General features: G+C 65.4%; 54 protein-coding genes (1 of these 54 running past the window's edge). 24 read left to right on the top strand and 30 right to left on the bottom strand.

The window, feature by feature from the left end; translation table 11 throughout:
• Positions 1-397 carry the 5' portion of a hypothetical protein gene (locus QA635_RS40505; RefSeq protein WP_283065663.1) on the bottom strand. Its footprint begins 23 nt before the window's first position, so 397 of the gene's 420 nt are visible here — the first part of the coding sequence; its start codon is at positions 395-397; the stop codon falls past the left edge of the window.
• Positions 398-617: 220 nt separating this feature from the next.
• On the opposite strand from QA635_RS40505, the gene QA635_RS40510 reads away from it, so the two are divergent.
• Together QA635_RS40510 and QA635_RS40515 are read left to right on the top strand one after the other, a co-directional pair.
• The gene (locus tag QA635_RS40510) at positions 618-2885 is read left to right on the top strand and encodes a DUF2235 domain-containing protein (RefSeq protein ID WP_283065665.1); all 2268 of its coding nucleotides are present in this window, start codon (positions 618-620) and stop codon (positions 2883-2885) included.
• A 230-nt stretch (positions 2886-3115) separates the two neighbouring features.
• Positions 3116-4798 carry a phospholipase D-like domain-containing protein gene (locus QA635_RS40515; RefSeq protein WP_283065667.1) on the top strand — a complete coding sequence of 561 codons (1683 nt, stop codon included), beginning with the start codon at positions 3116-3118 and terminating at the stop codon, positions 4796-4798.
• Positions 4799-4864: 66 nt separating this feature from the next.
• Here QA635_RS40515 and QA635_RS40520 read toward each other — a convergent pair whose 3' ends face one another.
• Both QA635_RS40520 and QA635_RS40525 read right to left on the bottom strand, forming a co-directional pair.
• Positions 4865-5965, bottom strand: coding sequence for an LLM class flavin-dependent oxidoreductase (locus QA635_RS40520; RefSeq protein WP_283065668.1), 1101 nt, complete (start codon positions 5963-5965; stop codon positions 4865-4867).
• A gap of 105 nt (positions 5966-6070) precedes the next feature.
• Complete coding sequence (locus QA635_RS40525) at positions 6071-6709, bottom strand: TetR/AcrR family transcriptional regulator (RefSeq protein ID WP_283065670.1); 639 nt, start codon at positions 6707-6709, stop codon at positions 6071-6073.
• A 55-nt stretch (positions 6710-6764) separates the two neighbouring features.
• Here QA635_RS40525 and QA635_RS40530 point away from each other — a divergent pair, with 55 nt between their 5' ends.
• Positions 6765-8339, top strand: coding sequence for an FAD-dependent monooxygenase (locus QA635_RS40530; RefSeq protein ID WP_283065672.1), 1575 nt, complete (start codon positions 6765-6767; stop codon positions 8337-8339).
• 102 nt (positions 8340-8441) lie between these two features.
• Here the strand turns inward: QA635_RS40530 and QA635_RS40535 are convergent, their stop codons facing one another.
• The 5 genes from QA635_RS40535 to cobS all read right to left on the bottom strand — a co-directional run bounded on the left by QA635_RS40535 (position 8442) and on the right by cobS (position 14091).
• A complete protein-coding gene (locus QA635_RS40535) occupies positions 8442-9554 on the bottom strand; it encodes an NADH:flavin oxidoreductase/NADH oxidase (RefSeq protein ID WP_283065674.1) in 1113 nt (370 codons plus the stop codon).
• A gap of 137 nt (positions 9555-9691) precedes the next feature.
• Positions 9692-10780, bottom strand: a complete 1089-nt coding sequence (locus QA635_RS40540) for an esterase-like activity of phytase family protein (RefSeq protein WP_283065676.1) — start codon at positions 10778-10780, stop codon at positions 9692-9694.
• Positions 10781-10783: 3 nt separating this feature from the next.
• Entirely contained in the window at positions 10784-12682 is a 1899-nt protein-coding gene (cobT, locus tag QA635_RS40545) for a cobaltochelatase subunit CobT (protein WP_028343273.1), read from the bottom strand.
• Positions 12679-13089, bottom strand: a complete 411-nt coding sequence (locus QA635_RS40550) for a GNAT family N-acetyltransferase (protein WP_283065678.1) — start codon at positions 13087-13089, stop codon at positions 12679-12681. The genes cobT and QA635_RS40550 overlap by 4 nt, the downstream gene beginning before the upstream one ends.
• Positions 13090-13092: 3 nt before the next feature.
• Positions 13093-14091, bottom strand: coding sequence for a cobaltochelatase subunit CobS (gene cobS, locus QA635_RS40555; protein ID WP_057015539.1), 999 nt, complete (start codon positions 14089-14091; stop codon positions 13093-13095).
• A gap of 292 nt (positions 14092-14383) precedes the next feature.
• Here cobS and QA635_RS40560 point away from each other — a divergent pair, with 292 nt between their 5' ends.
• Entirely contained in the window at positions 14384-15046 is a 663-nt protein-coding gene (locus QA635_RS40560) for a DedA family protein (RefSeq protein WP_283065680.1), read from the top strand.
• Here the strand turns inward: QA635_RS40560 and QA635_RS40565 are convergent, their stop codons facing one another.
• The gene (locus tag QA635_RS40565; RefSeq protein ID WP_283065682.1) at positions 15047-16270 is read right to left on the bottom strand and encodes a citrate/2-methylcitrate synthase; all 1224 of its coding nucleotides are present in this window, start codon (positions 16268-16270) and stop codon (positions 15047-15049) included.
• A 76-nt stretch (positions 16271-16346) separates the two neighbouring features.
• Between QA635_RS40565 and QA635_RS40570 the strand changes: the two genes are divergently transcribed.
• Positions 16347-17441 (top strand): citrate synthase/methylcitrate synthase, encoded by a 1095-nt coding sequence (locus tag QA635_RS40570; protein WP_283065685.1) that lies wholly within the window; start codon positions 16347-16349, stop codon positions 17439-17441.
• Positions 17442-17633: 192 nt separating this feature from the next.
• Here the strand turns inward: QA635_RS40570 and QA635_RS40575 are convergent, their stop codons facing one another.
• Entirely contained in the window at positions 17634-18272 is a 639-nt protein-coding gene (locus QA635_RS40575) for a J domain-containing protein (protein WP_028338207.1), read from the bottom strand.
• 109 nt (positions 18273-18381) lie between these two features.
• On the opposite strand from QA635_RS40575, the gene QA635_RS40580 reads away from it, so the two are divergent.
• The gene (locus tag QA635_RS40580) at positions 18382-18657 is read left to right on the top strand and encodes a BolA family protein (protein ID WP_028338206.1); all 276 of its coding nucleotides are present in this window, start codon (positions 18382-18384) and stop codon (positions 18655-18657) included.
• Between the two features lie 118 nt (positions 18658-18775).
• A complete protein-coding gene (locus tag QA635_RS40585; protein ID WP_057015542.1) occupies positions 18776-19225 on the top strand; it encodes a hypothetical protein in 450 nt (149 codons plus the stop codon).
• A 154-nt stretch (positions 19226-19379) separates the two neighbouring features.
• Here the strand turns inward: QA635_RS40585 and QA635_RS40590 are convergent, their stop codons facing one another.
• The 3 genes from QA635_RS40590 to QA635_RS40600 form a co-directional block, all read right to left on the bottom strand.
• Positions 19380-20687, bottom strand: coding sequence for an HlyC/CorC family transporter (locus tag QA635_RS40590; RefSeq protein ID WP_076824825.1), 1308 nt, complete (start codon positions 20685-20687; stop codon positions 19380-19382).
• Positions 20688-20804: 117 nt separating this feature from the next.
• Positions 20805-21947, bottom strand: coding sequence for a 3-dehydroquinate synthase (gene aroB, locus QA635_RS40595; protein WP_283065691.1), 1143 nt, complete (start codon positions 21945-21947; stop codon positions 20805-20807).
• A 10-nt stretch (positions 21948-21957) separates the two neighbouring features.
• Positions 21958-22578, bottom strand: a complete 621-nt coding sequence (locus QA635_RS40600) for a shikimate kinase (protein WP_283065693.1) — start codon at positions 22576-22578, stop codon at positions 21958-21960.
• Positions 22579-22723: 145 nt separating this feature from the next.
• On the opposite strand from QA635_RS40600, the gene QA635_RS40605 reads away from it, so the two are divergent.
• The 4 genes from QA635_RS40605 to QA635_RS40620 all read left to right on the top strand — a co-directional run bounded on the left by QA635_RS40605 (position 22724) and on the right by QA635_RS40620 (position 26849).
• A complete protein-coding gene (locus tag QA635_RS40605) occupies positions 22724-22870 on the top strand; it encodes a hypothetical protein (RefSeq protein ID WP_016843561.1) in 147 nt (48 codons plus the stop codon).
• Positions 22871-22886: 16 nt separating this feature from the next.
• A complete protein-coding gene (gene xerD, locus QA635_RS40610) occupies positions 22887-23870 on the top strand; it encodes a site-specific tyrosine recombinase XerD (protein WP_283065698.1) in 984 nt (327 codons plus the stop codon).
• Between the two features lie 290 nt (positions 23871-24160).
• Positions 24161-25123, top strand: a complete 963-nt coding sequence (locus tag QA635_RS40615) for an acetyl-CoA carboxylase carboxyltransferase subunit alpha (RefSeq protein WP_092083128.1) — start codon at positions 24161-24163, stop codon at positions 25121-25123.
• A gap of 229 nt (positions 25124-25352) precedes the next feature.
• Positions 25353-26849 carry a L,D-transpeptidase family protein gene (locus QA635_RS40620; protein ID WP_283065701.1) on the top strand — a complete coding sequence of 499 codons (1497 nt, stop codon included), beginning with the start codon at positions 25353-25355 and terminating at the stop codon, positions 26847-26849.
• A 464-nt stretch (positions 26850-27313) separates the two neighbouring features.
• Here the strand turns inward: QA635_RS40620 and QA635_RS40625 are convergent, their stop codons facing one another.
• Positions 27314-27544 (bottom strand): hypothetical protein, encoded by a 231-nt coding sequence (locus QA635_RS40625; RefSeq protein ID WP_028337297.1) that lies wholly within the window; start codon positions 27542-27544, stop codon positions 27314-27316.
• A gap of 68 nt (positions 27545-27612) precedes the next feature.
• Positions 27613-28689: a flavodoxin family protein gene (locus QA635_RS40630; RefSeq protein WP_283065704.1), complete on the bottom strand. Its 1077-nt coding sequence runs from the start codon at positions 28687-28689 to the stop codon at positions 27613-27615.
• Between the two features lie 198 nt (positions 28690-28887).
• Here QA635_RS40630 and QA635_RS40635 point away from each other — a divergent pair, with 198 nt between their 5' ends.
• The 3 genes from QA635_RS40635 to QA635_RS40645 are packed head-to-tail and all read left to right on the top strand — an operon-like array spanning position 28888 to position 30340.
• Positions 28888-29511, top strand: coding sequence for a phosphatase PAP2 family protein (locus tag QA635_RS40635; protein ID WP_283065706.1), 624 nt, complete (start codon positions 28888-28890; stop codon positions 29509-29511).
• Positions 29508-29855 (top strand): DUF3147 family protein, encoded by a 348-nt coding sequence (locus QA635_RS40640; protein ID WP_283065707.1) that lies wholly within the window; start codon positions 29508-29510, stop codon positions 29853-29855. Before QA635_RS40635 ends, QA635_RS40640 begins: the two co-directional genes overlap by 4 nt.
• A complete protein-coding gene (locus QA635_RS40645) occupies positions 29852-30340 on the top strand; it encodes a DUF3147 family protein (RefSeq protein WP_283065709.1) in 489 nt (162 codons plus the stop codon). The genes QA635_RS40640 and QA635_RS40645 overlap by 4 nt, the downstream gene beginning before the upstream one ends.
• 6 nt (positions 30341-30346) lie before the next feature.
• Here the strand turns inward: QA635_RS40645 and QA635_RS40650 are convergent, their stop codons facing one another.
• The 8 genes from QA635_RS40650 to QA635_RS40685 all read right to left on the bottom strand — a co-directional run bounded on the left by QA635_RS40650 (position 30347) and on the right by QA635_RS40685 (position 39241).
• Entirely contained in the window at positions 30347-31048 is a 702-nt protein-coding gene (locus QA635_RS40650) for a branched-chain amino acid ABC transporter ATP-binding protein (RefSeq protein ID WP_225162720.1), read from the bottom strand.
• A complete protein-coding gene (locus QA635_RS40655; protein ID WP_283065711.1) occupies positions 31041-31775 on the bottom strand; it encodes an ABC transporter ATP-binding protein in 735 nt (244 codons plus the stop codon). The genes QA635_RS40650 and QA635_RS40655 overlap by 8 nt, the downstream gene beginning before the upstream one ends.
• On the bottom strand, positions 31762-32856 hold the full coding sequence (locus QA635_RS40660) for a branched-chain amino acid ABC transporter permease (protein WP_253588262.1): 1095 nt from the start codon (positions 32854-32856) through the stop codon (positions 31762-31764). The genes QA635_RS40655 and QA635_RS40660 overlap by 14 nt, the downstream gene beginning before the upstream one ends.
• A gap of 7 nt (positions 32857-32863) precedes the next feature.
• On the bottom strand, positions 32864-34081 hold the full coding sequence (locus QA635_RS40665) for a substrate-binding protein (RefSeq protein ID WP_057015630.1): 1218 nt from the start codon (positions 34079-34081) through the stop codon (positions 32864-32866).
• Positions 34082-34085: 4 nt separating this feature from the next.
• Positions 34086-34943, bottom strand: a complete 858-nt coding sequence (locus QA635_RS40670) for a branched-chain amino acid ABC transporter permease (RefSeq protein WP_028337306.1) — start codon at positions 34941-34943, stop codon at positions 34086-34088.
• Between the two features lie 42 nt (positions 34944-34985).
• Positions 34986-36500 (bottom strand): amidase, encoded by a 1515-nt coding sequence (locus tag QA635_RS40675; RefSeq protein ID WP_283065716.1) that lies wholly within the window; start codon positions 36498-36500, stop codon positions 34986-34988.
• Between the two features lie 295 nt (positions 36501-36795).
• Positions 36796-37980 (bottom strand): substrate-binding domain-containing protein, encoded by a 1185-nt coding sequence (locus tag QA635_RS40680; protein ID WP_283072102.1) that lies wholly within the window; start codon positions 37978-37980, stop codon positions 36796-36798.
• A gap of 79 nt (positions 37981-38059) precedes the next feature.
• A complete protein-coding gene (locus tag QA635_RS40685; RefSeq protein WP_283065717.1) occupies positions 38060-39241 on the bottom strand; it encodes a substrate-binding domain-containing protein in 1182 nt (393 codons plus the stop codon).
• Positions 39242-39419: 178 nt separating this feature from the next.
• Here QA635_RS40685 and QA635_RS40690 point away from each other — a divergent pair, with 178 nt between their 5' ends.
• Positions 39420-39863, top strand: a complete 444-nt coding sequence (locus QA635_RS40690; protein ID WP_016847408.1) for a MarR family winged helix-turn-helix transcriptional regulator — start codon at positions 39420-39422, stop codon at positions 39861-39863.
• A gap of 3 nt (positions 39864-39866) precedes the next feature.
• On the opposite strand, the gene QA635_RS40695 is transcribed toward QA635_RS40690, so the two are convergent.
• Complete coding sequence (locus QA635_RS40695) at positions 39867-40262, bottom strand: hypothetical protein (RefSeq protein ID WP_283065722.1); 396 nt, start codon at positions 40260-40262, stop codon at positions 39867-39869.
• A 264-nt stretch (positions 40263-40526) separates the two neighbouring features.
• Between QA635_RS40695 and QA635_RS40700 the strand changes: the two genes are divergently transcribed.
• Complete coding sequence (locus tag QA635_RS40700; RefSeq protein ID WP_283065724.1) at positions 40527-40961, top strand: VOC family protein; 435 nt, start codon at positions 40527-40529, stop codon at positions 40959-40961.
• Positions 40962-41018: 57 nt separating this feature from the next.
• Here the strand turns inward: QA635_RS40700 and secA are convergent, their stop codons facing one another.
• The gene (gene secA / locus QA635_RS40705) at positions 41019-43883 is read right to left on the bottom strand and encodes a preprotein translocase subunit SecA (RefSeq protein WP_283065725.1); all 2865 of its coding nucleotides are present in this window, start codon (positions 43881-43883) and stop codon (positions 41019-41021) included.
• Positions 43884-44275: 392 nt separating this feature from the next.
• Between secA and QA635_RS40710 the strand changes: the two genes are divergently transcribed.
• Positions 44276-45202: a peptidylprolyl isomerase gene (locus QA635_RS40710; protein WP_028337312.1), complete on the top strand. Its 927-nt coding sequence runs from the start codon at positions 44276-44278 to the stop codon at positions 45200-45202.
• A gap of 283 nt (positions 45203-45485) precedes the next feature.
• Positions 45486-46727, top strand: a complete 1242-nt coding sequence (gene argJ, locus QA635_RS40715) for a bifunctional glutamate N-acetyltransferase/amino-acid acetyltransferase ArgJ (protein ID WP_283065728.1) — start codon at positions 45486-45488, stop codon at positions 46725-46727.
• A 159-nt stretch (positions 46728-46886) separates the two neighbouring features.
• Here the strand turns inward: argJ and QA635_RS40720 are convergent, their stop codons facing one another.
• Positions 46887-48215: a TadE/TadG family type IV pilus assembly protein gene (locus tag QA635_RS40720; RefSeq protein WP_283065730.1), complete on the bottom strand. Its 1329-nt coding sequence runs from the start codon at positions 48213-48215 to the stop codon at positions 46887-46889.
• Between the two features lie 174 nt (positions 48216-48389).
• Here QA635_RS40720 and QA635_RS40725 point away from each other — a divergent pair, with 174 nt between their 5' ends.
• Positions 48390-48800, top strand: coding sequence for a (deoxy)nucleoside triphosphate pyrophosphohydrolase (locus tag QA635_RS40725; protein WP_283065732.1), 411 nt, complete (start codon positions 48390-48392; stop codon positions 48798-48800).
• 370 nt (positions 48801-49170) lie between these two features.
• Here QA635_RS40725 and QA635_RS40730 read toward each other — a convergent pair whose 3' ends face one another.
• Positions 49171-50013, bottom strand: coding sequence for a methyltransferase domain-containing protein (locus QA635_RS40730; protein ID WP_283065734.1), 843 nt, complete (start codon positions 50011-50013; stop codon positions 49171-49173).
• A gap of 77 nt (positions 50014-50090) precedes the next feature.
• Between QA635_RS40730 and QA635_RS40735 the strand changes: the two genes are divergently transcribed.
• From QA635_RS40735 to QA635_RS40755, 5 genes are all read left to right on the top strand, one after another.
• Complete coding sequence (locus QA635_RS40735) at positions 50091-50900, top strand: ComF family protein (protein ID WP_283065735.1); 810 nt, start codon at positions 50091-50093, stop codon at positions 50898-50900.
• 29 nt (positions 50901-50929) lie between these two features.
• Positions 50930-51202, top strand: a complete 273-nt coding sequence (gene grxC / locus QA635_RS40740) for a glutaredoxin 3 (RefSeq protein WP_057015554.1) — start codon at positions 50930-50932, stop codon at positions 51200-51202.
• Positions 51202-52077: a carbon-nitrogen hydrolase family protein gene (locus QA635_RS40745; RefSeq protein ID WP_283065738.1), complete on the top strand. Its 876-nt coding sequence runs from the start codon at positions 51202-51204 to the stop codon at positions 52075-52077. Before grxC ends, QA635_RS40745 begins: the two co-directional genes overlap by 1 nt.
• Entirely contained in the window at positions 52074-52544 is a 471-nt protein-coding gene (locus QA635_RS40750) for a DUF1178 family protein (RefSeq protein ID WP_225162707.1), read from the top strand. Before QA635_RS40745 ends, QA635_RS40750 begins: the two co-directional genes overlap by 4 nt.
• A gap of 112 nt (positions 52545-52656) precedes the next feature.
• Entirely contained in the window at positions 52657-53097 is a 441-nt protein-coding gene (locus tag QA635_RS40755; protein WP_283065740.1) for an EamA family transporter, read from the top strand.
• Here the strand turns inward: QA635_RS40755 and QA635_RS40760 are convergent, their stop codons facing one another.
• From QA635_RS40760 to QA635_RS40770, 3 genes are all read right to left on the bottom strand, one after another.
• Positions 53098-53997, bottom strand: coding sequence for a DMT family transporter (locus QA635_RS40760; RefSeq protein ID WP_283065741.1), 900 nt, complete (start codon positions 53995-53997; stop codon positions 53098-53100).
• A gap of 256 nt (positions 53998-54253) precedes the next feature.
• Positions 54254-55036: a bifunctional 2-polyprenyl-6-hydroxyphenol methylase/3-demethylubiquinol 3-O-methyltransferase UbiG gene (gene ubiG / locus QA635_RS40765; protein WP_283065742.1), complete on the bottom strand. Its 783-nt coding sequence runs from the start codon at positions 55034-55036 to the stop codon at positions 54254-54256.
• 14 nt (positions 55037-55050) lie between these two features.
• A complete protein-coding gene (locus tag QA635_RS40770) occupies positions 55051-55518 on the bottom strand; it encodes a PH domain-containing protein (protein WP_057015559.1) in 468 nt (155 codons plus the stop codon).
• Positions 55519-55660 lie beyond the last annotated feature (142 nt).

A 55660-nucleotide genomic window follows, 5' to 3' on the forward strand; every position in this document is an offset into this window, starting at 1 on the left:
TGCCGCCGACGATCTGCATGGCAACGCCGAGCACCCAGCCCACCATGATGGCCGCGGTCCAGCCGATGTCCGGCTCGCTGCGCAGCACGACGACGCCAACCGAGAAGAACGCAACCATCGTCGCGAGGAAAGTCCCGATCGCGCCGAGCAGCTCCGCCGCGTCGATCTTGCGCATCGACGCCGAATCCTTCGGATGGAACAGCTTGGGCGGCGTATCGATGCCGAGATAGAAGCCGATCGCGCCGCCCAGCATCATGACGAGCAGGAACGCCTGCGAGGTCAGCGCCGAGACGCTCGAGCCGACATGGATGGCGACGAACAGACCGCTTGCGGCTCCCGCCAAAGCAAGGCCAAAGCGCTCAAGGACGTGGGCAAATTTTCTGACGTGGCTGCGCATGGCTGTGCCTCATCAATGAATTGCGCCGCTATCAGGCTAGGCCTTTTCGCAGCAGCGCGAAAGCGGTCACCTCTCACATGGCCGCGACCACGTGACGCTTTGTGCGCCAGTTCACACCTATCGCGGCATGGAATGTTTAAAGAACGATCAAAGGTAGCAATCGATCCGGTCCCTGCTACGCTACGCCATCCGCTTCATTCGTTTCAGCGAGCATCTTTCAATGCCGAGTCCGAAGATCATTATTCTGTCCGACGGCACCGGCAATGCCGCTTCCAGCGTCTGGCGCACCAATGTCTGGCGGATCTTCCAGTCGCTGGATCTGCAGGGTAATACGCAGGCCGCCAAGTATGATGACGGCGTCGGCACGTCGAAATTCATTCCGCTGGCCATCCTCGGCGGCGCCTTCGGCTACGGTCTCAAGCGCAACATCCTCGACGCCTACAAGTTCATCTGCCGCAACTACGACCACGCAAACGATTCGAAGATCTACCTGTTCGGATTCAGCCGCGGCGCATTCACCGTCCGCACGCTTGCCGCGCTCATCCTCGATCAGGGCCTGATCGTCGCGGACACCGAATCCGAGTTGCACGACGGCGCGGTGAAGGCCTATCGCGCATACCGGGCCGAGGGCTACCACTCGATCTGGCGCATCGAGGTGCTGTTCCGCGCGTTGCGCGACTATGTTCTTGTGCCGCTGTGGGATCGCCTTCGAGGCAACAAGCCGTATGCAAGGATCGCGCGGAAGCCGGTGCCAGCGATCGAGTTCATCGGCATCTGGGACACCGTCGCGGCCTATGGCCTGCCGATCGACGAGATGACGCGCGGCATCTCCAACTGGGTGTGGCCGCTCGAACTGCCGAACCGGATTCTCAGCCCGAAGGTCAAGTGCGCGCGACACGCGCTGGCGCTCGACGACGAGCGCACGACCTTTCATCCAGTGCTCTGGACCGAGCAAGAGCCGGGGCAGCCCGCACCGGCGGTGCCGGCCAGCATCGATGGCGAGCGCCTCGTCCAGGTCTGGTTCGTCGGAATGCATGCCAATGTCGGCGGCGGCTATCCGGACGACGCCGTCGCGTTCGTGCCGCTGGCCTGGCTGGTCGACGAAGCCGTCAAGCGCGGCCTCGCATTCAAGAGCGCGCCGATCGCCGACCCTGACGCGATCAAGTCAATCAAGTCCTCCGAGGACAAGGATGGCCGCCTCTACGATTCGCGGGCGGGCCTCGGCGCGTACTACCGTTACGGTCCGCGCAAGGTCGCCGACCTCTGCAACGATCCCTATGCCGGCGTCAGCGTGCCGATGCCGAAGATCCACGAGAGCGTGTTCGAGCGGATCGACAGCGGCGCCAATGCCTATGCCCCGATCGGACTTCCGCCGAACTACGTGGTCGTCTCGCGCAGCGGCCAGGTCACCCCGCTCGGCGCCAATACGTTTGAGACGCCCGCGGGCGCACCGGCGCGCTATGCCGCGCAGGAGAAGCTGTGGAACTACGTCTGGATGCGGCGGATCGCCTACTTCGCCACGCTGGCGGCGTCGCTGCATCTGGCCGCGTTCTGGCTGTTCCACAACCAGCACAAGGAGCACGAATTCAGCTCACCTGTCAGGATGATTTCGGAGCTGGTGCGCTTCGTTCAATCGTTCCTGCCCGATTCCTTTCATTGGTGGACCGATTGGTACGCCGGCAACCCGGAATGGTTCGCGGGCGGCATCCTCGCTGTCATCGTGCTGATGGGTGCAGGCAGTTCGCTCAGCGCGACGATCAGCGACAGGATGCGGATCATCTGGCGTGACCGCGCGAAGCCGACGCCACTCTCCGGGTTCATGCACGATGCGATCTATCGATTCCGTACCAGCGCGGTCTATCAGTGGATCCTCAATGTCGGAAAGCGGCATGTCGTCCCTTTCCTGCTCACGGCCCTGCTGGTCTGGTTCAGCGCGACGCTGGTCAGCCACTTCCTGTTCAATCTCGCCGATTCGACCGGGGCATTCTGCAAGGGCACTGCAACGGACAAGCTTGTCGCCGTCGACAAGGGCATCCCGCAGGATGCCGCCGACTTCGACACCGGCGCGATCTGCGCGCCGACCGGCCTCAAGGTCCGCACCGGGTTCAAATACGAGATCGCGATCGCGATGTCGGAGCCCTGGGAGGACGCCGGACGCGCGGTGACGCCGATCGGATACCGGACCTCGACCATCGCAGGCACAAAGCAGTTGCGCGGTTACTTCGCGATCTTCCTGCGGCGGATCCTGTTCCGGCCATGGTTCAGGCTGATCGCACGGGTCGGAGAGACCGGGGTCGACGAGTATTTCCTCGACCCCCTGCCGGTGTCGAACACCGACCCGCAGGTCTACAGAGCGAGGTTCACCGCTGATCGCAGCGGCGAGATCTTCCTCTACGTCAACCAGGCCGTCATCAGCCTGCCCTGGGTCTGCGGATGGTTCTACGGCGACCATAAGGGCAAGGCGAAGGTCACGGTGCGGCTGCTGTAGGGAGCCGCGATCGGGCCCACGGCATCGCGGCCCAACGGGTGCGCACGACGTGACCGATCTGTGATCCTGCCGACAGACCAGGTTGTAGATTGTCTGGCATACTCTCCTTGCTAGATCAGCTGCCCCAACGCCCGGAACGATCCGACGCGACTTCAGGGATCGCCGGGCGACGTTGACGCGCCAGGTTCATGTCGACCGGCTATTTCTCATCAGGGATTTGGAGCATCACCATGATTTCCACAATTCAGGCGTTCCCGACCACCGACGGCATCTTCGTGGTCTGGGAGGTCGCGGCAATGATCCCGGACTGCCTCGGCTTTGCGCTGTATCGTCAGCAGCAGGGCAAAAGTGCAACCGTGGTCGACACCTGGGTCGGGTTCGAGGACGAGGCGCAGAATCACAAGCCGGGCGAACATCGGCCGAGCACCGAATGGCCGGTGCAGAAGACGAACTGGACCGATTTCCTGGCGCCGACCGACGCGCCGGTCCGCTACGGCGTCGTTCCGGTTCTCAAGGACGGCGCCGCCAAGGTGAAGCCCGCCTACAGTGCGCCAGCGACATGGACCGAATACGTCTCCGCCATGCCGTCGGGCCCGCTCAAGCCGTGGTTCAACCGCGGCACGATCTCGGCGCAATGGCTGTCGCGCGCGATCGGCAAGGACAAGAAGCCGGCGCAAACCCTGGAGAAGGCGATCTCGACCAAGGGCAACAAGATCCGCGACTTCCTCAAGGGCCAGCTCGGCGCCCGCCTGCTGGCGCTGTTGGCCGATGCAAAGAAGAGCAAGCGCGGCGTCTATCTCGCGCTCTACGAGCTCAACGACCCTGAGCTGATCGCCGCGCTGACCGCGATGAAGGGCAAGGCGCACGTCGTGCTCGGCAACAGCACAGGCAAGTCCGACGCCACCGCCAAGGACACCGAAAAGAACGCCGGCGTGCTGAAGAAGGCCGGCGTCGACATCGTTCGCCGCAAGATCGCGCCGAGCCGTTACGCTCACAACAAATTCGCGGTGTTCTGCGACGGTGCGCAGAAGCCGCAGGTGGTCTGGACCGGCAGCACCAACTGGACCCGGACCGGACTGTGCACCCAGAACAACAACGGGCTCGAGATCACCGACGACAAGGTCGCGGCGGCCTATCATGACCATTGGAAAGCGATCTACGCCGACGGCAGCAAGTCGCCGAAGGCGCTGGCCGTGGCCGGCGATCACGAATGGCCCTTCACCATCGGCAAGTCGAGGCTCAGCGTCTGGTTCACGCCCACCACCAGGAGCGGCGACCTCAAGGAAGCCACCAGGATGATCGAGGACACCGAGCATGGCGCGGTGTGCCTGATGCTCAATCCCGGCAACAAGGGCCTGCTCGGCCCGATTCTGGAGAAGGCGCAGGACAAGAAGCTTTATGTGCGCGGGGTGCTCAACAATTTCCCGGCGCAGGGCAAGGACAGCCCGAAGGATCAGCTGCAGCTCCTGGCCGGCGACGGACAGCAACAGGTCTTCAAGGGCAAGCAGATCGCCGACGTGATCCGGCCCGCCGGCATCGACAAGACCGCGGACTGGTGGGAGCACGAGATCAAGAACACCGGCAAATTCATGATCGCCGTGCACAGCAAGGTGATCGTGCTGGATCCGGCCGGCAAGAACCCGGTGGTCATGACCGGCTCGCACAATTTCTCCGACCGCGCCAGCACCAAGAACGACGACAACCTCGTCATCATCAGGGGCGATTCGCAGCTGGCGCTGACCTATGCCGCGCGCATCGTCAGCATCTACGGCCAGTATCGCTGGCAGGCCTGGCGCAACACGCCGGAAGGCCAGAAGGACAAGGGTCTGAAGCGCAGCGACACCTGGCTGAGCAACCGCATCGGCAAGGGCTGGGCGGAAACCGAAACGCGGTTCTGGCTCGGCACCACCTGACGCCGGCGATCCGTCATGAACACGGGGCAGCGTTGCCGCTGCCCCTTGTTATCCTCACCGCCAAACCTACGCCGCGCGGCCGACCGAGGCGTCGAGATGCTTCAGCCGCGGCAGCACCTCCTGCTTCAGGAGCCGCAGCGAATTGTGCCAGGCTTCCGGCTTGTGCTTGTAGTCGAAGCCGAACACCAGGAGCACGCCGAAGCCGCCGACCTCCTGGTAGATCTGCTCGATCTTCTCGGTGACCGTCGCGGGCGAGCCGACGATCCAGTTGTTGCGCGCGCAATATTCGACCGTGACGTCGCTGTCCGGCACGTCGGGCGAGGCCTTCAGGTAATCCTTGAAACCGAAGTGGCCGAGCAGCGGCAGGAAGTACTCGCCCATCATCCGGCCCATCATGTCGCCGGTCGACAGCTTCCATGCTTCTTGATCGGTGTCGGCGACGAATACCTCGCGCACCATTCGCCAATCCTTGCGGCTCGGCGTGCGGCCGGTCTTGGCCGCGCCCGCCTCCACCGAGTCCCAGTGGCTGCCGACATAGGCGGGGTTGAGGTTGAGGCTCATCGGAATGAAGCCCCGCTCGCCGGCGAGCTTCAGCGTGTCCGAATTCTTGGAGAGCCCCGCGACGCCGATCGGCGGATGCGGCGCTTGCTGAGGCTTGATGTGCGGCTTGAGGAAATCGAACATCGTGTCCGGCTTGGTCACGGTCCAGAACTTGCCCTTGTGGGTCCAGGGAGCCGGCTCGGTCCACATCTTCAGGATGATCTCGAGCGCCTCGCGGGTCATGTCGCGGTTCTGTCCTGACATGCCGTCGACATTGAACATGGCCCAGTCGCTCGGCAGGCCGGAGGCCGCGACGCCGAAGTTGAGCCGCCCGTTCGAGAGGTGATCGAGCATCGCGACGCGGTTGGCGAGCTCGGCCGGGTGATGATACGGCAGCAGGAAGCCGCCGGGCCCGATGCGGATATTCCTGGTCTGCAGCAGCGCCTGCGCGATCAACAGATCAGGCGACGGATGCGGCTCCCAGGGCGCGGTGTGGTGCTCGCCGATCCAGGCTTCCTGATAGCCGAGCTCGTCGAGCCAGCGCAGCACCTGCAGGTCCCAGTCGTGGCCCTCCTTCAATCCGCACTCCGGCGGATGCGACGGCATCGCGAAGTATCCGAGTTCCATGGGTTTCCTCTCTTTGTTCGATGCGTGTCTTCCGCACGCGCTTCGAGAGTAGCTGCCCCGGCTACGGCAGAACAATGGCCTTGTCGCATCCGGCTCGGCCTGGATTCATGCGTAGGGCGTATCCTTCAGCATGATCGCGATACCGGAAAAGCTTCGCTCCATGATCCGCAGGAAGGTCTCGCGTGACGACGCAGCCGACCTGCGGGCCTTGTGCTCGCGAAGCCCTTCCGCATAGGCGACCGTCAGCGCCGTGACCACCATCGACGCGGCGAGCCGGGCGTCGGCATCGGCAATCGGGCGCTTGATGGCTGCCGCCAATACCCTTGCGAGATCATCGACCAGTTCGTCACGCATCTCGCGCGCCCGCGCCGAGAGCGCCGGGCTTTCGGCGACGGTGCGCCAGAATTTCGCCGTTGCGTCGGTGAATTTCGCGAACGGATGCACGCGATCCGCCAGGCCGTGCACCAGCTTGCGGAGGGTCGCGATCGGCGCCTCGCCGGCCGGCCGCCCGGCAAAGGCGGCCCGCAGCATCTGCTGGCTTTCCTCCTCACGGTCGAAGAACAGGTCTTCCTTGCGTGGAAAGTAATTGAACACCGTCATCCGGGAGACCTCGGCGGCCTCGGCGACTTCGGCCACCGAAACATTGTCGAAGCCGCGTTCCAGGAACAGCTCGGTGGCGACATCCGAGATCGCCTGGCGCGTCGCCTCCTTCTTCCGCTCCCGCAATCCGCCCTGATTTGACATGGGGGAATTTGTACCATAGTAAATATTATACTGAGTATAATTTTATGGTGACGGCGTGACGCGTGAACGAACCGATGTGGTTGTGATCGGTGCCGGGCCGACCGGCCTGCTGCTGGCGATCGAACTGACCCTGGGCGGCGCCGACGTGATCGTGATCGAGCGGCTGACCGAGCCCGACCAGACCATCAAGGCCGGCGCGATCGGCGCGCTGGCAGGCGAGGCTCTGGAGCGCCGCGGCCTCGGCGACGCGATGAATGCGGTCGAACGCAGCATGGCGGACAGCATGTCCAGGCTCATGAAGGGCGCGGGCGATGCGAGCGACCTGCCGTTCAAGAAATTCGGCGGTCACTTCTCGGGCATTTTCCTGATCGACCAGACGCGTCAGCGCGAGCCGGACCGGCGGTTGCGCGGGGTGAACCAGCAAGCCCTGGAAAGCATGCTTGCCGAGCGCGCCCACGCGCTCGGCATCGAGATCAGGCGCGGCTGCGAGTTGATCGATTTCGAGGATAGCGGCGACGGCGTCGTGGCGCAAACTAAGGACGCGTCCGGCGATGCCACGCTGCACGCGGCCTATCTGGTCGGCTGCGACGGCGGACGCAGCGCCGTGCGCAAGCGCGCGGGCTTCGCATTCCCCGGCACCGAACCGACCCTCACGGGACACCAGGCCATCGTCGATCTCGATCATCCGGATCGGCTTCTGCCGGTCGGCTGGCGGCGAACGCCGATCGGCATGATGGCCTATGGACCGATTCCCGGCCGGGTGTTCCTGGCCGAGTTCGATGGACCGCCGGCCGATCGCAGCGCGCCGGTGACGCGCGAGGAGGTCGAGACCACGCTGCGCCGGATCAGCGGCGTCGACGTTCGCGTCACCGCCGTCAAGACCGCGACGCGCTTCACCGACAATGCGCGGCAGGTCGACAGCTATCGCAGGGGCCGCGTCCTCTTGGCGGGCGATGCGGCGCACGTCCACTCGCCGTTCGGCGGACAGGGCCTCAATCTCGGCCTGCTCGATGCGGTCAATCTCGGCTGGAAACTTGCGGCGGTCGTGTGCGATCGCATGCCCGAAAGGCTGCTCGACACCTACACCGAGGAGCGGCATCCGATCGCGGCAAGGGTGCTCGCCAACACCCGCGCCCAGGTCGCCTTGATGCGGCCCGATGTCATGACGGACGCCTTGCGCGAGATCGTCGCGGACCTGATGAGCCTCGACGAGGGCACCCGCTACTTCGGCGAAATGATCAGCGGCGTCAGGATCCTTTACGATCTCGGCAGCGACCATCCATCGGTCGGTCGGCTCTCCGGGAATTTTGCTCTCGGCGACGGCGGCGCGGAGACAACCCTGTTCGATCAGATGGAGGACGGCAGGGCCGTGCTGGTCGATGCGACTGATGGAGCTGCGTCAGCGATCGCGGCGCGCTGGGACATCTTCGTGCGATGCGTGCCAAGACGTGATCTGTCAGGACACGCTGGCCCTTCGCTGCTGATCCGTCCGGATGCCTGCATTGCATGGGCGGCGGACGGCGCAGACTTGGCGGGCCTCGACGCCGCGCTGACGCGCTGGTTCGGGCCCGCTGGAATTAGCGAGAGCCGTAGCCCGGATGAAGCGAAGCGCAATCCGGGAACAGTCTGACCGCATTTCGCGCATCGCTTCCCGGATTTCGCGGAGCCTGTCATCGGGCGCGCGTTCGCGCGACCCGTTGGCTACATCCGGGCTACAGGCCGGTGCAAGGCACTAGCGCGTCCCGAACGTGGTCTTGCCGAACAGCGCCTTCTGCGTCGAGGGCTGCGAGCGCCAGTATTGCGGCGGCGCGCTCACCTCGCCGCCGAGCTCGGCGGCAGCGTGCCAGCCCCAGCGCGGGTCGTAGAGCATGCCGCGGGCGAGCGCGACCATATCGGCCTTGCCGGACGAGACGATCTCCTCCGCCTGCTTCGCTTCCGTGATCAGGCCGACCGCCATCGTGGTAACGCCGGTCGCCTCCTTGACCGCCAGCGCCGCCGGCACCTGATAGCCCGGCCCGAGCGAGATCTTCTGCAACGGCGAGACGCCGCCGGACGAGACATCCATCCAGTCGACGCCGCGCTTCTTCAGCTCCCTGGCAAACTCGATGGTCTGCGCAAGGTCCCAGGCGCCCTCGACCCAATCGGTCGCCGACACCCGCATGCCGATCGGCTTGTGATCCGGGAATACGGCGCGCACGGCGTCGAACACTTCCAGCGGAAAGCGCATGCGGTTTTCCAGCGAGCCGCCATAGCGGTCGGTCCGCTTGTTGGCGATCGGCGACAGGAACTGGTGCAGCAGATAGCCGTGCGCGCCGTGCAGCTCGAGCGCATCGATGCCGAGCCGGTCGGCGCGCTTTGCCGACGCGACAAAGGCCTCGCGGATGCGCGTCAGGCCGGCGTCGTCGAGCGCCACCGGCGCGGCCTCGCCTTCCTTGTGCGGGACGTCAGATGGTCCGACCGTCTGCCAGCCGCCTTCGGCAATCGGGATCAACTGCCCGCCCTCCCAGGGGCGCTGGCTCGACGCCTTGCGGCCGGCATGGGCGAGCTGCATGGCGACCGCCGCTTTCGAATGCTTGCGCACCGAGGCCAGGATCGGCTTCAGCGCCGCCTCGTTGGCGTCGTTGTAAAGGCCGAGGCAGCCCGGCGTGATCCGCCCGATATCCTCGACATGGGTGGCCTCGATGCAGAACATCGCCGCGCCGGACAGCGCCAGCATGTTGATGTGGGTGAAGTGCCAGTCGTTGGCGGAGCCGTCGATGGCCGAATACTGGCACATCGGCGAGACCATGATGCGATTGGAGAGCTTCAGGTCGCGCAGTTCGATCGGGGAAAACAGGGTGCTCATGCGGCGGATATCCGGGATCGGGGAAAGGGCCCGGTTAAGATAGAGGCAGCACGGCCGATCACCAACCGCCCGGAAGGCCGCGCAGGCCGGGGCGCAGATCAGCAATGTCCTGACGGGGTCCCTCCGGGCCGGCGCCCTCAGTCCACCAGCGTGAACTGCAGCAGCAGATTGCGCTGGATCAGGGAGAAATTGTCGTCGGAGACCATGGTCAGCACGGTCTCGCCCTCCTCCGTGACATGGGCGTCGATGCCTTCCATATTGTCGATCTCGTTGCCGAGATCGGCATTGAAGATCGCGGGGCCGTCGACCACGGCGCCGGGCGCGATCTCGTACAGCGCGAGACGACGGATGCGGATGCCGACGCCGCCGAACCAGGAGAATTTCCTCTCCAGAATCAACAGACCGCCCGATGGCAGCAGGACCGCGTCGCTGATGTCGAAATTCTCAGTGCGGCGGACGCTGAACTGGCCCGGCGTCTTGCCGCCGACCAGGAAGGCGACCAAATTGCCGCTCGCATCGAGCCCGCGTTCCGAGAATGCGATCAGCGTACCGGCGAGCGACTGGCCCATGGCCTTGGGCACGAAGACGAGGCCCTCCAGCCCCTTGTTGTTCGGAAGCTTGCGTGCCGCCGGCGGCAGCGCAATCACCTCGCCGCGCGAGCGGGTAAAGCCCTTGGCGAAATCGAAGCGCAGCACCTGGTTGACCCGCTCGAGCCCGACATAGGCGAACGAGCCGTCGAGCGCGAGCGATTCCGAATCATACCAGCCGCGGGTCGCGGTGATCGGCCTGCCGTCGGCGCCGAGCAGCGGTGCCGCTTCGACATCCTCGAGCCCGACCATCTCCCGGCCACGATAGACGATACGGCCGGTGAACCAGCTACCCTGGTCGCTGACCGCGATGAAGCGTTCGCCGTTGGGATCGAGCCGTAGCGCGGAGAGGCCGCCGAAGCCGGAGAACGACGAGGTCAGGATCAGGCCGCTGCGATATTCCAGCGCGCCGAACCGCGTGCGCGCGCGGTCGCGGATATCGAACGACGGCAGCGGCCGCGCGTTGACGTCGATCGAAACCGGTTCGTTGACCCGATAGGGGCTCGGCCTCGCAGCCGGCCTCGGCGTTGCCGGCGGCTGGGTCGCGCTCTGGGCCTGCGCAAGACGCGGCAATGCGGCGGCCGACAGCCCCGCCGCCATACCCTGGAGGAAACGGCGGCGGCTAGGGGGTGAGCGCATGTCTCACGAGTGGAGGCGGCGCCGGATGCCCGGCGCGGGCGCCGAGCCGTGGGTCTCGCTGAACAGCTCGGCGAGCTTTTCGGTGATGGCGCCGCCGAGCTCTTCGGCGTCCACGATGGTCACGGCACGGCGATAGTAGCGCGTCACGTCGTGACCGATGCCGATCGCGATCAGCTCGACCGGCGAGCGGGTCTCGATCTCGTCGATGATGTGACGCAGATGCCGCTCGAGATAGTTGCCGGGATTGACCGACAGCGTGGAGTCGTCGACCGGCGCGCCGTCGGAGATCATCATCAGGATGCGGCGCTGCTCGGGGCGCGCGAGCAGGCGCTTGTGCGCCCAGTCGAGCGCCTCGCCGTCGATGTTCTCCTTGAGCAGGCCTTCGCGCATCATCAGCCCGAGATTTTTCCGCGCGCGACGCCAGGGTGCGTCCGCCGACTTGTAGATGATGTGCCTGAGATCGTTGAGGCGACCCGGATTGGCCGGCTTGCCGGCCGCGAGCCACGCCTCGCGCGACTGCCCGCCCTTCCAGGCGCGCGTGGTGAAGCCGAGGATCTCGACCTTGACGCCGCACCGCTCCAGCGTGCGCGCCAGAATGTCGGCGCAGGTGGCGGCGACCGTGATCGGGCGGCCGCGCATCGAGCCGGAGTTATCCAGCAGCAGCGTCACCACGGTGTCGCGGAAGGTCGCCTCCTTCTCATGCATGAAGGACAGCGGATGATAGGGATCGGTGACGACGCGCGACAGCCGCGCCGGATCGAGGATGCCCTCCTCGAGATCGAAATCCCAGGCGCGGTTCTGCTGCGCCATCAGCCGGCGCTGCAAGCGGTTGGCGAGCCGCGCCACGATGCCCTGCAGATGCGCGAGCTGCTTGTCGAGATAGGAGCGCAGCCGCTCCAGCTCGTCGTGATCGCAAAGGTCTTCGGCGGCGATCACCTCGTCGAACTTCGGCGCGAAGGCGTGATATTCCGGACCGCGCGGCTCGTTCTGTCCGCGCGCATTCGGCCGCGTCGCCTCGCCCGGCGTCTCGTCGTCGCCGAGCTCGCCGTCGTCGAACGTGTCCGACGTGGAGGCCTGCGCGCTCTCCATCGCGCTTTCGCTCATCTCTTCCGCTGACGTCTGCGCCTGGTCGGCGCTCATCTCCTGCGCGGCGTCGGAGTCGGGCGAGCCCTCGGCGCCGGACTGATCGCTCTCGCCGTCCTGGTTCTCGTCCTGGTCGTCGTCATCGTCGGAATCCATGTTGCGGTCGTCGCCGAGATCGAGCGCCGACAGCAGATCATGGACGAGGTCGCCGAACCTCGCCTGGTCCTCGGTGAAACGGCTGAGCTTGTCGAGCCGCGAGCCGATCTTGTCCTCCAGGGTCGGGCGCCAGAGATCGACCATCTTCTTGGCGGCCGCGGGCGGCGCCATGCCGGTGAGACGTTCGCGCACCAGCATCGCCAGCGCATCCGACAGCGGCGCGTCGGCGCGATCGGTGATCTCGTCATACTTGCCGCGGTGAAAATGATCGTCGAGCATCGCGGTGAGGTTCTTCGCAACGCCCGCCATCCGCCGCGAACCGATCGCCTCGACGCGCGCCTGCTCGACCGCCTCGAACACGCCGCGCGCCTGCGGATTACCCGGCATCAGCTTGCGATGCACCTTGGGATCGTGACAGGCGATCTTGAGCGCGATCGAATCGGCGTGGCCGCGCACGATCGCCGCATCGCGCTTGGTCATCTTGCGCGCCGGCTCCGGCAGCCGCGCCTTGCCAGGCGCGAGCCCAGGGCGCTCGGCGGCGAAGGAGACTTCGAGCTCCGGCTTCTTGGCGATCGCCTTCAGGCACGCCGATACCGAGCGCTTGAACGGCTCGGTCGGCGCTTCCTTGGATCCGGGACGGAATTTGATGTTGGAGGTTGTCATAGCGATTTCGTAAACCAATGGCGCGTTACGCCGCCGGGATACCCCTCAATCGAACCGAACTCTTTATATCCGTTGGCGCGGTAGAAGCCCGGCGCCTGGAAGCTCATCGTATCCAGATAGGATCGCGTCGCTCCGAAGCGCCGCGCCTCGTCCTCGATCGCCTTGATCAGCTTCGCGCCAAAGCCCTTGTTGCGAAACTTCTGCTCCATCCAGAACAACTGGATGAACAACACCGCGGTCCAGACCTCGCCGACGATGCCGCCGACAATCTCATCGCCTTGCCGCAGCGAGATGGCGAAGCGCTTGTACTTCTGCTTCCCCATCTTCTCGTTGTTGTAGTGGAGCAATCCGCCGAGCACCGCCCTCTTCGTCTGTGTGACTGTGCGCTCGACGGAGATTTTCGGCATGGACTAGCTGAGCGCCACGTTGACCGAGGATTCCGGCAGCTCGACGTTGAAGCAGCGCTGGTAGAACTCGGCGACCAGCGGCCGTTCCAGCTCGTCACACTTGTTGAGGAAGGTGACGCGGAACGCGAAGCCGATGTCGCTGAAGATGTCGGCGTTTTCGGCCCAGGTGATCACCGTACGCGGACTCATCACCGTCGACAGGTCGCCATTGGCGAACGCGTTGCGGGTCAGATCCGCAAGCCGCACCATCTTGTTGACGATGTCGCGGCCTTCCTGCGTGCGGTAGTGCTTCGCCTTCGCCAGCACGATCTCCACTTCCTCGTCATGGGCGAGGTAGTTCAGCGTGGTGACGATCGACCAGCGGTCCATCTGGCCCTGGTTGATCTGCTGGGTGCCGTGATAGAGGCCCGAGGTGTCGCCGAGGCCGACCGTGTTGGCGGTCGAGAACAGGCGGAACGCCGGATGCGGCTTGATCACCTTGTTCTGGTCGAGCAGCGTCAGGCGGCCGGAGACTTCCAGCACGCGCTGAATCACGAACATCACGTCCGGGCGGCCGGCGTCGTATTCGTCGAACACCAGCGCGATATTGTGCTGCAGCGCCCAGGGCAGGATGCCGTCGCGGAATTCGGTGACCTGCTTGCCTTCCTTGACCACGATCGCGTCCTTGCCGACGAGGTCGATACGGCTGATGTGGCTGTCGAGGTTGACGCGCACGCAGGGCCAGTTGAGGCGGGCCGCAACCTGCTCGATGTGGGTGGACTTGCCGGTGCCGTGATAGCCGGTGACCATCACGCGGCGGTTCTTGGCAAAGCCCGCGAGGATCGCGAGCGTGGTGGCGCGGTCGAAGCGGTAGTCGCTGTCGACTTCCGGCACATGCGGATCGACTTCGGAATAGGCGGGAACTTCCAGGTCGCTATCGATCCCGAAGACCTGCCGGACCGACACCTTCATGTCGGGCAAGCCGACGGGTTCCTGAGCTTTGGTCTGGACGGCGGTCGTCATTCATCCTCCGAGGTCCCGGGCGTTCCCGAAACCAGATTAATCGTTTGGCTGCGGATGGGGTGCTTCGCATAAGCCTAGCAGAGAGCAACGGTTGGCAGAAGCCCGCGAGCAAATCAAAGTTCCGTTGTTCTATCATAAAGATAGGAGCGAAACTCGGTTTTTGGAAGGCTGCCCTGCAAATCCCGCCGTACTTTTGCCGCAGCGCCACGACGGCCGGCCCGGGCCGGGCACTTTTCAGGCCGGCGGAGAGTTGTTAGCTCTCAAATCGATAACACCGCCACATGGGAATTTTGTGACTTCATTCCTTGACCCTTTGATCGCGTTCGTTTCGGCCCATGCCTGGCTTGCCTATCTGACGCTGTTTCTGGCCGCCCTGCTGGAGGCGGTGCCGGTGGTCGGCTCCCTGGTGCCGGGCTCGACCATCATCCTGGCGTTGAGCGCGCTGGTGCCGGGTGGGGAACTGAAGCTGCTCCCGGTGCTCGCCGCAGCCGCCGCCGGCGCGATGCTCGGCGACGGCACCGCCTACCTGATCGGCCACCGCAGCCAGCGCGAGATCCTGTCGGCCTGGCCGCTTTCCAACTACCCGCGCGTGGTCGCGCAGAGTGAGGCCTTCTTCCACCGCTGGGGCGTGCTCGCGGTGTTCTTCGCCCGCTTCGTGCCGCCGATCCGCGCCTTCGTGCCGATCACGGCCGGCGCGCTCGACATGCCGCCGGTGCGCTTCTACGCGGTCAACATCCCCGCGATCCTGCTCTGGGCGCCGGCGCATGTGCTGCCCGGCGTGCTCGCCGTCACCGCGCTGCACGACTATGCCGGCCTGCCGCACCACGGCCATGTCGGCAAGCATCTGTGGATGTTTGCGGTCGCGGGCGGCGCCGTGATCCTGGCACTGGCCGTCTGGACCATCCGCCGCCGGCACGGCGGCAGCCTGATCGAACCGGCCAAGCCGGCCAAATAGCTAGATGCTGTTGGTCGTTCCCGCCCGCCCGGGCGCCGGCCCGACATAGCGCGCGCGGGGCCTGATCAACTTGCCGAGCTGAAGCTGCTCGCTGGCATGCGCGATCCAGCCGACGCTGCGCGCCATCGCAAACAGCGCGAGTTCGCTGCCCGCTGGCATCCGCAGCGCATGCACCAGCACCGCCAGCGCGTAATCGATATTGACGAATTCGCCGGTCGCCTCCGCGATCCGCTCCGGCACTTCCCTGGTGAATTTGCGCGGCGCGCCGGCCCGCGTCAGCGCCTCGAGCAGCGAGATCGCGCGCGGATCGCCCTTCTTGTAGACGCCGTGCCCAAAGCCGGCGAAACGCTCGCCAAGCGCGACGCGCTCGCGAACCACCGGCGCAACGTCATTGTCGAGCATCGTCTTGACGAGGCGCGAGGCGAGCACGCCGGCACCGCCGTGCATCGGTCCCTTCAACGCGACGAGACCCGCGATCACGGCGTCGTACAGATTGAGCCCGGTCGATGCCGCGCAGCGCGCGGTGAAGGTCGACGCGTTCAATTCATGATCGGCGAGCAGTACCAGCGCGCGGCGGATCAGGTCGGGCGCGTGCTTGTTGTCAGGCGTCCAGACCCGCGCCACTTGCTTGTGCAGCGGCTCGTTCGATGGCGCAGCGTTCAGCATGGTCGCGACCAGCAGCCGCAGGATGCGGCCGCCGACCATGGCGCGGCCGTCCGGCGCGCGCGTGAAGGCGCCGGGATCGGCGCTTGCCGCCAGCGCCAGCACCGCGACCGTGCGGTCGATCGGCTGGGCGCGGCGCGCGGCTTCGGCGATCGCGCGCATTTCGTCCGAGACCTGCGGGCGATTGTCCGGTGCGAACGGATCGACGCCGGTGACGTCCCACAGCAACGTCGCGGTGTGCTCCAGCGTGTCGCGCTCGGCGAGATCGACGCAGTTGACGCCGCGATAGATCGGACCCTGCTCGGTGATGGTCGCGATCGCCGAATCCATCACCGGCAGATCGGCGTCGAAATTACGGAAGCCGCGCGGCTCCGGCGACGGCACGCGGCGCTCCTTCAACCCCCTGATGTCCTCGGCGCGGTAGCGGTGGCTGCGCGAATCCGGCGACGGCTCGGAGCGGATCAGCCCGCGGCTGACATAGGCGTAGAGCGTCGCCGGCGAGATCGCGAGCTCGGCGGCGGCTTCGCGCGCGGAGAGGTAAAGCTCGGCGGATTTTTTCATATTGATTTATATAATCAAGATTGATCAACTCGTCGAGAGGCCTGACCTTGAAGGGGTGAAGTAAGGAGATCAGGCCATGAATATGCACCTCACCAAGAGCCAGATCGGTCTGGACGGCGTTCCCGCCGCTGAGACCGTGTTGAGCCACGTCGACGGCGAGCGCGGCGAGTTGATCATCGCCGGCGAGCACGTCGCCGACCTCGCGGGCAAGTCGAGCTTCGAGGGCGTCGCGGCGCGGCTGTGGAACGGCGCCACCGGCAAGGCGCTGAGTGAAGCCAATGTCCGCGCCAGCCTCGGCGCTGCCCGCGAACGCGCCTTCGCCCGCCTGCCGGACCTGCTGCCGGCGACGCGCGGCATGTCGATCGTCGACGGCTTCCGGGCCGCGATCGCGGGCCTGCGCGGCGAGAACGGGCTGGAGCACGAGGCGACCATCGTCGGCGCCTTCCCGGTGATCGCGGGCGCCCTGGTCCGGCGCGCCAGGGGCAGCGATCCGATCCCGCCGGACCCGAATGCCGGCCACGCCGCCGACACGCTGCGGATGCTGCTGGGCCGCAAGGTCGAGCCGCGCGAGGTCGCAGCGCTCGACGCCTATCTCGTCACGGTCTGCGACCACGGGATGAATGCGTCGACCTTCACCACGCGGGTGATCGCTTCGACGCAGGCCGATCTGTTCGCGGCGATCACCGGCGGCTATTGCGCGCTGACCGGCCCGCTGCATGGCGGCGCACCTGAGCCGGTGCTCGAAATGCTGGACGCGATCGGCACACGCGAGCGCATCAAGCCCTGGGTCGACGGCGCGCTGGCGCACGGCGAACGGCTGATGGGATTTGGTCACCGCGTCTATCGCGTGCGCGACCCGCGCGCCGACGTGCTGAAGGTCGCGATCGAGCGCCTCGAGGCCAGTGGTGCCGACCTGCCATTTGCCGGCGAGGTCGAGGCCTATATCCGCGAGGCGCTGCGGAAGAAGAATCCGGAGCGGCCGCTCGAGACCAATGTCGAGTTCTTCACCGCGATCCTGCTCGATGGGCTGGAAATCCCGCGCCAGGCGTTCACGCCGATCTTCGCCACCGCGCGCGCCGCCGGCTGGACCGCGCACGCCCTGGAGCAGCGGCGCACCGGGCGCCTGATCCGGCCGAGTTCGTCCTATGTCGGGGCAGTGCCGAAGGGGTGAGAGCTAGGCCGTTTCAACGCTTGCGACGGCGGAGCCACACACTCCGCCGTCGTCCCGGCGAAGGCCGGGACCCATACGCCGCGGCCCATCGATGGGGCAATCGGGCAGACATCTTGTGCAAACGATAACGGCCGGTGGTTATGGGCCCCTGCTCCCGTGCGCAACTGCGCACTAGGCAGGGGCGACGAGACTTCAGGCCTCGCGCACCACGGTCTTCAGATAATTGTACGCCTTGATGATTTCGATCAGGCGATCCTCGGTGGAGCGGTCGCCGCCATTGGCGTCGGGATGGTGCTGCTTGACCAGCGCCTTGTACTTCGACTTGACGTCTTCGAGCGTCGCCTCGGCCCCTAGCCCCATCACCTGCAGCGCCTTGCGCTCGGCGTTCATGACCTTGCGGGTCTCGGGCTTGGGCTCCGCGCCGCCCGGTCCGGGGCGCCAGCGGCCGCGGCCGTTGAGCTCGGAGAACACGTGGAACGGATCGGAGGCGGCATCGAGACCGCTCTCGCCCTTCTTGCCGTTGTTGGCGCCCATCTTCCAGGTCGGACGGTGGCCGGTCAGCGCGTCCTTCTGGTAGCGCGCGACGTCGTCAGGATTCATGCCCTGGAAGAAATTGTAGGACTGGTTGTATTCGCGGACGTGGTCGAGACAGAAGTGCCAATACTCGCGCGAATTCTCGCGGCCTTTCGGGGCGCGATGCGCGCCCTTGTTCTGGCAACCCGCCCACTCGCAGGTCACGGCCTGCTCGCCGGCCTGCGCCTGGCGCTTCGCACTGACCTTGGTCGGCTTGATGCGAATGGAGTCGAAGAATTTTGATGAATCGATCGGCATGTTCTCTTTGACTACGCAATGCACAAATCTTCAAGTCTTGACATTGCGCGGACCTCGTTTCCCGCTTGCACCATTGACGAAAAGCTGTCGCGAACCTAACTCCGCCGCCATGAGCACCAAAGACGCTATCATAAACAAGTTGCGTGAAGCTTTCTTGCCGGAAAGCCTCGACGTCGTCGACGAGTCACATCTGCATGAGGGCCACGCCGGCCACAGGCCAGGCGGGGAGACGCACTTTCGGGTATATATTGTGTCTCCGGCCTTCGAAGGGAAGAGCCGGATCGAACGCCATCGCATGATAAATGCGACGCTGGCGCAGGAACTCGCCGGCTCGGTGCACGCGCTGGCGATCCACGCCCACGGCCCCGGGGAAAAGCCGCGCTAGTTCGCGCTTGCCTCAAGACGAAGCAGTGGTTTTCCTCTATGAGAACAGGATGGACCTGCTCCCTGCGTGAGCAGGTGAAACTACGGATTGCACCGCCACGCATGATATGGGGCCATTGATGATCCCTTGCTGGCCACGTTTCCGGTCGATCGTCACCGCCGCCGGCCTGCTCCTGATCTGCGCGATGCGCCCGGCCTCGGCGCTGGACATGCCGAGCCCGTTCGTCCAGGAGGTGCTGATCAAGAGCATCCTGGTCTCGCTCAACGATGCGGTGGCCGCGAACAATTTCACCGTGTTCCACGCCAAGATCTCAAAGCCGTTCCGCGACCAGTTTCCGCCCGACAAGCTCAAGACCATCTTCAAGGATCTGGTCGACAAGCACGCGGTGTTCGACGCCGTGGTCGCCAAGCCGATCGTGCTCGACGAGGACGCCAAGATCGACGACAAGGGCGTGCTGCGACTGAAGGGACATTTCGACACCACGCCCAAGCAGGTGAAGTATCAGCTCGGCTTCATCCCCTCCGACGGCGCGTGGAAGCTGTCGGGTATCTCGATTGATATCGAGTAGCATTCGGAACGATCGCCAGACCCGTCATCCTGAGGTGCGAGCCCTTGCGAGCCTCGAAGGATGCACGGCCCGGCCGGTGGCCGTCGACCCTTCGAGACGCGCTACGCGCTCCTCAGGGTGACGGTGATAGGGTCGAGTTGCGCGCAGCGCCAGACTAGAACGCCGTCCCCGCCCGCTTCGGCTTCTTCTCCTCCAGCTCCGTCTCGCGCGGGACGGCGACGATGCGCAGCGCGGTGATGCGGTTGCGCTCGCGGCGGAGCACGCGGAAGCGGAAGCCGTGGAAGGTGAAGCTCTGGCCGCGCTCCGGGATCGAGCGCGCCTCGTGGATCACGAGGCCGGCGACCGTGGTCGCCTCCTCGTCCGGCAGGCGCCAGTCCATCGCACGGTTGAGATCGCGGATCGGCACCGAGCCGTCGACTACGACCGAGCCATCCGGCTGCGCCCGCACGCCGGCGACGACGACGTCGTGCTCGTCGGAGATGTCGCCGACGATCTCCTCCAGGATGTCCTCCAGCGTCACCATGCCTTCGACCTCGCCATACTCGTCGACCACGAGGGCGAAGTGGGTCTTGCGGCGGCGGAACGCCTTCAGCTGTTCGGAGACCGGGCGCATCTCCGGCACGAACCAGGGCGGCAGCGCGATCGCGGAGGCATCGATCGCCGACATGTCACCCTCGTTGGCGCGCATCGCGCGCAGCAGGTCCTTGGCGTGGAGCACGCCGACGATGTTCTCCGGCTTCTCCCGCCACAGCGGGATGCGGGTGTATTCGCTCGCCAGCACCTCGCGCACCAGTTCCTCGGGCGGCAGGTCGGCGTTGACCATGGTCATCTCGGTGCGATGGACCATGACGTCGGAGACCTGCAGTTCGCTGAGATCCAGCAAGCCGCCGAGCATGTCGCGGTCCTGCTTCTCGACCTTGCCCTCGTGATGCAACAGATCGACCGCACCGCGCAGACGTTCGGTCGGCGACAGCACCGCCTGGTGCGCCCCGACCTTGATGCCGAGCAGCTTCATCAGCGCCAGCACGATGGTCTCGATGATGGTGAGCAGCGGCCCCAGCACGAAGATCGTCAGCCGCATCGGCCGCGCGACCAAAAGCGAGATGCGGTCGGGCGCGTTGATCGCGATGGTCTTGGGCAGCACCTCGGCGAACACCACGACCATCACGGTCATGACCGCGGTAGCGTAGAGCACGCCGACGTCGCCGAACCAGGCGGTGAACACGCCGGTCGCCAGCGCCGAGGCGCCGATATTGGCGATGTTGTTGCCGAGCAGCAGCGCGCCGATCATGCGCTCGCGCATGTTGACCAGCTTGGAGACCACGCCGGCATCGGTGTTGCCCTGCTTCGACAGCCGCAGCATGCTGGCGCGCGAGGCGCCGGTCAGAGCCGTCTCACTCGCCGCGAAGAACGCCGAGATGAACAGGCAGAGCAGCACGATCGAGAAGGTGAACCATCCCACTGAACTGATCCGTGGCTAGAGCATGATCCGGAAAAGTGTGTAGCGGTTTTCCGAAAGGATCATGCTCAAATCAAAAAGATAGAGCGGGATGACGATCCGAAGGAGAGACATCCCGGTCTAGGCCTTCAGCTTGGCTTGCAGGAAGTCGCGCACCGGCTGCGGCTCGACATTGTTGGCGATCACGGCGCGGCCGACGGCCTCCAGCAGGATGAAGGTGAGCTTGCCGCGCTTGACCTTCTTGTCCTGCGCCATCAGCGCCAGCAGCGCGTCGGCATCGGCAAGGCCTTCCTGCGCGAAGCCTGCGATATCCTGCAGGCGCGTCGGCAATCCGACCGCGGACAGATGACGCGCGATGCGCCCCGCATCGTCGGACGAAATCATGCCGAGCTGCGCCGAGAATTCCGCCGCCAGCACCATGCCGACCGCGACGCCCTCGCCGTGGAACAGCCGGTCGGAGAAGCCGGTTGCGGCTTCCAGCGCATGGCCGAAGGTATGGCCGAGATTGAGCAGCGCCCGCTCACCGGTCTCGCGCTCGTCGCGCGAGACGACGCCCGCCTTGGCGCGGCAGGAGGTTGCGATCGCGTGCTCGCGCCCGGCGCCGCCGGCGAAGATGTCGGTGTGGTTCTTCTCGAGCCAGGCGAAGAAGGCCTCGTCGCCGAGGATGCCGTATTTCGCGACCTCGGCGTAGCCGGCGCGGAACTGGCGCGGCGACAGCGTGTCGAGCACCGAGGTGTCGGCGATGACCAGCACCGGCTGGTGGAATGCGCCGATCAGATTCTTGCCCTGCGGCGAGTTGATGCCGGTCTTGCCGCCGACGGAGGAATCGACCTGCGCCAGCAGCGAGGTCGGCACCTGCACGAAATCGACGCCGCGGCGCAGGATCGCGGCCGCGAAGCCGGCGAGATCGCCGACCACGCCGCCGCCGAGCGCGATCACGAGGTCATTGCGCTCGATCTTCGCCGCGATCAGCGCTTCGCTGACCTCGGTCAGCGTGGCATAGCTCTTCGAGCCCTCGCCCTCCTCGACGACGATCCGCGACGTCGGCACGCCAGCGGCGGCAAGCGACGCCTCGGTCGGCTCCAGCCAGTGCTTGGCGACGGTGTGGTCGGTGACGATGGCGGTGCGCACGCCGGGCCGCAGCGCTGCGACACGTTCGCCGAGTGACTGCAGCACGTCGCGGCCGATCACGATGTCATAGGCGCGGTCGCCGAGCGCGACGTCGACGGTAACGGAGGCGGAATGTTTCAAGGGCGCAGTCATGAGGTCGCGTTCAATCCATCACAGGTGGTTGCTCGTCGGCCGGACGCGCACCGCACAGATGCGCATGCAGGGCCTCGAGGCATTCGTCGACGATGCGGTCGTGCGGCACGTCGCGCGAGGCAATCGTCAAATCGGCGGTGCCGTAGACCGGCTCGCGCTCGCTGAGCAGGCGGTTGACGGTCGCTTCGGGGTCGGGGGTGTGCAACAGCGGACGATCGGCGCGGCGGCGCACCCGGCGCATGATGATATCACTGTCGGCCTTGAGCCAGATCGAGATCGCGCGGTCGCGGATCCGGTTGCGGGTCTCCTCGCGCATGAAGGCGCCGCCGCCGGTCGCCAGCACGACCGGGCCATTGCCGAGGATGCGGGCGATCACGCGCGCCTCACCGTCGCGGAAATACGGCTCGCCCTTGCTCTCGAAGATCTCCGGGATCGTCATGTCCGCCGCCGCCTCGATCTCGGTGTCGGCATCGGTGAACGGCAGCCTGAGTCGCGCTGCCACCCGCCGGCCGATGGTCGACTTGCCGGCCCCCATCATGCCGACCAGCACAATCGACCTCGTCCCCAGTGCGGCCGCGATGTCGGCCTCCAGGGTCGGGTGGGTGGGCGCCGGGACGGCTGCGTCGGACATCAAAAAGCTCGGATATTGGGACGAATTGTTCAGAATTCGAGCCACCTATACTACCCCCGGCGACACCCTTACCAGCGACTCTTGCAACCGCGCGGGGAACATGTTGGATGATTTCATTGGTTAATTCGCCGCCCGAGTCGCTTCCATGCCCAGCCTGTTCCGCTTCCTGACGGTCGTCGCCGTGATTTTCGGGATCGGCTACGGCATCGTCTTCGCGCTGGCCAATTTCGTGCACCCGAAACCGCGGGAAATGACGGTGACCATCCCACCGGATAAGTTCCTCAAGAAATAGACGCTATGATTCCGGCATGCCCGCTGCTGCCAAAAATCCCGCCAAGACCCTCGCCAAGTCCTCCGACGCCAAACTGACCGCGTTGTTCCTCGACATGCTCGCCGCGGAACAGGGCGCTGGCGCCAACACGCTCGACGCCTACCGGCGCGACCTCACCGATTTCTCCGATTTCCTCGCCCATGCCGGCGCCGATTTCACCAGCGCCGACACCGAGACGCTGCGCGGCTACCTCGCCGACCTCGATGTCAGAGGCTTCAAGTCGACCAGCGTGGCGCGGCGGCTGTCGGCGATGCGGCATCTCTACCGTTTCCTGCTCAACGAGCGGGTCCGCACCGACGATCCGGCCGCGATCCTGTCCGGCCCGAAGCGCGGCCGCGGCCTGCCCAAGGTGCTGTCGATCGCCGACGTCGACCGCATGCTGACCCGGGCCAAGGAGCTGACCCAGACCGACGTCTCGCCGGCGCAGCGGCTGCGCGCGCTGCGGCTGTATTGCCTGCTTGAGGTGCTCTACGCCACCGGCCTGCGCGTCTCCGAGTTGGTGTCGCTGCCGGTCTCGGCGGCACGGCGCGATGCGCGGATGATCGTGGTGCGCGGCAAGGGCAACAAGGAACGGCTGGTGCCGCTGAACGACGCCTCGCGCCAGGCGATGGCGGACTACCTCGCCGCGCTGGAGGTGATGCGGCCGAAGGCGAAGAAAGCCGCGCCGTCGAAATGGCTGTTTCCGTCCTCCGGCGAAAGCGGCCATCTGACCCGGCAGCATTTCGCCCGCGATCTGAAGGAGCTTGCGAGCGCCTCCGGCCTTGCGCCGCGGCTGGTCTCCCCGCACGTGCTACGTCATGCGTTTGCCAGCCATCTGCTGCACAATGGCGCGGACCTGCGCATCGTGCAGACCCTGCTCGGCCACACCGACATCTCGACCACCCAGATCTACACCCATGTGGTCGAGGAGCGGCTGAAGAGCCTGGTCCGCGACCTGCACCCGCTGGCGGAGAAGTCCTAGGGATCCGTAGCCCGGATGAAGCGCAGCGAAATCCGGGATCGGTCTCACCGCGGACGCAGTCTCCCCGGATTACGCTTCGCTTCATCCGGGCTACGCGCGTGGAGACCTTGATACCTTCATCTGATCCGCCTTGACTTCCGCTTCGTCTCCGCAGAAAGAGCGTCACCTGCTTGCGATCCCGAAGCGTGCATTCCACCCGGATGCGCGTTAACCGTTTGAAGTTACAAAGCTTCTCTTTCCGACGCCGAAACCGCTTCGCCCCTCGCACCGATCTTCCCTATATTGAGTTGATGCCCGACCCGATGCGCAGCTATCTCGACTTCGAAAAACCCGTCGCCGAGCTTGAATCCAAGATCGACGAGTTGCGCACGCTTGCCGCGAGCGGCAGCGACATCGGCGACGAGGTCGCGCGGATCGAGGACAAGGCGGCGCAGGCACTCACCGAGCTCTATTCCAATCTGACGCCGTGGCAGAAGACGCTGGTGGCGCGGCATCCGCAGCGGCCGCACTTCACCGATTTCATCGGCGGCCTGATCACCGAATTCACGCCGATGGCCGGCGACCGCAAATTCGCCGACGACGAGGCCCTGGTCGGCGGCTTCGGCCGCTTCCGCGGCGAGAGCATCTGCGTGGTCGGCCAGGAGAAGGGCGCCACCACCGAGAGCCGCATCAAGCACAATTTCGGCATGGCGCGCCCCGAAGGCTACCGCAAGGCGGTGCGCCTGATGGAAATGGCCGACCGGTTCGGCATCCCGGTGCTGTCGATCGTCGATTCCGCCGGCGCCTATCCCGGCATCGGCGCCGAGGAACGCGGCCAGGCCGAGGCGATCGCGCGCTCGACCGACGCCTGCCTGTCGCTCGGTGTGCCCAATGTCGCGATCGTCACCGGCGAAGGCATGTCGGGCGGCGCCATCGCCATCACCACGGCGAACCGCGTCCTGATGATGGAGCACGCGATCTACAGCGTGATCTCGCCGGAGGCGGCATCCTCGATCCTGTGGCGCGACGGCACCAAGGCGCAGGAAGCCGCCAACAGCATGAAGATCACCGCCCAGGACATGCTGCGCTTCGGCGTGATCGACCAGATCCTGAAGGAGCCCTCGGGCGGCGCTCATCGCGACCCGGGCGCGATGATCGCGACCACGGGCGATGCCATCGCCCAGGCGCTCAACGACCTACGAAATCTTGATCCGGACGCGATTCGCAAACAGCGGCGCCAGAAGTTTCTCGATATCGGCCGCAAGCTCGGCTGAGGCGCCCAAACCGCCCGATTTTTCGTCCAAATCGGGCGATTTTGCCGTAATTGGGCCCTGAGCCGGGTCTTTAACATTCCTTGAACCATGCCTGCTACCGTGAGGGCTGTCCGCCCCGGTTCAGGTTGCGAGCAGGGGTTGTCGAAGGCTAATATTTTAGACAATGGCTTCAGGGCATATTCGCCGTGTTGGGGTCGCGAAAATCGCCCGGTGGGTGTGGAGCTCGGACTTGACTCATCGCACGCTCGTACGCGCGCTTCTGACCTCGGCGGTCCTCGCCGCAGGCGTCATGCTCGCCGGTTGTGACAGCGACCAGATCTCGCTCGCGCAGAACGCCAAGGCCAACCAGCCGGTCCCGCCAAAGCTCGTCGCTGCCATGACCGAAAAGGACATGGACATGCAGTCGCCGATCCTGGTGCGGCTGTTCAAGCAGGAGGCCGAGCTCGAGGTCTGGAAGCAAAACCGCTCCGGCCAGTTCGCGCTGCTCAAGACCTATCCGATCTGCCGCTGGTCGGGCGACCTCGGTCCGAAGGTCCGCGAAGGCGACCGCCAGGCGCCCGAGGGGTTCTATTCGATCAACCCGAGCCAGATGAACCCGCAATCGGCCTATTACCTGTCGTTCAACACCGGCTATCCCAACGCCTTCGACAAGGCGCTCGGCCGCACCGGCTCGCAGCTGATGGTGCACGGCGATTGCTCCTCGCGCGGCTGCTACGCGATGACGGACGAGCAGATCGCCGAAATCTACTCGCTCGGTCGCGAATCCTTCTTCGGCGGCCAGAAGGCATTCCAGCTGCAGGCCTATCCGTTCCGGATGACGCCGGTGAACATGGCCAAGCACCGCAACAATCCGAACATGCCGTTCTGGAAGATGATCAAGGAAGGCTATGATCATTTCGAGGTGACGAAGCAGGAGCCGAGGGTCGACTTCTGCGAAAAGAAGTACGTGTTCGACGCGGTGAAGGCGCCGGGCGCGACACGCGATCCGGTGTTCGACGCCTCTGCGAAGTGCCCGGCCTATGTGATCCCCGAGGAGATCGCGAGCGCCGTGCACGAGAAGGAACAGAAGGACGCCGCCGAGACCGCCAAGCTGGTGTCCAAGGGCACGCCCGTTGCGCGCCTCAACACCGGCATCGACGGCGGCATGAACGCGATCTTCGCCTCGAAGATTCCGGAAGGAAACACCGGGCTCTCCGAAGGCGGCGACAGCCAGGCGCTGGCGTCGATGTCGCTGGCGCGCGCGCCCGGCACGATCCCCGGTACGGTCAATCCGCCGAAGCCCAATCTTGCGGTCCAGCAGGAGGAGCCGGTCGTGGCGACAACGTCGTCCACCCCATCGTCGGCCAGCACCCGCGTTGCCTCGGCGAACGCGTCCGACAAATCCACCTCTGACAAATCCACCTCTGACAAGTCCGAAGGCTTCTTCTCCAGCTTCGCCCGCAAGGTCGGCATCGGCGGCACCGCCGACGCCAGCAAGACAACCGCGCCGCCGGCTCCGGCCGCTGCTGCCCCGGCCAAGCCGAAGGTCGCCGAGGCCAAGCCGCAATCGGTGGTTCGCGTCGCCCCCAAGGCTGAGCCGAAGCAGGCCGCCAAGCCCGCACCGAAGCCGGCAGTGACCACCGCCGCAGCCGCCGCACCGGCCTCGACGTCGTCGACCCAACTCGCCGGCTCCGCGCCTGTGGTGCAGACCAACTCGTTCGACACCCGCTTCTCGGCGGTGAAGTAGGCGCAGCGCGTCTGCGCGAAGACAGCTCGCTGCCGCTCGTCGCAATGCTGCTGTAGCGCAAACTATTTCCAGCCGTCGTCCCTGCGAAAGCAGGGACCCATAACCACAGAATTGAGTTGGTGAGGAAAGCTGGGGGCCCAGCGTCGCGCAACGATTGGCATTTGGGGTAATGGGTCCTGGCTTTCGCCAGGACGACATTGAGTGTGTGGCGCGGTCTGTGAGTCACACCACAACGTTCTCGCGACATGATTTGTCCGAGCTTTGCTCTTCGTTCTGCCCTCTCCGTTGGCAGAGCGCGCAGGGAACGCCGGGCGCCGATCGCACCCAAAGCGTCAGGCCTGCACGATTTCGCCGTCCGCGTTGCGTGCTTTCGTCAGCACCGCGCAGACGCCTCGTCGCCGCCGCACCGCCACGCTCGCAGGTTCGAACACCACGCTCCGTCACCGTCGCATGCGCGTTGACCGTTACATTCCGTGGCTTTCGAAAACCTTCTTGCAGCTTCGGCTCAGGCTGGCCCGCTTCATCTGGAGACAGTTCTGCACGGCCCCGTCATTGCCGAGGTCCTTCCGGCAGAAGCGCTGTGCATCGCGCGTGCACGCGCTCTGTTCCGATGGCGTACCGGAATGCTGCGCCAACGCGGCACCGCTGCTCATCACGGCCGCCGCAACAAGAGCTGCAATCGAAATATAGCGCATTGTGACTTCCTCCCGCGGCCTAACGGGCAGCCGGGGGCCTTCGTTCCTTTGGGAACCCGGATTCCGCCCTACTTCGGCCGCGGGTCCTCAAGCCCCTTGCCGGGATCTTCCAGATGCCCGGTGCGCGCGAGGTCGACGGCGGCGCCGAGCGCCAGCGCGACATTGCGCACCTGTTCCTGGAAGGCCCTGTCTTCGTCGAGCTCGCGATGCGACATCGCGTAGGGCTTCATGTAGCCGACATAGCCATCGATCTCGGCCCTGCCGCCGGCCGAGATTAGCTCCATGTCGGTGAGCCAATCCGCAAGAAAGCGGCGGCATGTTTCCGCACCGACGCTGTCGCCGTGGACCACGATGCCGAAATGCCGGCCGCGCAAATGCTTGGGGTATGGCCAGCCCTTGAGTTCGAGCGCCTTGGCTTCGCTCGCGGTCTTGCCGTGGGTTGAGGTCGGATCGGGATTGCCGCCATCGGCGCAGACCAGGCGATCGATCATCGCCTTGAGTCCGGTCGGCGTCTGGTACCAGTTGACCGGCGAGATGATCATGATGCCGTGCGCGCGCACCCACAGCGGATAGATCTCGTTCATCCAGTCGTCGGTTTGCCCGAGCGAGTGGTTTGGATAGCAGCTGCACGGCCAGTGGCAGAGCGCCATCGAGGTCGACACGCAGGACTTGCAGGGGTGAATCTCCCTGCCGAACTCGGACGTCAGCCGCGACAGATCGAGCACATCGACCGCGAGGCCCATCTCGCGGAAGGCGGCCTCGGCGATCTCGACCATGCGCCAGCTTTTGGACATCTCGCCGGGACACGTATGTTCGCTGCGCGAGGAGCCGTTGATCAGCAGGATATGCGGCGCTTCGTTTGGATCGTCGTGCCTGCGTTGCGCTTCATTGATGGCATCGCGCGCGGACAGCCAATCGACCGCGAGATCATAGTCGGGATCGGCAAAACCGGGGCCGGCCTTGCGGGTAACCGGCGCCTTGCGCGAATGACGATAGGCGTCCCAGGCGCCGGCGATGATCGTCGCAAGCTCCGTCTGCATGGATTGAAAGACCGGATCGGCAAATCGCTTGCGGTAGCGCCGTTCGAATTCATCGCGCGAAAGCTTGACCGGCGGCATCCCCTTGCGAACGTCCGGCTCCGTCATCGACACCTCTCCCTGCCTACAATCCATCGCCCGCCGTGCATCCCGGTTGGCGCGCGAAACCTCGGGATGAGACCTTGGGATCAAGTCGAGACGGGCAGAGGCTAAAGACCATCGATCTGCATTTGGTTCCTCCGGGCGATGCCTCGCACGCCGGTTAGGACCCATGCCGCGGCTGGCGCGTTGGATGGGAACCTGATCATGCATACGACAGCCCGAGTTCGCGCACGCCGCCATCGAGGCGCCCCCTTCCCGATCACCATTCGCCCGACCACGGCGGACGCCATGATCGCGCGTGCGATCGCCCGCAACACCGCACCTGCGCCGGAAGAGATCGCCCGCGGACTGACCTGGGGCGCTGACGAAAAGGTCCTGCTTGTGCTCGCCGCCGCAGGCTGGCTCGCCTCACGCGGGCGCGGCGCCTCGCTCGAGCGCGCCGGCAATCACGCGCTGCTGGTGACGGTCGCAGCATCGCTGCTGCCGCATGGCCTGAAGTTGCTGTTCAACCAGACCCGCCCGGATCGCCTGACCGTGGCCGGCCATGCCAACGGCATCCCGATCTCAGGCAAGCGCGACGATGCCTTCCCATCCGGCCACGCGCTGCATATGGGCGCGCTGGCGTCGGCGGCCGCGACATTGCCCGCCGGCGCGCGCCGCCCAATCCAGGCACTCGCGGTCGGCCTTTCGCTGACGCGCATTATGGTTCTCGCACACTGGACGAGCGACGTGATCGCGGGATTCGGGCTCGGAGCACTTCTCGAGCGGCTGCTGCGATTGTGGACCGGCTATCCCGGTGACGATCCGCCGCGGGGCAAGGCGCGATGAGCGAATATGTCATCCGCTTTCTCGTGGGCGGGGCCGTGGTGTCGGCCTTCGCGATGCTGGGTGACGTGCTGCGTCCGAAGAGCTTCGCCGGGCTGTTCGGCGCGGCGCCGTCGGTTGCGCTCGCCACTCTCGGCATCGCCGTGTACCAGCACGGCGCCGACTATGCCGGTCTGCAGAGCCGCGCGATGATGGCCGGCGCCGTTGCGCTGGCCGTCTATAGCTTCGCGGTCTGCCAACTGCTGATTCGCGCGAGGCTCCGCGCCGCCGCCGCCACCTTGCTGGCGCTTGTCGTCTGGCTCGCGATCGTCTTCGGCTTGCTGGGCGTTGCCGGAGGACAGGCATGACACCGGTCCGCGTCTCACTGTCCTCGCTCAGGGAAAGCCGCTGGACCGAATATCTGATCCGCTTCGTGCTCGGTGGCGGCGCCACCGTCCTGACCGGACTGATCAGCAGCACTTGCGGCGCCTATGTCGGCGGCGCCTTTCTTGCACTCCCCGCCATCTTCTGCGCCAGCGCGACCTTGATCGAGAAGCATGAAATCCGCCGCAAGCGGAACGCCGGTCTCGACGGCACATGGCGCGGGCAGCAGGCCGCGGCACTCGATGCCGCGGGCGCAGCGCTCGGCGCGGTCGGCATGCTGGCATTTGCCATCGTCTTCGCGCTGACGGTCGATCGCAACGTGCCGGCCGCCTTCATCGCCGCATCGCTGGCCTGGCTGATCTGCTCGGTCGCGGCCTGGTATGTGCGTCGCGAGATGCGATCGGTACGGCGGACGCGGACGCCCGGCGACGGCGTGATCGGCCGCAAGGCCGACCGCCTTCCGCATTGAAGCCGGCTACGGCGCCAGATAGCGCAGCAGTTCCGGATCGCTCCGCACCTCGCTCGCGCCGCCCTGCAGCGCGACGCGGCCGCGGTCCAGCACATAGGCGTAGTCGGCGACGCGCAGCGCGAGGTCGAGATGCTGCTCGACGATCACGACCGAGATGCTTTTGGCGAGCTCGATCAGCCGCTCGGTGATCTCCTCGATCACGCCGATCCAGACGCCTTCGGTCGGCTCGTCCAAGAGCAGCAGCTTTGGATTGCCGAGCATGGCGCGACCGATCGCCAGCATCTTGCGCTCGCCGCCGGACAGCGTACCGGCCGGCTGGTCGAGCCGCTGGCCGAGTTTCGGAAAGATGGCCAGCACGCGATCGACGGCGCTGGCATCGGAATTGAACAGCGAGCCGACCGCGAGGTTGTCGCGCACCGACAGGCGGGCGAACACCGAATGCTCCTGCGGCACATAGCCGATGCCGGAGCGCACCCGCTCCTCGGTGCGCCGCCGCGTGATGTCGCGGCCGTCGAAGAACAACTCGCCCTGCGAGCTCGTGAGCTCGCCGACGATGGTCTTCATCAGCGTGGTCTTGCCGGCGCCGTTGCGGCCGAGCACGGCGACGCCGCCGCGCCAGGGAATGCCGATGTTGACATCGAACAGGACCTGGCTGCGGCCATAACCGGCGTCGAGATGCCGGATATCGAGGAAGGTTTGCTCAGGCACGGCGAAGATAGATCTCCTGGACGCTTTTGTTGGCCTGGATTTCCGCGACCGTTCCCGAGGCCAGCACCTTGCCCTGGTCGAGCACGGTGAGGCGGTCGCAGATGTCGCGGATGAAATCGAGGTCGTGTTCGACGATGACGAGCGAGCAATGCTGCTTGATCGGCTGCAACAGCTCGCCGGTGACGCGGCGCTCCTCGAGACTCATGCCGCCGGTCGGCTCGTCCAGCAGCAACAGCCGTGGCTTGCCGGCGAGCGCCATCGCGATCTCGAGCCATTGCTGCTGGCCGTGCGACAGGGCCGCGGCGGCATCATGCGCGCGATCGGCGAGCCGGAACTGGGTCAGCATCGTCATCGCCTGATCGTGCAGCTTCTTGCGGGTGCGCGACAGCACGAGGTCGAACAGCGAGCAGTGCGCCTGCAGCGCCAGCAGGATGTTGTCGTACAGCGTCAGCGTCGGCAGCACCGAGGTGATCTGGAACTTCAGGCTCATGCCGGCGCGCGCACGCTCGGTGGGCGTGAACGCGGTGATGTCGGTGTTGACGAAGGAGACCTTACCGGTGGTCGGCACCTCGGCGCCGGCTACGCATTTCATCAGCGTGCTCTTGCCCGAGCCGTTCGGGCCGATCAGGCCGTGGAACTCGTTCTCGCCGACGGTCAGCGCCGCGCCGTCGAGCGCGGTGAGCTTGCCGAACACCTTGCTGATCCCTTGCGCCTCAAGGAGCGGCATTGCCGGTCTCCTTCGGGGCTTTGCCGAAACTGCCGACCCGCTCGCGCTCGCCGAGCACGAAGGAGATCAGCCCGAGCGGGCGGAACATGATGACGAGCAGCAGCAGCACGCCGAGGATGATCGGCCAGACGTCGCGGTAATTGTCCGACAGCCAGAAGCTGACACCCTCGATGATCACGGTGCCGATCACGGCGCCGATCAGCGTGCCGGAGCCGCCGAACAGCACATAGAGCACGACCTGGGTCGAGAACACGACGCCCAGCATGTTGGGCCAGACGAAGCCCTCGTGGAAGGCATAGAGGCTGCCGGCGAGACCGGCGATGGTGCCGCCGACCGCGAAGATGATCGCCTTCAAATGCTGCGCCTTGTAGCCGAAGAAGGCGATGCGCTGCTCGTTCTCGCGCAGGCCGGCGAGCGCCAGCCCGAATTGCGAGCGGACCAGGAAGCGGCAGAGCAGATAAACGACCACGAGGATGCCGAGCACCATGTAGTAGTAGATCGGCCCCTCCTCGAACTCGTAGCTGCCGAGGGTGAGCGGCGGGATCGACGGGATGCCGTTCTGGCCGCCGAGATAGTACCAGCCGCGCGCCAGCCGGTCCGCGGCATAGGAGCCGGTGAGGGTGCCGAGCGAGACGAAGATCACGCTCGAGGGATAACGCCCGAGCAGCAGGAAGCCGCCGAGCAGCAGCGACGCGGTGAGCCCGATCAGCGTGCCGGCAGGCAGGATCAAGAGGATCGAGGTGACATTGAGATCGCGCGCCAAGAGCGCCACGCCGTAGCCGGCGGCGCCGAAGAACAGCGCCTGGCCGAAGCTCATGATGCCGGCATAGCCCCACACCAGGTCGAACGACAGGGCGAACAACGCGAGGATCACCACGCGGGTGGCGAACACCGTGAGATAATCCTGCAGCACCCATGGCAGGACCAGTGCGATCAACAGCACCAGCCCTTCCACGATCGGCAGGACCTTCCATCCTGCCGATACTCGTCCCGCCGGCGCGCTTGCGGCCGGTGCACCCTCGCCCGTCACGACATCTGGTTCCTCACCGACGCGTGCGACAGCCTCTCTTGCTCCAACCATTGATCGCTCAGCATTCCTTGGGATCAACGAGACCGTCGCTGCGCGCCACGATCTCATAGTTCCCGCCCTTGGCAACAGCGGTGTACATCTTCATCTTGCAGTGACGCTTGCCCGGCACCATCTCCGCCGGTCCGCCCGGCCCTTCGGCGATCTTGGCGTGGTCGAGCGCGGCCGCAACGGAGTCGCGGTCGACCTTGCCGGCCTCCTTGACCGCCGCCTCCCACAGCTTGAGGCCGCGATAGGTGCCGGTGGCGGCGCTGCCGGCCGCGAACAGGAAGTTGCCGGGGAAATCCTTCTCATAGGCCGCCTGGAGCTTGGCGTCGAACGGATCCTCCTTGGTCAGCACCTTGAAATAGTCGAGGCAGCTCGCAAGGCCCTCGATCTCGTTGGCCTGATTGATGTTGAGCGTGTTCTCGTCATAGTAGACGCAGGCGAGCCGCCCGCCGTTCTTGAGGAAGCCGGCTTCATAGAGCTGCTTGAAGAACGGGCCGACGCCGGGCGGGATCACGGTGTTGAAGACGACGTCGACCTTGTTGGAAATGACGCGATTGACGGTGGCCGAGAAGTCGACCTGGTCGAGCGGGTAGTATTCCTCGAACACCACCTCGCCGCCGTTCGACTCGATCACCTTGCGGGCGTAGACGTTGAGCGTGTGCGGCCAGACGTAGTTGGCGCTCGGCAGCGCGAACTTCTTGCCGCCGTTCTTGATCAGCCAGGGAATGAAGGTGTCGCACTGCTGCGCCGGGGTCGGGCCGGTGCAGAACAGATAGGGCGTGCACTCCTTGCCCTCGTAGAGCTGCGGATAGATGTAGAGCGTCTTGCCGCGCGCCACGATCGGATCCTTGATCGCGTTGCGCATCGACGAGGTGATGCCGCCGAGCACCATGTCGACCTTGTCGCGCTGGATCAGCTTGCGGACATTGCCGACCGCGACCGATTCGTTCGAGGCGGTGTCCTCGATATAGAGCTCGAGCGGCCGGCCGAGCAGGCCGCCGGCGGCGTTGATCTCCTTGATCACCATCTTGGCGACGTTGGCGTCGGCGTTGCCGGCATAGGCGATCGGGCCGGTCAGGTCGGTCGCGATGCCGACCTTGATCGGTCCCTCGGCGGCGTTGGCCCAGTCGGGCCTGACCACCCAGCTGCCGACCCCGGTCGCGAGCGCGCCGGTCGCGAATGCGAAATTGCTCATGAAGCGGCGGCGCGTGAGATTGGTGCGATCGAACATCTGACTAAACCCCTTTTCCCGATATGAGGCCCTGCGGGCGGAATTTGATGAAGGCAATTGCGAGCACGAAGACCAGGACGTCGGCGACGACAGGAGACATCACCCAAGGCAGCGCCGCGCTGAGCGTGCCGATCACACCGGCGCCGGCGACCGGACCGATGAAGGAGCCGACCCCGCCGACCATCACGGCGACGAAGCCCTGGATCAGGAAGCGGATGCCGAGGTCGGCGAACAGGCTGAACACCGGCACGATCAGCGCCCCGGCAAGCCCGGCCAGCGCCGCGCCGAACGCGAAGGTCGCCCCGTAGATCAGGGGCGTCGAGATGCCCGACGCGCGCGCCAGCGCCGGATTCTCCAGCGTGGCGCGGACCCGAAGCCCGAACGAGGTGCGCGCCAGCAAGAGATAGCAGCCACCCATCACCAGCAGCGTGATCACGATGATGGTGAAGCGCCAGGCCGAGATGTGGACCGAGCCGAGGTCGATCGAGCCGCCGATCGGCTCCGGCACCGTGAGATAGAAGCCGCCGATCAGGCCGCGCACGCTCTCGCGGATGATCAGCCCGAGCGCATAGGTGCCGAGCATCGCCACGATCGGCGCAGCGTAGAACCGCCTGATGATCAGCGCCTCCAATACGAAGCCGATCGCGCCGACCACGAAGGGCGCCGCGACCATGCCGGCCCAGACCGGCGCGCCGTGGGCGTAGGCCAGATAGGTCACATAGGCCCCGAGCAGGACGAACTCGCCCTGCGCGAAGTTGAAGATGCCCATCATGCTGGCAATGATGCCGAGCCCGAGCACCACCAGCACGATGATCGCACCGAAGCTCACGATCTCGAACGCCGCGGCAAAAGTGCTAGCCATGGCGTTCGATCCATCCAACCTGCGTCTGCAACAAGCGGCGCCTCACATCTTCTTCCAGTCGCCGGCCTGCTCGAAGGCGTGCGCGGCGCGGTAGATGGTGGATTCCTCGAACATCCGGCCGACCAGCATCAACCCGACCGGCAGGCCGTCGACCATGCCGCAGGGCAGCGACATCGCCGGGTGGTGGGTGATGTCGAACGGCGCGGTGTTGGTGATCATCTCGAGTGCGCGGGCGACATAGTCCTCGCGGCTGGCATTGGCCGCCGGCAGCGCCGGCGCCTTCATCGGCGTGGTCGGCAGCAGCAGCAGGTCGTAATCCTTGAACGCCTTGTCATAGGCCGCTGTGAGGCGGCGGGAGATGTTGAGCGCCTTGCCGTAAAAGCGCGGACCGAAATTGTTGTTGATGTAAGTGCCGAGCATCATGAACAGCTTGGTGGTCTCCGACAGCGAGTCCGCCTGGCGGCGCCAGCCGCGATGGAAATCCATCAGCGAGGTCGAATAGAGGTCGGGGCGGCTGAGGCCGTAGCCGTCGCCGAACATCATGGTCTGGGTCAGGCCTTCGGTGCCGATCGGGGTCCAGATCGCGGGGCCGACCATGTGCATCGGGATCGAGACATTCTCGACCGACGCGCCGAGATCCTTGAAGCGCTTGGCTGCCTCGCGCACGCTTTCATTGACCGCGGCTTCCGCGGTCGGCTGCTCGAAGCCTTCCTTGAGGATGCCTATCTTCATGCCCTTGACGCCCTTGCCCAGCGCCTTGGTGTAATCCTCGACCTTGGGCGCCTTGATGCGCGGATCGTAGCCGTCGTCACCGGCGATCACCTCGAGCAGCAGCGCATTGTCCTCCACCGTCGCGGTCATCGGTCCGGTGTGGTCGACGAAAATCTCGATCGGCATGATGCCGGTATAGGGCACGAGGCCCCAGGTCGGCTTCATGCCGTAGGTGCCGCAGAACGAGGACGGCATGCGGATCGAGCCGCCCTGGTCGCCACCGATCGCCATGTCGACCTCGCCGAGCGCGACCACGACGCCGGAGCCCGACGACGAGCCGCCGGCCGAGTAGCCCATCTTGTGCGGATTGTGCACCGCTCCGTAGGAGTTGGTGTGGCTGCCGCCGGACAGGCAGAAGTGCTCGCAATGGGTCTTGCCGGCGATCTCGGCGCCGGCATCGAGCATGCGCATGACGATGGTGGCGTCGAAATCGGGGATATAGCCTTCCAGCGTCGACGAGCCGTTCGTCATCGGCACGCCGGCCAGCATGATGTTGTCCTTCAGCGCCACCGTCTTGCCCTTGAGCTTGCCGGACGCTGCGCCCTTCACGGTCGACTTGTAGTACCAGGCGTTGCGCGGGTTTTCCTCCGCCGACGGGCGATAGCCCGGCGTGCGCGGATATTTCACCTTGGGCAGCTCGTCCGGCATCGCGGCGATGACGTTGTAGGCGTCGATCGAGCCCTGCATCAGGCCGCGGAACGAAGCCACATCCTCATCGGTCAGTGACAGGCCGCACTGCTCGGCGACGGCACGAAGTTGCGTTGGCGTGGGAAGGACGACGGTCACGGCGCTCTCCTGAAGCTTTTGATCTTTGGATTTGATCCCTCGAGCAGGGTGCAGCGGCGCGTTGCCCGCGCGAACCGCTCACCCCGTTGCTGTATTGAAAACGGAAATATTTTCCTTTTCAAGTATTATTTCGCAAGGCTCCCTCTCCCGCTTGCGGGGGAGGGTTGGGGTGGGGGTGCCACCGCGAGTCATATCGTGGAGAGAACCCCCACCCGCATTGCATCTTCGATGCAATACGACCTAAGAGCCAACTCCGCTGGTCTCGACCCCGCAAGCGGGAGAGGTGAAGAAAGACTCAGATCGGCTTGATCACCCTGAAGTCGAGTCCGTCGGCTTCGGCAAGATACATCGGCATCCTGGCATGGCCGCTGCGCACCGTGACCGGACCGCGCGGGCCGCGATAGACGAGGTTGTCCGCCGCCGCGAGCAGCGGCCGCATGTCCAGCGTGCCGGCGCGCTTGGCGGCGGCCTCGAGCAGGCAGAAGCCTTCATAGGCGGACTCGCTGCACGACCCGACCGGCGGCGCGAAGGCACCGAACATCGCGCGATAGCGGTCCCTGAAATCGTCGCCTTCGCGTGAGCCGACGGAGGGGAAATAGCCGGAGGCGCAGTAAAGGTTCTCGGTCTTGTCGGCGCCGATGCCGAGCAGCGCCGTCTCGTCGAAACAGCCGGCAAAGCGCAGCGTGGTGGCGGCAAGGCCGGCATCGGCGAAGGCGCGGTTGAAGGTCACGCTGTCGGTACCGATCAGCGAGATCAGCACCACATCGGGTTTCGCGGCGCGGATGCGCTCCAGCTGCGCCTCGTGATTGTCCTCGCCGACCGGCACGAACTCCTCGCCGACCACGAGACCGCCGGTCTCCTTGATGTAGCGCTTCACCGCGCGGTGCGACTGCCATGGCCAGACATAGTCGCTGCCGATCAGATACCAGCGCGAGGCGCGCTTTGCCTCGGCCAGCCAGTGGATCGACGGCCGGTTCTGCCAGCGCGGCGTCTCGCCGATCGCGATGACGCCGGGCGTCCGCTCGCCGCCCTCATAGACCGGCGTGTAGATGTAGGGGATCTTGCTGCGGGTGATCAGGCCACGCAGCGCGACGCGCACCGCGCTGGTGTGCATGCCCATGATGAGATCGACGTCGTCGGACGCGATCGCCTGCTCGGCGCGGTCGAGCACCTCCTCGATCGGCCCGCCGGCGTCATAAACCGAGAACTCGATCTCGCGGCCGAGGATGCCGCCGCGCCGGTTGATGTCGGCGACCGCGAGCTGCGCGCTCGAGGTCGCGGCCGGCCCCCACATCCCGGGCGAACCGGTACAGCAGACGAAGCCGGCGATCCGCAGCCGGCTGCGCGCACCGCGCGGACCGAAACCGTCCCGATCCATCGGGGAAAATACCCGATCGGACCGCGCCGACGTCAGGTTCCGGAACAGCAGGGAAGGCGGGCATGGAAGGCCGCCATACCTGCTGCTCGAGGTTCGGGCCATGACGTAGGGCGTCGAATGCACACCTGCTCCTGTCTGGTACCGGCAAGCCGCGCGGCAAGCGCGGCATCGCCCGGTCCATCTAGATCGTCCTGATCACATTGAAGTCGAGACCGTCGGCCTCGGCAAGATAGATCGGCATCTCGGCGCGGCCGTCGCGAAGGGTGACGGTGCCGCGGGCGCCGCTGTAGACGAGGTTGTGCGCTGCGGCGGACAATGGTCCGATCGACAGCGAGCGCGCCTGGTTGGCCGCCGCCTCGAGAAAGCGCATCCCCTCATAGTTCGACTGCCCGACCGAGCCGATCGGCGGCGCATGCGCCCCGAACATCGCGCGGTAGCTGGTCCGGAAGTCGTCATTGGCGCGCGAATCGATGCAGCCGAAATAGCCGGAGGCGCAGAACAGGTTTTGGGTCGAGTCCGGGCCGATGCCGAGCATCACGGTCTCGTCCATCGCGCCGGCGTAACGTAGCGTGGTCGCGGCAAGCCCGGCCTCGGCGAAGGCACGGTTGAAGGTGATGCTGTCGGTGCCGATCAGGGTGATCAGCACGACATCGGGCCGTGCCGCGCGAATCCGCGCCAGATGCGGCTCGTGATTGTCCTCGCCGAGCGGGACGAATTCCTCGCCGACGACGTGGCCGCCGGCCTCCTTGATGTAGCGCTTCACCGCGCGATGCGACTGCCAGGGCCAGACATAGTCGCTGCCGATCAGATACCAGCGCTGGGCCTTCTTGACCTCGGTCAGCCAGTGGATCGCCGGCCGGCTCTCGGCGCGCGGTGTCTCGCCGATCGCCATCACGCCGGGCGTCCTCTCGCCGCCCTCATAGACCGGCGTGTAGACATAGGGGATGCGGCCGGCCGTGACCTTGCGCAGCGCGAGGCGCACCGCCGAGATATGCGAGCCCATGATCACGTCGATCTCATCGAACGCGATCGCACGCTCGGCGCGGCGCACGACCTCCTCGATCGGCCCGCCGGCGTCGTACATCGACAATTCCACCTCGCGGCCGCGGATGCCGCCGCGGCGGTTGATCTCGGCGACCGCGAGCATGACGCTGTTGGCGGAGATCGGCCCCCAGATCCCGGGCGCGCCGGAGAAGGTGATAAAATTGCCAATTCTGAGCTTGCTGTCGGTGCCACCACGGCGCGACTTGCCGGGCTTGAGGGTCAAAGCGAGATCGGCCGCGCAGGACGACGGATTTCGAAACAGCAGCGGCGGCGGGACGGGCATGCCGCCATACGCCTGGAAAGAGACCGTCGAGAGCACGCCAACTCCTGTCTGGGAAGCAGTACGCAACGCAGCCAGCGGGCGGTCGCGGCATCCGCCCCTTGGTTGGGGGAATATCCTAGGTGAAAATATTGAATATTCAACAATTGAAGTGCATATAGAAACGGCATGAGTTGCCGGACATTCATTCACCGGGTCAGGAACCAGGTCTCACGCCGTGGCTAAACCGCCGAAAGAAAATTCCCCGATCACCGAACATCTCGCCTACCTGCTGGCGCAAGCCAACCGGGAGATCAACCGGCAGTTGGAGACGCGGCTCGCCAAGGAAGGCGTGCCGGTCGAGCAGTGGCGCATCCTGAAGGTGCTGTCCGACGGCAATGGCCACTCGATGGGCGAGCTTGCGGATGCTGTGCTGCTCAACCATCCGACGCTGACCAAGATGATCGACCGCATGGTGTCGGACGCGCTGGTCTATCGCGTCCAGGATCCCAAGGATCGCCGCAAGGTGCTGATGTTCGTCTCCGACCGCGGCAAGGCGCTGTGCCGGCGGCTCAACTCGCTCGCGGTGAGCCAGGAGGAGCACATCGTCGAGAGCTATGGCGACAAGTCGACCACCGAGCTCAAGCGCCTGCTGGAAAGCCTGATCGGCAGCGCGAACTGAGGCCTACGGTCCGCGAACGTCGATCTCCTCGCCAAGTTTCACGACCTGAAATTGCTTAGCGTAGATTCGTATTTCGCTGGATGTTGAAGACGTCTGTAGCCGGTAACAGCGCAACATATCCAGCTGTACGCCGAGCGGTTTCCAGCGATCTCGAATCGCGATCAAACCCGGATCATCTTCGATCACCGAAGCGCCGTCGATGTGCTCTGTCGCGATGACGCCGAAGTTCATCTCGGCTTTCATGCCATAACAGTCGCGAAATATCAGAGCGGCTCGACCATCGTCAGGCCAGACTACTCGAAGGCAAACCTCATCCCGCGCCCCAGGACTGCGCCGGTCTATCGACAGTTCCTGCAACTCGGCATCGTGCCATGGCAGGGAGTTGAATTCGTCAATCATGATCTAGGTCCGCATCCTTTCGCTTCGCCTCGATGCGCGCTCGCTCTGAGAAAATGATCCTATTAGCGAGACTTACTCGATATGGAGAGCGATTGCACCCACGTTAAACGTGGACACTGCCGCTATCGAAAACCATCAAAAAAGGTCGGCGGAGAATGTCGGGCCCGGGGCGTATGGCACGTCCTTGGGGCGCGCCCTGCGGCGCAGCCTTCGCGCTTGGCCGCGCTGGTCCACCCGATTACTCGTTAGTGAGGATTTCCCGTCATGACTTCGATCACGCCGTTCCTTTGGCTCGACAACAACGTCCGCGACGCGGTCGCCTTCTACCAATCGGTGTTTCCGAACGCCAAGATCGAGACCGTCAGCGATTTCATGGCGACCTTCGAGCTCGAGGGGCAGCGGTTCCACGCGCTCAATGGCGGGCCGCAGCACAAGTTCAACGAGGCGGTGTCGTTCTTCCTGAGCGTCGAGACCCAGGAGCAGGTGGACTACTTCTGGGAGAGGCTCACCGACGGCGGCCAGGAATCGCGCTGCGGCTGGCTCAAGGACCGCTTCGGCCTGTCGTGGCAGGTGATCCCGACCGCGCTCGGCCGCTATCTCAGCGCCCCCGATCGCAAGGCAGCCGACCGCGCGATGCAGGCGATGCTGAAGATGCAGAAGATCGTGATCGCCGATCTCGACAAGGCCTTCGCCGGGTGACGGCGACGCGGCCAGACGGGCGGGCCAATCGCCCGCCGCGTCACCGCGCGTGGCGGCTTACGCGTACCGGCCGTGGCAGTGCTTGTACTTCTTGCCTGACCCGCAGGGGCAGTCCTCGTTGCGGCCGACCTTGCCCCAGCTCGCCGGATCGTTCGGATCGCGGTCGGTGGCAATCATCCCGGGCGCCAGCGAGGCCTGGGCGTAGGTCGCCTCGGTCAGGCGGGCCTGCGCGAACTCGTCCTCGCCGGTGTTGGGATCGAGCTTGTGCGCTTCCATCAGCGGCAGCGGCTGCGGCGGCTCCTCCGGCGGCACGATCTCGACCCGCATCAGCTGCGCGGTGACGGCCTCGCGCAGATGCGCGCTCATCTCCTGGAACAGGTTGAAGGCCTCGGTCTTGTACTCCTGCAACGGATCGCGCTGGCCATAGCCGCGCAGGCCGATCACCTGTCGCAGATGGTCGAGCATGATCAGGTGCTCGCGCCAGAGATGGTCCAGCGTCTGCAGCAGGATGGTCTTCTCGACGTAACGCATCACGTCGGGACCCCATTGCGCGACCTTGGCGGCCATGCGCTCGTCGACATGAGTCTCGATGCGCGTCAGCAACTCCTCGTCGGCGATGCCCTCTTCCTTGGCCCATTCGTCGACCGGCAGATCGACATCGAGCACGCGCTTCAATTCGTCCTTGAGGCCGGCGGTGTCCCACTGCTCGGCATAAGCGTGCTCGGGAATGTATTTGGCGACCACGTCCTCGACGAAGGCATGGCGCATGTCGGTCACGGTCTCGACGACGCTGTCGTCCTTCATCAGGTCGACGCGCTGGTCGAAGATCACCTTGCGCTGGTCGTTCTGGACGTTGTCGAACTTCAAGAGGTTCTTGCGGATGTCGAAGTTGCGCGCCTCGACCTTCTGCTGCGCCTTCTCGAGCGCCTTGTTGATCCAGGGGTGGATGATCGCTTCGCCTTCCTGCAGGCCGAGCCGCTGCAGCATGCTGTCGAGCCGGTCGGAGCCGAAGATGCGCATCAGATCGTCTTCCAGCGACAGGAAGAACTTCGAGCGGCCGGGATCGCCCTGACGGCCGGAACGGCCGCGCAGCTGGTTGTCGATGCGGCGGGATTCGTGACGCTCGGAGCCGATGATGTAGAGGCCGCCCGGCTTCTTCACGGTCTTCGCGGGCTTGTTGCCCTTGGCGGGCTCGACCTCGAAATCTTCTTCCGCCTTCAGCACGATCTCGCGGAAGCGCTCGATGTCGGCCTTAATCTGCTCGATCTTCTTGGCCTTCTCGGCTTCATCGGTGATCCCGGCGGTCTCCTGCTGGATCCGCATCTCGAGCGAGCCGCCGAGCTTGATGTCGGTGCCGCGGCCGGCCATGTTGGTCGCGATCGTGATCGCGCCCGGCACGCCGGCTTCCGCGACGATATAGGCTTCCTGCTCGTGGAAGCGCGCGTTCAGCACCGCGAACAGCCTTGCCGGCTTGCCGGCGCGCGCCGCGGCATAGAGCTTCTCCATGCCGGATTCGGACGTGAAGTCGATCTGCTTGTAGCCGTGCTTCTTCAGGTACTCGGCCAGCACTTCCGACTTCTCGATCGAGGCCGTGCCGACCAGCACCGGCTGCAGCCGCTTGTTGGCGCGCTCGATCTCGGCAAGGATCGCGGCATATTTCTCGTTCTGGGTGCGGTAGACCTCGTCGTCCTCGTCGAGGCGCGCCACCGGCAGGTTGGTCGGGATCTCAACGACCTCGAGCTTGTAGATGTCGAACAGTTCGTCGGCTTCGGTCAGCGCCGTGCCGGTCATGCCGGACAGCTTCTGGTACATCCGGAAATAGTTCTGGAAGGTGATCGAGGCCAGCGTCTGGTTCTCGGGCTGGACCGTGACGTGCTCCTTGGCTTCAAGCGCCTGGTGCAGGCCTTCCGAATAGCGGCGGCCCTGCATCATGCGGCCGGTGAACTCGTCGATGATGACGACCTCGTCGTCGCGGACGATGTAGTCCTTGTCGCGCGTGAACAGCGTGTGCGCGCGCAGCGCCTGATTGACGTGATGCACGACTGAGACGTTCTCGACGTCGTATAGCGAGTCGCCCTTGAGCTGGCCGGCGTCGCGCAGCAGGTTCTCCAGCTTCTCCATGCCGCCTTCGGTCAGCGTCACCGTGCGCTGCTTCTCGTCGACCTCGTAATCGTCCTTCTTGGCGAGATTCGGCATGAAGGTGTCGATGGTGTTGTAGAAATCCGAGCGGTCGTCGAGCGGGCCGGAGATGATCAGCGGCGTGCGCGCCTCGTCGATCAGGATCGAGTCCACTTCGTCGACGATCGCGTAATAGTGCTCGCGCTGGACCATGTCCTCCAGGCGGTACTTCATGTTGTCGCGCAGATAGTCGAAGCCGTATTCGTTGTTGGTGCCGTAGGTGATGTCGCAGGCATAGGCGGCCTTGCGCTCGGCGTCGTCGAGGCCGTGCACGATCACGCCGGTGGTCAGCCCCAGGAAGGCGTAGATCTGGCCCATCCAGCCGGAGTCGCGGCGGGCGAGGTAGTCGTTGACGGTGACGACGTGGACGCCCTTGCCAGCGAGCGCGTTGAGGTAGACCGCAAGCGTCGCGACCAGCGTCTTGCCTTCGCCGGTCTTCATCTCGGCGATGTCGCCCTCGTGCAGCACCATGCCGCCGATCAGCTGAACGTCGAAATGGCGCTGGCCGAGCGTCCGCTTGGCGGCCTCGCGCACCGTGGCGAAGGCCGGAACCAGGATGTCGTCCAGCGTCTTGCCGCTGGCGAGCTGCTGCTTGAATTCGGCGGTGCGGGCCTTGAGCTGATCGTCCGTCAGTTTGACGAGCTCGGGCTCCAGCGCGTTGATGGCGTTGACGCGGGACTGATACCCCTTGACCCGACGGTCGTTGGCGGAGCCGAAAAACTTGCGGGCGAGCGCGCCGATCATGCGAAATTCCTGTTCTTCGGTCTCGAGTTCGGTCTTCGTTCAGTGTTGGAATTCAACTTGGAATTCACTCTTGGATTACAGCCTGAGATGGTCCGCCGGATCGCCTATCAACTCACCGTGACGCGCTACGGTTCGAGCCCCGGCCCGGGGGCTCCTCCGCCAATTGAGTGGGAAACAGGCCATCCTGGGTTCAACGGCGAAAAACGCAGCAAAATAAGCGCTCTCGCCGCTGACGCGGTTGGCCAGAGATATGGCCCGGTCGGGGGGTTGTCAACGCTGGCAAGATGTCAAGGAATTCATCATTTTGACAAGACTTTCGCGTTGCCAATGTAACACGATTGGGCGAGTGTCCGCCCCGCTCGAGCTTCCCCCCTTTGAGACAAGGATTTTGCATGACCACCTCGCCCCCGGAAACCAAAACCGGCCTGCGCCTCGGCCTCGCCACCCTGGCCGCGACGGGCTGTCTTGTCGCAGTGCTGGCTGCCGGCCTCCCGGTCCGGGCCGCGGAATCCGATCCGGTGCTCGCGAAGGTCAACGGCTCGGAGATCCACGCCAGCGACGTGGCGCTCGCCGAGGAGGAACTCGGCCCGAGCCTGCAGCAGATGGACCCCTCGACCCGCAAGGACAACGTGCTGTCCTTCCTGATCGACATGAAGATCGTGTCCAAGGCCGCCGAGGACAAGAAGATCGAGAACAATGACGACTTCAAGAAGCGGCTCGCCTTCACCCGCAACCGCCTGTTGATGGACAGCCTGCTTGCCAGCGAGGGCAAGGCCGCGACCACCGACGACGCCATGAAGAAGGTCTATGAGGAGGCCGCCAAGCAGATCACCGGCGAGCAGGAGGTGCGCGCCCGCCACATCCTGGTCGAGACCGAGGACGAGGCCAAGGCGATCAAGGCCGAGCTCGACAAGGGCGCCGATTTCGGCGAGCTCGCCAAGAAGAAGTCCAAGGACCCCGGCGCCTCCGACGGCGGCGACCTCGGCTTCTTCACCAAGGAGCAGATGGTGCCGGAATTCTCCGCGGTCGCCTTCTCGCTCGAGCCGGGCAAGATCTCCGATCCGGTCAAGTCGCAGTTCGGCTGGCACATCATCAAGGTCGAGGAAAAGCGCAACCGCAAGGCGCCCGACTTCGAGCAGGTGAAAGCCCAGATCGAGACCTATGTGACCCGCAAGGCCCAGGCCGACTATGTCGCCAAGCTGCGCGAGGCCGCAAAGGTCGAGCGCATGGACAAGCCGGCCGACGCCGCCGCGCCGGCGGATGCCGCCAAGGACGCGCCGAAGCCGGCCGACAACAAGATGGCGCCGGCGAAGAAGTAAGCTTCGCGACGTCAATAGCTTCACTGCGCGATGGCCGGGCTCGTCCCGGCCATTTTGCTTTTTACAGCCTCCTCGTAGCCCGGATGAAGCGCAGCGAAATCCGGGGTCTGTTGCCGCGGAGGGACCTGTCCCGGATTGCGCTGCGCTCCATCCGGGCTACGCATTCGGCGCGCTGCTGCTTCCTTGAACGATTCATGACAGCGCGTTCGCATCGCAGCCCTCTCCCGCTTCTTGCGGCGAGATGTTATGGAGCGCTTCCCTCCCCGTAGCCGGAAGCTTGCCGATGTCCACCGCCGTCTCCCCCCTCGCCCCGCCCGACGTTCCCGAGATGCCCGTGATCGCGGGTGTGCGGCTTGCGACCGCTGCCGCCGGCATCCGCTACAAGGGGCGCACCGACGTGCTGCTTGCGCTGCTCGACAAGGGCACCGCGGTGGCCGGCGTCTTCACCAAGTCGAAGTGCCCGTCGGCGCCGGTCGAATGGTGCCGCGCCAAGCTGAAGGGCGGCGCCGCGCGCGCGCTGGTGGTCAATTCCGGCAATGCCAACGCCTTCACCGGCAAGACCGGCAAGGCGTCGACCGCGCTGACCGCGCAGATCGCGGCGAAGGCGGTCGGCTGCTCGACATCGGACGTGTTCCTCGCCTCCACCGGCGTGATCGGCGAGCCGCTCGACGCCACCAAGTTCGACGGCGTGCTGGCGCAGCTCGCCGAGACCGCGACCCCCGATCGCTGGATGGACGCAGCGAAGGCGATCATGACCACCGACACCTTTCCGAAGGTCGCCACCGCGACCGTCAAGCTCGGCAAGGCCAAGGTGACGATCAACGGCATGGCCAAGGGCGCCGGCATGATCATGCCCGACATGGCGACCATGCTGTCGTTCGTCTTCACCGACGCGCCGCTGTCGGCCTCGGTGCTGCAATCGCTGCTCAAGGCCGGCGTCGAGGACACCTTCAATGCGCTGACCATCGACGGCGACACCTCGACCTCGGACACGCTGCTCGCCTTCGCGACCGGCGCCGCCGCTGCCAACGGCGCGCCGAAGATCTCGCGCGCCGGCGACCCGCGGCTGAAGGCCTTCACCAAAGCGTTCCAGCAGATCCTCGCTGATCTGTCCGAGCAGGTGGCGCGCGACGGCGAAGGCGCCCGCAAGCTGGTCGAGGTCGTGGTCGAGGGCGCCACCACCAAACCGTCGGCGCGCAGAATCGCGATGTCGATCGCCAATTCGCCGCTGGTGAAGACTGCGATCGCCGGCGAGGACGCCAATTGGGGCCGCGTGGTGATGGCGGTCGGCAAGGCCGGCGAGCCCGCCAACCGCGACAAGCTCTCGATCTCCTTCAACGGCATCCGCGTCGCCAAGAGCGGCGCGCGCGATCCGTCCTACAACGAGAAAGAGGTGTCGGAGGCGATGAAGGCGCCGAAGATCCAGATCAAGGTCGCGCTCGGCCTCGGCAAGGCCAAAGACCGCGTGCTGACCTGCGACCTCACCAAGGACTACGTCGCGATCAACGGCGACTACCGGTCGTAATCGCACACCTTCCTACCCGTCATCCTGAGGAGCGCGTAGCGCGTCTCGAAGGATGCACGGCCACGAGAGCGCCGCATAGAGAAACCCTGGCCGTCGCCCCTTCGAGACGGCCGCTTTGCGGCCTCCTCAGGGTGACGGTGATAGAGCGTGTGCGCTTCGCTAGCTGCTGATCCGCGCGTCGGCGACGGCCTTCTTGAACAGCGCGTTCATCGCGTCGGCAATGCCTTGCGTCGGGCTGACCTCGAAATAGAAGCCCGGCGACGCGCAGGCCTGCATGTTCTGCGCGATCTGGCTGTTCGGCGACGGGCCGAACGGGCCCTGATTGAACGGATCGATCCAGGTCATGTACCAGCTGTTGGTCGGCAGCTGCAGGTAAGTCGTGTAGAGCACCGCGATCTTGACGCCGCGGTTCTTGATCGCCGTGCACAGCGCCGGATTGATCGGCGACTGGCAGCGATTGCCGCCGCTGATCGGCTTCAGGCAGCTTGAATTCGGCTCGTCGGCCACGCCGTCGGACACGAAGAACAGATATTTCATCGGCGCGGCCGCCGTGCCCGTGCCCGGCGCGCTGATCGCGTTGCTGATGGCCGGAAGCACCGTCGAGAACTGGCTGTCCTTGTCGGCGGTGTAGGAATCGTTGTTGCCGTAGACGCCCATCAGGTCGATGTTGCCGGCCGCGGTCTTGGCGCTCGACAGGCTGGTCGACAGCGAGAACAGCGCGCGCAGGCCGATCGTCTTCGACGAGGCGCCGAAATCGTAGATCGCCATCCGGTACTGGCTGGCATAGGTCGCGGTGTTCGCGGCCGTGTCCATCAACTGCTGGGTCGCGCTGCGCAGCACGTCGATCCGCGTCGTGACGCCGAGCGTCTTGGCGAGATTGTAATAGTTGTTGGCGTCGTTGTAGTCGTGACAGGCGAAGGCGCACTTGTCGGACGTGTTGTTGACCATCTTGGTCACGTCAGCGGGCGTCGCCGCAACCCCCATCGACGGCGAGTTGTCGAGCAGGAGATAGAAATCGATATAGAGCGGCATGTTCGCGGTCGAGGTCGACGCGCCGGTCACCGTCATCTTGCTTTGCCCGATGACGCCGAGGAACATGGTCGGGACATCGGCGGTGAACTTGACCGTCGAGGTGATGACGCCGCCGGTCTTGGTCATGGTCGGCGTCACGCTGGTCAGCGTGAAGCCGTTCTGGTTGAAGATGTTGCCGTTGAAGATCTTGGTCGCATCGGCTTCGCCCGCCTGGATCTCACCGTCCGAGGTCATGGCGCCGGCGGCAACGAAGCCGGGCGATGCCTTGGCGATCGATCCGACGCTCGCGGCGTCGGCGGCCGATATCAGCTTGCTGCGGATCTGGTTGGCGCGCGAATAGTCGACCGCGCATCCGACCGCGACGACGAGCGGCAGCACAGCGAGGCCGAAGGTCATTGCGATGTTGCCGGAGCGATCGCGACGGAAACGGCTGATGGTCCGGATCAAGGTGCTCATGGGTTATGTCGGCAAAGAATATGATGGGCAGATAAATGAGAACCTTCACCCTGCCGGATACGAATTAAGGCCGGCTTATCGCGATCGCGGAAAGCCGCGCGGGCATAAATCGTTTGGCTGACAGCGCGTTGCTGGTTAATGAAAGCTTGCAGACTGGAAGGAATCCCCCGCCGCATGGCTGACATCAAGCTGACCCTCGTCGTCGCCTGCGCGCTTGTCGATGCCGACAAGCGCGTGCTGCTGGCGCAGCGCCCCGAGGGCAAGGCGCTGGCCGGCCTGTGGGAATTCCCCGGCGGCAAGATCGAGCCCGGCGAGCGGCCGGAGCAGACCCTGATCCGCGAGCTGCATGAGGAGATCGGCATCACCGTGAGCGAGCCGTGCCTCGCGCCGCTGACCTTCGCCAGCCATGCCTACGAGACCTTCCACCTGCTGATGCCGCTCTACATCTGCCGGCGCTGGGAGGGCATCGCGGTGGCGCGCGAGGGCCAGAACCTCACCTGGGTCCGCGCAAGCAAGCTGCGCGACTACCCGATGCCGCCCGCGGACATCCCGCTGCTGCCGCATCTGATCGATCTGCTGCTGTGATCCTCTTCGCCTCTTCCGCTTGCGAGGGAGGCGCGCTGCCAAAATATCGAAAACAACCCCATGCAAAGCAGGTGGCGGTGGCCGGCGTTCGACCAGGCGACTTGACACGTCGGGCAACTCACCGGCATAATTCCATTATTCCGAAATCGCGTAAGCGCCCCCTCGGCCTTTCCCCGCAAGGGCAGGGCAATCGCATATGAATGCGACTTATCCGCTGGCTCGGTCGGCCTCTCCCGCTTTTGCGGGGGAGGCCGGATCGCATCGCAGATGCGATCCGAGTGGGGGCTATTTCCGCGATACGACTCGTGGAGAGACCCTCACCCCAGCCCTCCCCCGCAAGCGGGAGAGGGAGCCCTTGCATCGTGCGTCCCTAGCGCTTCGTCCCCTTCACCGCCGCCTCAAGGCTCGCCTTCGCCGACCCTGGCTTGAGCGGCTTCGGCTGGCTTTCATGCGGCGCCCAGCCGGAGAGCCAAACGATGTCGAAGGTGGCGCGGATGCGGCCGTCTGGATCGGCGAAGCGTTCGCCGTAGATCTGCGCCATCCGCAGCATGGTGGCGCGGCGGGTTAAGGTGTGACGTCGCTCGCGCAGCACATTGGTGGCGCCCATGCGCCGCAGGTCAGCCATCAGCGCGAACGCGCTGGCATAACGCACCACGACGCGGTCGACGTCAGTCACCGGCAGCGCGAATCCCGCGCGCTGCAACAGCGCGCCGATGTCGCGCAGATCGGCGAACGGCGCGACGCGCGGCGAGGCCCCGCCCTCGCACTCGGCCTCCGCCGCGGCAAAGCTCTGCCGCAGCTCGGTCAGCGTATCGCCGCCGAGCATCGCCGCGAGCAATAGCCCGTCCGGCTTCAGCCCCCGGCGGATCTGCGCCAGCACGCCCGGCAGGTCGTTGACGAACTGGAAGGCGAGCGCGGAGACCACTAGATCGCGCGACTCCGGCGCCAGTCCGAGTGATTCCACCTCACTGAATCCGATCGCATCGACCGCGGCGACACGCCCATGCAGGGCGTCCGCGAGCCCGTTGCCCGGCGTCCAGACATCGGCAGCCGCGGAAAAGCTGCGTGACACCGCCAGCAGCCGATCCGTCATGTCTTCGCTAGCGCGATCGAGCAGGAACGTCGCCGCCCCCTCGCGCCGCGCACGCGCCAGCCGCGCACCGAGCAAGGCGCGATCGAACAGGATGGGGGCTGAGGGCGGGTTCGGTGTCATGCCGGCTGGTTACGCCGGACCGCCGCCGCAGGCAATGCGCCTTGAGCCGGCGTTGCTCAAACGCTAGCCTCGCCGTCATGGACGCCGAGGCATCACCGACACGCTCCATTACCGGTCACGTCCACCGCGCGCTTGGCGCGATCGGGGGCGCGTGGCTGCGCACGGCGCGGCTGGCGCTCGATATCGCGCTGCCGACGCTATGCGTTTCGTGCCGTGAGCCGGTCGATGGCGAGGGGGTGTGCGCGGCCTGCTGGGCCAGATTGTCGTTCATCGCGCCGCCGTTTTGCCCGCGGCTCGGGATTCCCTTCGTCTACGATCCGGGGCCCGAGTTGCTGTCGATGGAGGCGATCGCAAATCCGCCGGCCTACCAGCGTGCCCGCGCCGCGGTGCGCTATGACGACGTCGCGCGCACGCTGGTGCACGCATTGAAATACCAGGATCGCACCGATCTGGCGCCAACAATGGGTCGCTGGATGGCGCGGGCGGGGAAGGAATTGCTCGCCGACGCCGATCTGCTGGTTCCGGTTCCTCTGCATTGGCGGCGCGGCTGGAGCCGGCGCTACAACCAGTCCGGGGCGCTCGCCAAGGTGATCGCGCGCCAGAGCGGCGTCAAAATGGCTGCCGAAGCGCTGCGGCGCATCCGCGCCACCGAGCAGCAGATCGGGCTGTCACGCAAGGATCGCGCCAGCAATGTCCAGGGCGCATTCGGGGTCGCCGATGAACGCAAGGCTGACGTCCAGGGCCGCCGCGTGATCCTGGTCGACGACGTCCTGACCTCGGGCGCGACAGTCGATGCCTGCGCGCGGGCGCTGCTGCGCGCCAAAGCCGCGCAGGTCGACGTGCTGGTGTTTGCCCGGGTTGTCGATACCCACCGCGCTCCCATATAATCTGACATTCTGGTTCAACCGAGCGCACCATGACCGCTGCCATTGAAATCTACACCCGCCCGGGCTGCGGTTATTGCAGCGCGGCCAAATCGCTTTTGACGCGCAAGAACGCCGCGTTCACCGAATTGAGCGTCGCCAGCAACCCGGCCTATCGCGACGAGATGTATGGCCGCGCCGGTGCCGGCTCGACCTTCCCGCAGATCTTCATCGGCAAGACCCATGTCGGCGGCTGCGACGAGCTCTACGCGCTCGACCGCGAGGGCAAGCTCGACGGCCTGCTCAGCAACGGAGGCGGCGCCTGATGACGGAGAACATTTTCACCGCCGCCATGGTGCAGATGCGCACCGGATTGCTGCCGGAGCCGAGCCTCGAGCAGGGCACGCGGCTGATCCGCGAGGCGGCGGCGCAGGGTGCCAAGTACGTGCTGACCCCCGAGGTCAGCAACATGATGCAGCTCAACCGCAAGGCGCTGTTCGAGCATTTGGCGAGCGAAGAGGACGACCAGTCGCTGAAGGCGTATCGCGCGCTGGCCGCCGAACTGAAGATCCACCTGCATATCGGCTCGCTGGCGCTGCGCTACTCGCCGGAGAAGGCGGTCAACCGCTCGTTCCTGATCGGGCCCGAGGGCAATCTGCTCGCGAGCTACGACAAGATCCATATGTTCGATATCGATCTGCCGGGCGGCGAAAGCTATCGCGAATCGGCCAATTATCAGCCCGGCGAGACGGCCGTGATCTCCGACCTGCCCTGGGGCCGGATCGGGCTCACGATCTGCTACGACGTGCGCTTCCCGGCGCTGTACCGCGCGCTGGCCGAAGCCGGCGCATCGTTCCTCACCGTGCCGTCCGCCTTCACCCGCAAGACCGGCGAAGCGCATTGGCACGCGCTGCTGCGCGCCCGCGCCATCGAGACCGGCTGCTTCGTGTTCGCAGCGGCGCAGGCCGGCCTGCATGAGAACAAGCGCGAGACCTTCGGGCATTCGCTGATCATCGACCCCTGGGGCGAGATCCTCGCCGAGGGCGGCGTCGAGCCGGGCGTGTTCCTGGCCGAGATCGACCCCGCCAAGGTCGAGACCGCGCGCAAGACCATTCCCTCGTTGCAGCATGGCAGGCGTTTCGGCATTGCCGACCCCAAGGCCGGCCCGGAGCATCTGCACCTCGTCCGGGGTTCGGCATGATCCGCTACACGCTGCGCTGCGAGCGCGGCCACCAGTTCGAGAGCTGGTTCCAGAGCTCCGCGGCCTATGAATCGCAGGAGCGGCGTCACTTGATCGATTGCCCGTCGTGCGGCTCGAGCAAGATCGAGCGCGCGATCATGGCGCCGCAGGTCGTCAGCAAGAAGGGCCGCGAACCGGCCCAGCCGGCGCCGGCCGCGCCCGTCGAGGCGGCGGCGAGCGAGTCGACGTCGCTGATGATGGCGCAGGAGCGCGAGCTGCGCAGCAAGCTGAAGGAGCTGCGCGACCACATCGTGAAGAACGCCGACAATGTCGGCGACCGCTTTCCGAACGAAGCGCGCAAGATGCATTACGGCGATATCGAGCACCGGCCGATCTATGGCGAGGCCTCGCCCGAAGAGGCCCGCGCGCTGATCGACGAAGGCGTCGAGGTCTCGCCCCTGCCGACGCTGCCGGAAGACCGGAATTGACGCGCAGCGTCATTCCGGGGCACGCGAAGCGTGAACCCGGAATCTCGCGCCGCACCTCGAGATTCCGGGTTCGGTGCTGCGCACCGCCCCGGAATGACAATCTGGGACGAGCATGACCCCCGAAACCTTCTCCTCCTGGCAGGTCTGGGCGTTTCTTTCCGCCGTCTTCGCCGCGCTGACCGCGATCTTCGCCAAGGTCGGCGTCGAGGGCATCAACTCCGATCTCGCGACCCTGATCCGCACCGTGATCGTCTTGATCACGCTGTCGGCCATCCTGTTCGCGACCGGACAGTTCACCCAGTCCGGGCCGATCTCGGGCAAGAGCTGGCTGTTCCTGCTGCTGTCCGGACTCGGCACCGGCGCGTCATGGATCTGCTATTTCCGCGCGCTCAAGCTCGGACCCGCAACGCTGGTCGCGCCGATCGACAAGCTCAGCGTGGTGCTGGTGGCGCTGTTCGGCGCCACCTTCCTCGGCGAACGCCCCTCGGCCTATGGCTGGCTCGGGATCGCGCTGATCTCCGCGGGCGCGGTGCTGATCGCGGTGAAAGGGTAATTACGCGGCGACCAAGAGCGCGACGCCGATCACGATCAGGACGATGCCGAACACCTCGCGCAGCGAGAACGGCTGCTTGAGCGAGAAATAGGCCACGCCCTGCGCGAACAGCACCTCGATCAGCGCCAGCGTGCGCACATTGGCGGCGGCGGTGAGCGCGAACGCCAGGAACCAGAATTGCGATGAGAACGCGCCCATGAAGCCCGCGAACATCGAGGGCCGCCACAGCTTGAGGATCGACCTCAGCACGTCGGGCGCGCGCAGCAACAGATAGACCGACAGGATCAGCGTCTGCACGAGGAGGCTCCACATCAGCGTGTAGGAGGCCGCCGTGACAAATGAGACTGAGGGCACCGCGATGATCGCGCCGCGAAAGCTCACCGCCGAGATCGCGAACACCGCGGCGGCACCGAGGCCGAGCACGGTCGGGCGCAGGTCAGCGAAGCTCTTCTGCCCGCCGGGCCGCAGCGCGGTGATGACGACGCCGATGGTCGCGATCACGATCGCGATCACCTTGGCCGAGGTGAGATGGTCGCCGAGGAAGATGAAGCCGAAGATCGCGGTCTGGATCGCCTCGGTCTTCATGTAGGCCGTGGTGACGACGAACGAGCGGTCGTTCATCGCCAGCAGCATGAAGCCGGTGCCGACGATCTGGCTGAGCGCGCCGGTTACCAGCCACGGCCAGAACGCGGCCGCCGGCCACGGCACGCGATCGCCGGTCAGCAGCACCGCCAGCGCGAAGAACACCACCGAGAACGGCAGGCCGAACAGGAAACGGATATTGGTCGCGCCCCAGGTCCCGAGCGGCCCGGTCAGATGCCGCTGCATCGCATTGCGCGCCACCTGCCCGAACGCGGCGACGATGGTGAAGGGAATCCAGAGCGAGGCGATCGTGAACATGGGGGATAAGGAAAGCATGCCGGCGGGAGTACACGCCCAGCGTGCCGATTGCCGCTGACGCGGTCAACCGAGTGGGCGCATGACAGGCCTGCGCGATGTCCACAAACTTCCGTCGCCCGGATGAAGCGAAGCGCAATCCGGGGCCAGCTCATCCGCGGACGAAGCAGTCCCGGATTACGCTACGCTCCATCCGGGCTACGCATTCTGCTTTCGCAGGGACGACACCTGTTGTGTGGCCGAGACCGTGGTATCTAACTCACACCTCTTCCGCCACCACCATGTAGTTCACGTCCATGTCGGTCGACACGGTCCATTTGTCGGCGAGCGGGTTGTAGACCACGCCGGCCTGCTCGGTGACGGTGAGGTTGACGTCGCCGAGATAGCGCTCGAGCTCGGCGGGAGTGACGAACTTGCTCCACTCATGGGTGCCGCGCGGCAGCCAGCGCAGCACGTATTCGGCGCCGACGATCGCCAGCGCAAAACTCTTCCAGTTGCGGTTCAGGGTCGAGACCACCATCAGCCCGCCGGGCTTGAGCATGACCGCGCAGCGCTTGATGAAGGCGCCGACGTCGTTGACGTGCTCGACCACCTCCATCGCCAGCACGATGTCGAAGCGCTCGCGGGCGTCCATCTCCTCCACCGTGGTGCAGCGGTAGTCGATCGACAGATGGCCCTTGTCGGCGTGCAGCTTCGCTGCGGCAATATTGGTGGCGGAGGGATCGATCCCGATCACCTGGGCCCCTAACCGCGTGAACGGCTCGCACAACAGGCCGGCGCCGCAGCCGATGTCGAGCAGGCGCAGGCCGGACAGGCAGTTGAGGCTCTTGGCGTTGCGCTCGAACTTGCGGCAGGCGGCATCGCGGATATAGGTCAGGCGTAGCGGGTTGATCTTGTGCAGCGGCGCCATCTTGCCGCGCGGATCCCACCATTCATCGGATAGTTTCGAGAATTTCGCGACCTCGGCCGGATCGACCGAGCTGGCGGAGGCGTTGGCGGAGAAACTGGCGGAGGAACCGGAAAGCGTTGATTGCGTGGCCATGATTGCGCGCGCCCCTATCGCGCGGTGATCGAATTGCGGAACGACAGCGGCGCGGCGATGGTCCTGATGGTCTCGATGCCCTCGCCGACGCCGCGGATGGTGACGTCGCCATAATTGAGCAGGCGCCCCATGATGCTCTGGTTGACGTCGACGCTCTCGACCTTGTCGAGGCTCATCTCGAAGGTGCGCCGCTTGATGAAGCCGCTCTTGTGCACCACGCGGAAATTGGTGACGTCGGTTTCGGTGGTCCAGCGGTGGAACCAGGCCGCGGCGGTCCAGTACAGCGCCGCGACCGCGACCACGGCGGCGGCCGCAAAGCAGGCCATCACGAGGCCGTCGACCGTCGTCATCCGCGACAGGATCAAGAGCGCCAGCACCACGATCCAGGCCCCGATCGCCGGCAGATAGAACATCCAGTGCGCATTGGTCGAATACAGCACCTTCTCGCCAGGCTGCAGGATCTCGTCGATATAACGTCCCATCCAATCTGCCTTCGAGTTGCCCCGTGTTACCCGTGCGCCACAACCCGCCCGCAACCGGTCAAAACACCCCCAAAAGACACTCGAGGGCCCCCTACCTACCGGCTTGCCCCCGGGCGCGGCGCTATGTATACGCGCGTTTCGG

The organism is Bradyrhizobium brasilense (genome assembly GCF_029714345.1).
Taxonomy (GTDB): domain Bacteria; phylum Pseudomonadota; class Alphaproteobacteria; order Rhizobiales; family Xanthobacteraceae; genus Bradyrhizobium; species Bradyrhizobium australafricanum.

Excerpts from the sequence above, each read along its gene's own strand:
- QA635_RS40615 (WP_092083128.1), top strand. The coding sequence starts at position 24,161 with ATGCCCGACCCGATGCGCAGCTATCTCGACTTCGAAAAACCCGTCGCC.
- QA635_RS40700 (WP_283065724.1), top strand. The coding sequence starts at position 40,527 with ATGACTTCGATCACGCCGTTCCTTTGGCTCGACAACAACGTCCGCGAC.
- QA635_RS40540 (WP_283065676.1), bottom strand. The coding sequence starts at position 10,780 with ATGCGCTCACCCCCTAGCCGCCGCCGTTTCCTCCAGGGTATGGCGGCG.
- ubiG (WP_283065742.1), bottom strand. The coding sequence starts at position 55,036 with ATGGCCACGCAATCAACGCTTTCCGGTTCCTCCGCCAGTTTCTCCGCC.
- xerD (WP_283065698.1), top strand. The coding sequence starts at position 22,887 with ATGCCCGCTGCTGCCAAAAATCCCGCCAAGACCCTCGCCAAGTCCTCC.
- QA635_RS40515 (WP_283065667.1), top strand. The coding sequence starts at position 3,116 with ATGATTTCCACAATTCAGGCGTTCCCGACCACCGACGGCATCTTCGTG.
- secA (WP_283065725.1), bottom strand. The coding sequence starts at position 43,883 with ATGATCGGCGCGCTCGCCCGCAAGTTTTTCGGCTCCGCCAACGACCGT.
- QA635_RS40635 (WP_283065706.1), top strand. The coding sequence starts at position 28,888 with ATGCATACGACAGCCCGAGTTCGCGCACGCCGCCATCGAGGCGCCCCC.
- QA635_RS40535 (WP_283065674.1), bottom strand. The coding sequence starts at position 9,554 with ATGAGCACCCTGTTTTCCCCGATCGAACTGCGCGACCTGAAGCTCTCC.
- QA635_RS40730 (WP_283065734.1), bottom strand. The coding sequence starts at position 50,013 with ATGACACCGAACCCGCCCTCAGCCCCCATCCTGTTCGATCGCGCCTTG.
- QA635_RS40580 (WP_028338206.1), top strand. The coding sequence starts at position 18,382 with ATGAGCACCAAAGACGCTATCATAAACAAGTTGCGTGAAGCTTTCTTG.
- cobS (WP_057015539.1), bottom strand. The coding sequence starts at position 14,091 with ATGACGACCGCCGTCCAGACCAAAGCTCAGGAACCCGTCGGCTTGCCC.
- QA635_RS40510 (WP_283065665.1), top strand. The coding sequence starts at position 618 with ATGCCGAGTCCGAAGATCATTATTCTGTCCGACGGCACCGGCAATGCC.
- QA635_RS40745 (WP_283065738.1), top strand. The coding sequence starts at position 51,202 with ATGACGGAGAACATTTTCACCGCCGCCATGGTGCAGATGCGCACCGGA.
- QA635_RS40575 (WP_028338207.1), bottom strand. The coding sequence starts at position 18,272 with ATGCCGATCGATTCATCAAAATTCTTCGACTCCATTCGCATCAAGCCG.
- QA635_RS40640 (WP_283065707.1), top strand. The coding sequence starts at position 29,508 with ATGAGCGAATATGTCATCCGCTTTCTCGTGGGCGGGGCCGTGGTGTCG.
- QA635_RS40605 (WP_016843561.1), top strand. The coding sequence starts at position 22,724 with ATGCCCAGCCTGTTCCGCTTCCTGACGGTCGTCGCCGTGATTTTCGGG.
- QA635_RS40645 (WP_283065709.1), top strand. The coding sequence starts at position 29,852 with ATGACACCGGTCCGCGTCTCACTGTCCTCGCTCAGGGAAAGCCGCTGG.
- QA635_RS40630 (WP_283065704.1), bottom strand. The coding sequence starts at position 28,689 with ATGACGGAGCCGGACGTTCGCAAGGGGATGCCGCCGGTCAAGCTTTCG.
- QA635_RS40760 (WP_283065741.1), bottom strand. The coding sequence starts at position 53,997 with ATGTTCACGATCGCCTCGCTCTGGATTCCCTTCACCATCGTCGCCGCG.
- QA635_RS40710 (WP_028337312.1), top strand. The coding sequence starts at position 44,276 with ATGACCACCTCGCCCCCGGAAACCAAAACCGGCCTGCGCCTCGGCCTC.
- aroB (WP_283065691.1), bottom strand. The coding sequence starts at position 21,947 with ATGACTGCGCCCTTGAAACATTCCGCCTCCGTTACCGTCGACGTCGCG.
- QA635_RS40725 (WP_283065732.1), top strand. The coding sequence starts at position 48,390 with ATGGCTGACATCAAGCTGACCCTCGTCGTCGCCTGCGCGCTTGTCGAT.
- QA635_RS40720 (WP_283065730.1), bottom strand. The coding sequence starts at position 48,215 with ATGAGCACCTTGATCCGGACCATCAGCCGTTTCCGTCGCGATCGCTCC.
- QA635_RS40520 (WP_283065668.1), bottom strand. The coding sequence starts at position 5,965 with ATGGAACTCGGATACTTCGCGATGCCGTCGCATCCGCCGGAGTGCGGA.
- QA635_RS40655 (WP_283065711.1), bottom strand. The coding sequence starts at position 31,775 with ATGCCGCTCCTTGAGGCGCAAGGGATCAGCAAGGTGTTCGGCAAGCTC.
- grxC (WP_057015554.1), top strand. The coding sequence starts at position 50,930 with ATGACCGCTGCCATTGAAATCTACACCCGCCCGGGCTGCGGTTATTGC.
- cobT (WP_028343273.1), bottom strand. The coding sequence starts at position 12,682 with ATGACAACCTCCAACATCAAATTCCGTCCCGGATCCAAGGAAGCGCCG.
- QA635_RS40680 (WP_283072102.1), bottom strand. The coding sequence starts at position 37,980 with ATGGCCCGAACCTCGAGCAGCAGGTATGGCGGCCTTCCATGCCCGCCT.
- QA635_RS40770 (WP_057015559.1), bottom strand. The coding sequence starts at position 55,518 with ATGGGACGTTATATCGACGAGATCCTGCAGCCTGGCGAGAAGGTGCTG.
- QA635_RS40565 (WP_283065682.1), bottom strand. The coding sequence starts at position 16,270 with ATGAAAAAATCCGCCGAGCTTTACCTCTCCGCGCGCGAAGCCGCCGCC.
- QA635_RS40585 (WP_057015542.1), top strand. The coding sequence starts at position 18,776 with ATGATCCCTTGCTGGCCACGTTTCCGGTCGATCGTCACCGCCGCCGGC.
- QA635_RS40670 (WP_028337306.1), bottom strand. The coding sequence starts at position 34,943 with ATGGCTAGCACTTTTGCCGCGGCGTTCGAGATCGTGAGCTTCGGTGCG.
- QA635_RS40660 (WP_253588262.1), bottom strand. The coding sequence starts at position 32,856 with ATGGTTGGAGCAAGAGAGGCTGTCGCACGCGTCGGTGAGGAACCAGAT.
- QA635_RS40750 (WP_225162707.1), top strand. The coding sequence starts at position 52,074 with ATGATCCGCTACACGCTGCGCTGCGAGCGCGGCCACCAGTTCGAGAGC.
- QA635_RS40625 (WP_028337297.1), bottom strand. The coding sequence starts at position 27,544 with ATGCGCTATATTTCGATTGCAGCTCTTGTTGCGGCGGCCGTGATGAGC.
- QA635_RS40695 (WP_283065722.1), bottom strand. The coding sequence starts at position 40,262 with ATGATTGACGAATTCAACTCCCTGCCATGGCACGATGCCGAGTTGCAG.
- QA635_RS40755 (WP_283065740.1), top strand. The coding sequence starts at position 52,657 with ATGACCCCCGAAACCTTCTCCTCCTGGCAGGTCTGGGCGTTTCTTTCC.
- QA635_RS40570 (WP_283065685.1), top strand. The coding sequence starts at position 16,347 with ATGAATATGCACCTCACCAAGAGCCAGATCGGTCTGGACGGCGTTCCC.
- QA635_RS40735 (WP_283065735.1), top strand. The coding sequence starts at position 50,091 with ATGGACGCCGAGGCATCACCGACACGCTCCATTACCGGTCACGTCCAC.
- QA635_RS40550 (WP_283065678.1), bottom strand. The coding sequence starts at position 13,089 with ATGCCGAAAATCTCCGTCGAGCGCACAGTCACACAGACGAAGAGGGCG.
- QA635_RS40665 (WP_057015630.1), bottom strand. The coding sequence starts at position 34,081 with ATGTTCGATCGCACCAATCTCACGCGCCGCCGCTTCATGAGCAATTTC.
- QA635_RS40525 (WP_283065670.1), bottom strand. The coding sequence starts at position 6,709 with ATGTCAAATCAGGGCGGATTGCGGGAGCGGAAGAAGGAGGCGACGCGC.
- QA635_RS40600 (WP_283065693.1), bottom strand. The coding sequence starts at position 22,578 with ATGTCCGACGCAGCCGTCCCGGCGCCCACCCACCCGACCCTGGAGGCC.
- argJ (WP_283065728.1), top strand. The coding sequence starts at position 45,486 with ATGTCCACCGCCGTCTCCCCCCTCGCCCCGCCCGACGTTCCCGAGATG.